This window comes from Porcincola sp. LCP21S3_C12, from assembly GCF_052118625.1.
Taxonomy (GTDB): domain Bacteria; phylum Bacillota; class Clostridia; order Lachnospirales; family Lachnospiraceae; genus Porcincola.
This window is the reverse complement of record NZ_JBQKGW010000008.1, coordinates 57,672-110,465: the sequence shown is the minus strand read 5'-3', so window position 1 is coordinate 110,465 and position 52,794 is coordinate 57,672. Positions and strand designations below refer to the sequence as shown.

The window sequence follows — 52,794 nt, the reverse complement described above, 5'->3', positions numbered from 1 at the left end:
CAGAAGGACAGGGCAATCATAGTACTATTGTATGAAAGAGTAAACGCAACCTGTGCAAGACTAACGTCTACCTCTGGTATTAATGGTGGAATTTAAAATTTCATTTTTAGATTAACAAACACCTGTAAAGATACATTTACTTTCATTCTAAATTGTGTCATGATGAAAAGTGTTGCATATGGAACACTCATCAGAATAAAAACGCACGAAAAAAGGATTCGAAATTTATGGAATTAGCTGAAATTCAGGACCGGGAGCTGATGGAGCTGCCGCTTTTTGATCAGATCGATCGAGATGATATCCGCCCGATGCTCACCTGTCTGGGGGCTTTCGTGCGTGAATACAGAAGAAAAGAGTATGCGGTTCTGGATGATGAACTGATGGCGCATGTGTGCGTCGTCATATCAGGCTGCATCTTTATGCTCAAGGAGGACCGGGAAGGTCACCGCTCTTTTCTGACCTATATCCAGCCGGGGGAACTGTTCGGTGAATCCTTCGCTCTGCGTCATTCTCCGGTCACAAGCGTCTCATTTCTTGCCGCCCGTCCCTCGCAGGTGCTCTGCCTTCCGCTTGCAAAGATGCTCCATACCTGCAGCAACCGATGTGTCTTCCACGAAACGCTGGTATCCAACCTGTATGAGCTGCTCTCCAGAAAGAACCTGGCTTTGATGCAGAAAATCGACATTCTCTCAAGAGACACCCTGAGGGACAAGCTTCTGTCTTTTCTGAGACTTCAGCTGACAGGGGATTCAAAGGCAGGGGCATCCCGCGGGCTGCCCATCCAGGGCAGCACCGTCACACTCCCGATGAACAAGTCCGAGCTGGCACACTACCTGAATGTCAACCGGACATCCCTGTGCCGGGAACTGCGTGCCATGGAAAAGGACGGTGTCCTGCTCGTCCGTGGGGATACCTACACACTGACATGATGCGTTATGCAATCCCTTTTCTAGTTTGTAAAAAAGCTTCGATCGGATGTCGTTCTGCCTGGTCTGCGCAGAAACCACAGATAGATAAAGCACAGAGTGATCTGCACGGCGGTTGAGCAGGGTGTTGCCAGCCCGATATGAAAGAGAGAAACCGGCGTCTGTCTGCTCATAAGATATGAAACCGGTACACGCACCGCGAAGGCACCAAGGATGCCCTGCATCATGACGAAGGAAGTCTTTCCCATTCCATTGTAGAAACCGATGAAGCAGAAAAGAAAGCAGGTCAGCAGGCAGTCCACTGCGTACGCCTTCAGGTAGTCCGCCGATGCCAGAATCACCTGTCTGTCTTTTGAAAAGATTCCCGACAGAAGATCACCGTGGAAAAAGGCGAGATAGAACATCAGGACACCAAAGGCGAATGATATTCCGACTGCCGAACGGAACCCCTTCATCGCTCTGTCCATCTTTCCGGCGCCTCTGTTCTGCGCAACAAACGCTGACATCGACTGCATGAACGCAGACGGTACCAGCATGATGAACGCGCAGACCTTTTCAGCCACACCGACTCCTGCGGACTCTGTAAGCCCGATCGAGTTGACGATCGCCAGGATGACCAGGAAAGAAATGCCGACCAGAAAATCCTGTACTGCGATGGGGGTTCCTAAAACCAGAATCCGCCGGATGATCCGGCCGTCCCACCGGATCATCTTTCTCCGAAATTCGAATGGGAGTGTTTTCTTTGATATCAGGATATACGAAATCACCACACTGATGAGCTGGGCCGCCACCGTCGCGATGGCGGCTCCGGCGGTTCCCATGTGAAAACCTGCGACAAGCGTCAGGTCTCCTGCGATATTGAAGATGCATGCAATCAGAACCGTCACAAACGGCGTATTGGAGTCTCCCAGTCCTCTGAAGATACCGCCGATCAGGTTGTAGGCGATGATCACGACAGCCCCGCCTCCACAAATCCGGATATACTGCGCTGTCAGATCTTTGGCTGCCTCCGGGGCATGCATGATGCCGGCAAGCTGCGGTGCCAGGAGCGGCAGGGCGAAGCTTAGGACAATTCCAACCGTCAGAAACATCACAAGACCGCTTCCGACAATCCGGCCTCCCTCCTCCGCACGCTTTTCCCCGATCTTCTGCCCCAGCAGAATTGTCATCCCCATGCACAGGCTGCTGAGAATGTTGGTGATCGTCATCATGATCTGGGATCCGGTTGAAACTGCTGATACATCCGCGGAGCTGGCAAATTTTCCGACAATCAGAAGATCCACTGCCCCGTACATCGCCTGCAGAAACAAAGCCAGAAGAACGGGGCCTGCAAATTCCAGAAGCGGTCCTACGATTCTGCCGCTTGTAAAGTCGATTCTCTTTTCCATATCAGGTCTCCTTTCCGCCGTCATCCCGTGCTCCGCACTCGTTGATGTGCGGTCACCAGAAGCCATGATATGCAGGCAAGCTTGCATCATGACTTCTGACTCGTCGCCTTCATAAAAAAAAGCCGGATAAGAAATCCGGTATCTCAACCAGACATCTTATCCAGCTCGTTATTTCCAGACGAATAACTCACCCTCCGATGAACGGTGCTATCCTATCAGCTCTCCAGCCTGCTGTCAACATCCATGCCGGCTTTTTCAACTCCTTGCACGTCTCATCGGGTGTTATAATCTCCTCAGTGTTCAGTCGTCTGCCTGCTCAGCGCGCAAGGCGCCAAACCGGCCTTCAGCGGTTCTCAGGCCTGTCCGATGGCTCCGACCGGGCAGTTCTCCATGGCCTCCTTCGCTGTCTCCTCTGCAGACGCCGGCACATCCTCCTCAATCGCCTTTGCTGTTCCCTCGTCTGTCATGGAAAAAACCTCCGGGCATGTCGCATTGCAAAGCCCGCATCCGATACAATTCTCATCTACAGCGTATTTCATTGTTGAATCTCCTCTCTCTTTTATATGGACCATCACAGGTCTATCACGGTTCCGCCAACAGTCCGACTGTCCGTTTCCTGCGTAATCGTCCTCTGTTGTTCTCTTTTCCTGAACGATCCGGCGACTTACTCCAGCGTCAGCAGCAGTGCCATCTTGAATCTGCCGCCTGCCTTTACATAGTGGCGTCCGCCCTTTGCAAAGTGGAAGTTTTCCCCGGCGTGAATGACGTGTTCCTTTCCTTCGTAGCCGATGATGCCTTCCCCGTCCAGCGCAAAGATCAGCGCCTCTCCCGGTGCCGCATGCTCCGCCAGCCCTGTTCCTTCGTCAAATGACATCACGACAAATTTCATGCTGTCATTGTGGACGACATCCATGTTCACAATCTTTCCGTCCTGGTAAGGAACCAGATCCGCAAGCCTGAACACCTCTCCTGCCTTGATAACCGTATTCATTCTGTCCTCCTTCTGAACTGAAATCTCCGTGTAGACGGCATCCTCCGATGCCCTGATGCCAACTGCCCTGTCTGCCTCCGTCAGAACCCCGTCGCCGGTCTCAAGCCGTCTTTCTGCGCCTTCTCCATAGACCTCCACGCTCCCTGACATGACCAGGATCAGCTTGCGGTAGGGATGAATCTCTGCACTGATATCCGTCCCCTCCGCAAGGGAAAAGTAAGTAATGCTGTTTTTCCCCCCATAAACCTCGCTGGAGATTGTGCAGCCTCTGACCGGGGCATTGTCTTTTGCAATGGAGAATACCTCTCCGACTTTCTCTTTCATCCTGCACCGCCTTTCCGGGGAACCGTTCTTTGCTGTTCCCCTGACAGCTTTGATCATACACAGCTGATGCAGTTATATCCGTATCCCAGGATACAGTTTGTTATGATTTTTCGTGTATACTGGATTTTGGATTTGTGATCACTGGATTTTTGATCAGAAGACACCAGAGAAAATTTGCTTCAACGGATTACACGATTACGAAAAGATGAATCGCGATAAAGACAATAAGAAATATGAGCCGTGAATGTTCACAGCAGCAAGGAGAATATCTATGAGCGAACATCTGCTTGAAAACAGCACACTCTTCAAAGGACTGAGCGCGTCTGATGTCCGGGCAATCCTGGAGGAAACGCCGCACCATGTACAGTGTTACGACAAGGGTGAGACCATCTTTCATCTGATGGACGAGGCGGCGAGAATCGGTATCGTTCTGGAAGGCTGCGTCCAGGCGCAGAAATCTTTTGCAAACGGGAGCCAGGTCAACGTCACCTCCCGCCTGCCCGGTCAGATGCTTGGACCGGCTGCAGCGTTCTCCGAGGACCATGTTTATCCCTGCGATGTCATCGCGCTGCAGCCTTCGACCATCATGATGTTTCAGCGGGAAGACATGCTGAGGATGATGCAGAAGAATCTCCGCGTTCTTCAGAACTTTACAGCAGAGATTTCCTCATCCACCTACCTGCTGCAGCAGCGGCTCGAACTGTTTTCCTACAATGGGATTGCACAGCGTGCTGCCTTCTGGCTGCTCACACAGAGCCGGAAAACAGGGAATCTCACAGTCGCGATTCCAGAATCCGTGACCCGGTGGGCAATGCTCATGAACGTGTCCAGACCCTCGCTGCACCGGGAGCTCCGGCGGATGGAATCGGAAGGCCTCATCCATTACGCGCCGCACCGGATCGAGATTCTCAGTCCGGACGGCCTGGAAGCACTCCTTGGTATGTAAGTTCCCGATTTTTTACCTCCAGATCAGCCCTCTGCAGCGGCTGATGGCTGCCGCCAGCTCTTGTTTCCGCGGCTTCGCCATGCTCCCGGAAACAGGGCCATTTCCCCTGTACATCCCGAATCCTTCCCGATGGAACGTCTGCTCCCATTCGTCTGCAAGAGCGGCGACGCTTCTGCGCCCATTCATTCCGCCCTTCGCCATCCACAGAAATGTCCTTGCGAGGCATTCGCTCTGCTCTCTATCCGCCAGCTGCTCGACGAGCCGCAGATCCGTCTCCCCGTGTCCGATGAGGAAGCCGTCGGTGCCAAGATTCTTATGCTTCACACGCCCCCGCTCTTCCCGGAAATCACTGCCGGGTCGAGGATACCGTCTGTCCTCCTTCGGGCTGACAGAAACAGAAGGTGCGCTCTCCTGTTTTCTGAACGGTACGATCGCGCGGACCTTCCCCGTCACATCCTTTGGCTCATACTGGTTCATCTGGATGATGGTATCTGCCCGGCTGAAGAAAGCGCCCGAGCTGCCTGCTACAAGGATGGTGCTGATACCGGCTTTCTCATAGAGCAGGCGCATCCGGTCCGAAAACGGAGTGATGGGCTCGTCAGATCCGGAGACAATCCGCTGCATCAGCTCGTCCCGCACCATGAAGTTTGTCGCACAGGTGTCCTCGTCCATCAGCAGCGTTCTGGCGCCGCACTCCATCGCCTCCACCACAGAGGCTGCCTGGGAGGTGCTGCCGCTTGCATTGTCTGTAAAAAAAGCAGTCGTATCCTTGTGATTCGGAAGATGATTGATGAACAGTGATATGTCATCGCCGCTGACGCAGCGTCCGTCCTCCGCCCGGATCTTCACGGCTGTCTCATCTGTGACGACGTATTCACGTCCGTCCCCGGCGATGTGATTATAGACGCCAAGCTCCAGCGCCTTCAGGAGAGTGGACTTCCCGTGATAGCCGCCTCCGATGATCAGGGTGATGCCTCTTCTGACAGCCATCCCGCTGATCGCCCCGTGATGCGGAAGCTGAAGTGTGATTCTGTCTTCATCCGGCGAGCGGAAAGGCAGCGCATCCTTCAGCGGCCTCTGGGAGATTCCGCTCTCTCTTGGCAGAATAGCCCCATCTGCGACGAAGGCACACAGGGATCGCCGTTCCAGCTCGCTTCTGAGAAAGGCCTGATCTTCCGCCAGGTTCAGGACATCCCGGACAGTTTCCTTTTTCCAGGCATCTGAACAGGCTGATTTTCTGACAACTTCCGGAAGAAAGTCAAACAGCATCTTCTCCAGCTCTCCCGCAAGGACAGTCCGCCCGGCAGCCGGAAAGCCGGCGTAAAACCGAAGCGTTACCCCGCCTTCTTTGTCAAGCTGGCAGGCGCTTCTGTCCAGGATCTCCTGCCCCGGACGGCTGGCGCTCAGATTCCCGCTTTTTCCGGAGCCGCCTGCCTTTCCGGACACCTGACTCAGGCCGGCACTGAACCGCCTCAGAATCATGTCCTGCAGAGCGACACGGGTCTCGTACCGGCTGCAGGCTTCCGCCGGCCAGCGTGCATCCGACGCCCCTACGGAAACCTCCAGATCGGACGGCGCAGCGAAAGGATCTCCCTGCACATGGACAATATGAAGTGCATAAACTCCGAAGTCATAGCTTCCCGCAAGAGATTTATAAGCGGGATACCCCCGGTGGTCGATGCTCCGCAGCATGCGAAGCAGGTCATCTTTTGTCTTCATGAAACGCCTCCATTCCGCCGCTGCCTGGCGGCACTGTCTTTGTCTGCTACCCAGATAAATGCTCTTGCGGTTCGAATGTCTGCATCCACAAAATGATTTCCCCTGTTCCATTCCAGCACACAGTCTGTACCGCGCGTCTTGAGAAGGGCAGCTGTCTCCCGGATCCTGTCTCCTACCTTCGCCATGACTGGATTCCGGGTTCGCTCCTCCCGGTCTCCGAGGCTCAGATAGACGCTCCCGCACCGGACGGGCTGTTCTTTCAGGAAGGTATCAAATCCGGGAAACCAGACAGACGGTGAGGCAGCTGCGACACCTGCAAACCGGTCGGTCCGACAGGCTGCCCACAGGGCAAACAGTCCTGCCAGCGAATATCCGCCGATGTAGTATGTCTTTTCTTTGTCGGTACAGTAACTCAGTATTTCGTCGAGTGTTCCCTGTGCTCCATCCCCGAAGGCTTTATCTCCGAATACAGCAGGTGCCTTCCAGGGTGACAGATCCCGGTTCCAGTCTTCAACCTTGAATGCGAGCAGTCTGAAGTCCCGGTGAAGCTGAGCCCTGATTGCCTCAATCTCATGATCCATTCCCTCAAGATCATGGTCATCGACCGGCTGAATCAGCACGAGATCCGCTGCAGGGCTTCCATATTCCAATACGTTCATAGGAAATTTCCTCTCCTCTGATCTGTCTGCGATTCTGACAAGGTGGATTTTGACAGGATGCATCCGAATAAGTGGCAGGTCATACTAAAAAATCCCGGAAACATGTCGTTTCCGGGATGAAAAGCATCCTCATTATCTCTTGCTGAACTGAGGCGCTCTGCGGGCCTTCTTCAGACCGTACTTCTTACGTTCCTTCATACGAGGATCTCTGGTCAGGAAGCCAGCATCCTTCAGCGGCTTTCTGTACTCCGGATCTGCCTCCAGAAGGGCACGGGAAATGCCGTGGCGGATGGCACCGGCCTGCCCGGTTGTGCCGCCGCCGTTGACGTTGACCAGAACATCAAACTTGTCTGCATTCTCGGTCAGTACAAGCGGCTGACGAACGATGGTCTTCAGCGTCTCAAGGCCGAAGTACTCATCGATATCTCTCTTGTTGATCGTGATCTTACCGGTTCCCGCTACGAGATAAACGCGGGCAACAGAGCTCTTTCTTCTTCCGGTTCCGTAGAACTTATCGCTAGCCAAAGTACGTTCCCTCCCTCTTAGAATGTAAGCGTCTCAGGATTCTGCGCCTGATGCTTGTGATCCGGGCCTGCATAGACAAACAGCTTCTTCTGCATCTGTCTTCCAAGTGATCCATGAGGAAGCATTCCGAATACTGCGTGCTCGATGACCTTCTCCGGCTTTGTCGCAATCGCCTCGCGAAGACTTGTGAACTTTGCCCCGCCGACGAACTTGGAGTGCGTGAAATAGGTCTTCTGATCAAGCTTCTTACCGGTTGTCTTCACCTTCTCAGCGTTGACAACGATCACATAATCTCCGGTATCAAGGAACGGTGTGTAGGTCGGCTTATTCTTTCCTCTGAGGACAGAAGCGACTTCACTGGCCAGGCGTCCAAGCGTCTTACCGTTTGCATCGACTACATACCACTTTCTTTCGATCGTAGATGGTGTCGCCATATAGGTTTTCATCGATTTTCCTCCATTATCAGCATTACATCCGCAGCCGAGAGTGCTGCGTCTTACGGTGGACTGGCAGAAGTTATATCCGCCCTTCCTGGTATGGAAAAGCGTTCTTTCCGGTAAACGCTTATCACTCAGAGATGAGCGGCTCATAGCCGCACTGAATTATTATATTCATGAGGGCAATCCCTGTCAACCCCTCTGTTCCTGGTCCAGATACTCGATTTTCATCAGTGTCAGGCCCTCCGGCCGCGCCGTGTCCCCGGCAAGGCTTCTGTCCTTCGCCTCGAGAACGGTCTTCATCTCCTCCGGCTTCATCTGACCGCCGCCGACTCTCAGGAGCGTGCCCGCGATGATGCGCACCATATTATAGAGAAAGCCGTCTCCGGTGATCTGCAGCGTGATCATATCTCCATCCCGCCGGACAGAGATATCCTCGATCGTGCGCACATGGTTCGGCCTGTCCGGCTTTGCCGTGCAGAAGGAGGAAAAGTCATGCCGCCCCAGAAGAAAATGGGAAGCCTCGTTCATTTTCTCCGCATCGAGCGGATAATAATAAAATGTAGAGTAGCGGGACACCAGCGGGTTCTGGACCGGTCTGTTCCAGATCTGATAGCGGTAGGTCTTGCGCACGCTGCAGAAACGCGGATGGAAGCTTTCCGGCACCTGCTCGGATTTCTGAATCCGGATATCAGACGGCAGCCTCGTGTTCATCGCAATGGCGATCTTGTCCACCGGCATCCTGGCCTGTGTGTTGAACACCGCGACATTCCCCAGGGCATGAACCCCTGCGTCTGTCCGGCTTGCGCCTGTCACATGAATCTCCTCTTTCAACAGCTCGGACAGATGCTTGTCGAGCTCAGCCTCGATCGTATCCCCCTCCGGCTGAATCTGCCAGCCATGGTAATGGGTCCCGTCGTAGGCGACCGTCAGTTTGACTCTTTTCATAACGTTCCAAACACTCTCAGCAGAATCTGCGCGGCAACATAGCCTGCCATGACAAGAAATGCGATCCAGTCCTTTCTGTGATAGACCAGCGGCTTCATCTTTGTCCTTCCGGCCCCTCCGTGATACCCTCTCGCCTCCATTGCAAGCGCGAGGTCATTCGCCCGGCGGAAGGCAGAGACAAACAGCGGGACAAGGAGCGGCACCATCGCCTTCACCCTGTGGAAGACGCCGCCCGACTGGAAATCCGCTCCCCTGGCTTCCTGCGCCCTCATGATTTTATCCGTCTCATCCATCAGAATCGGGATGAACCGCAGCGCGATGCTCATCATCATCGCAATCTCATGAACCGGTACATGAAGCCTGTTCATCCAGCCGAGTCCGGACTCCAGACCGTCTGTCAGGCTGTTCGGTGTCGTGGTGAACGTCAGGATGCTGGAACCGATGATCAGATACGTCAGGCGGACCGCCATATGGATCGCAAACCGGATGCCCTCCTTTGTCATCTTCAGTTTCCAGATCTGAAGCACAACAGTGCCCGGTGTCATGAACAGATTGAACAGGATCGTGATCAGCATCAGAATGAAGATGGGCTTCAGCCCCTTCAGAATGTAGCGCAGCGGCACCCCCGATACAGCGACTACCGTCAGTACGGCCACGGTCGCGAGTGCATAGGCACGGATCGAGCCGAATGTAAACAGGGATATAATAAAGACGAGCGTTCCGAGCAGCTTGACGCGCGGATCCAGCCTGTGTATCAGGGAATTGCCAGGATAATACTGGCCGATTGTCATATCCTTCAGCATTCCATTCCTGCCTTCCTGAGCACCGCCAGGATTTCATCCGCCGCTTCCTCCTGCGTGGTCACATTCTGGCTGACGTCCCATCCTTTCCCCCGAAGAGCCCGCATGACATAGGTCACCTGCGGTGCCGCAAGTCCGATCGATTCCAGCTCCTCCACATGGGAGAACACTCTTGCAGGGATATCGTCATACAGCACCTTCCCCTTGTCGAGAACGATGATCCGGCTGGCATAGTCTGCCACATCCTCCATGCTGTGCGAAACCAGCACGACGGTGATGCCGTGCTCCCGGTGCAGCTGTTTCAGCACCCCAAGGATGTCATCGCGCCCCTTCGGGTCCAGGCCTGCTGTCGGCTCATCCAGCACCAGTACCTCCGGGTTCATCGCCAGGATCCCGGCAATCGCCACCCTGCGCTTCTGCCCTCCGGACAGCTCAAACGGGGACTTGTCCTCATAGTGCTCGTCAAGTCCGACCATGCGCATGGCCGCCCTTGCGCGCCCTTCTGCCTCTTCGGCCGAGAACCCCTGATTCTTCGGTCCAAAGCAGATATCCTTCAGCACCGTCGTCTCAAAGATCTGGTATTCCGGGTACTGAAACACCAGTCCGACCCGGAACCGGAGCTGCCGCATCGGGTATCCTTCCTCATAAATATTCTTCCCATCGACAAAAATCTGGCCGGACGATGCCCGGTTCAGTCCGTTCAGATGCTGAATCAGCGTCGATTTTCCTGAGCCTGTATGGCCGATGATCCCGATGAATTCCCCGCTCCGGATGGTCAGACTGACGTCATCGAGCGCCTTCTTCTCGTAAGAGGTTCCAAGGCCGTATATGTAATTAAGATGCTCGATTCTGATCTCCATGCCTGACCTTCTCCAGCTCCTCTGTCAGCTCCTCCACCGTCAGAATCCCATCCGGCAGCGGAACACCCCGCTCCTTCAGCCGGTCCGCAAGCTCCGTGACAAAAGGAACATCCAGACGGATTTCCTTCAGCGCACGGACATTTGAGAAGACTTCTCTCGGTGTACCTGACATCACAACAGCCCCCTCGTCCATGACAAGCACCCGGTCTGCGTGAATCACTTCTTCCATATAATGGGTGATCAGAATGACCGTAATCCCTTCTGTCCTGTTCAGCTCACGGACTGTCCGGATGACCTCCGCCCGTCCGCCCGGATCCAGCATCGCCGTCGGCTCATCCAGCACGATGCATTTCGGCTTCATCGCAATCACCCCTGCAATCGCGACACGCTGCTTCTGGCCTCCGGAGAGTCTGTTCGGAGAACTTTCCCTGTATTCCCACATGCCGACAGCCTTCAGGGCCTTCCGGACTCTCTCCCAGATTTCCTTCGTCGGAACACCCATGTTCTCCGGTCCGAAGCCAACGTCCTCCTCCACGACAGAGGCGATGATCTGGTTGTCCGGGTTCTGAAAGACCATACCGGCTGCCTGCCGGATCGACCCGACATTCTTCTCCTCCCGGGTATCCAGTCCGTCTACAAAAAGAGTACCCCCCGATGGGACGAGCAGCGCATTCAGCTGCCTGGCAAGCGTCGATTTTCCGGAACCGTTGTGTCCCAGAATCGCGATGAACTGCCCTTCCTTCACATCGAGGCTGACACCCTTCAGCGCCTTGTAGGAAGCGTCCACATTGCCGTCGTCGTCATAATGGAGGTACTCATATGTCAGATCATGGCCTTCTATGATCGATCTTCTGTCTGAACTCTTCATCCTGATATTCTTCTTACCGATTGTCCCTCTCGCAGTTTCGCCGGAAATATGCGATACCTCCGCCCCGTCTTCTCGTTGATCAGTTCAAAGAGAATCCGGCTTGCTTCCGTTGTCATCTCCCTGATCGGCTGTTCGATTGTGGTCAGGGAAGGCTGGTAATACAATGCCTGATCCAGGCCGTCGAACCCTGCGACAGAAATATCGTCCGGCACCTTCAGCCCGGCATCGAAGATCGCCTTGCAGGCCCCGATCGCGATCACATCCGCAATCGCATAAACTGCCGTAAAACGCACTCCCCGGTTCAGGAGCCTCCTCGTCTGCTGATAGCCGTTCTGCATCGTATAGGTCTGTTCATCCGGGTCCATTGTGACAACCAGAGATTCGTCATACTCAATTCCGTTGTCCCTCAGCGCTCTCTTGTAGCCCTCAAGGCGAAGCGTCCCGATACTGGAATCCCGCGCCAGAGAGGTCAGAATGGCAATCCGCCGATGTCCCATCCGGCAGAGATAATCGACCATCCGATAGCTCTCGGCTTCGTCATCGATGGAGACAACCCCGAAATTGTCCAGGCTCTCCCCGAGCACGGCGTTGACCGTACAGATGACGTACGGAACTGTCAGCTGATGAAGCAGGTCTTCCCTCGGGTGGCTTGCGCCCCCCAGAAATATGATTCCCTTCAGCCGCTTCTCCTTCTCAAGGCGGATTGCAGCCTCGATCTCATTCTCATCCTCATCAACCTGCTGCAGGACAAACAGATACTGCTTGCCAAGAATATCGCGTTCCAGCATCTGTACCATTGCGCCAAAGAGCGGGTTGCTGATTCCTTTTGCCAGGACAGCGATCGCGTTTGACTCCGAACGCTTCAGATTCCGGGCACTGTTGTTTGGAATATATTGATATTCCGCAATGGTATCAAGGATCTTTTTCTTTGTCTCCGGATTGATGTCCGGATGGTTGTTAATCGCACGGGAGACCGTGCTGACACCGACACCGCAGATCTTTGCTATTTCTTTTATTGTGATCTGTTCCATGTTGTATTGTTCCTTCCGTCTCAGTCACAAAGACCACAGACTCAAGCATTATAGCAAGTCCCGCAGACAGATGCAATGATCCGTATGCAGGCACAGATGCTGTCCCGCAGCCATCCCGCAGAAGAATCAGGCCTCACGCCCGAACGCCCTGATCTCCTGCTCCGCACTCGATGATGAGCGGTCGCCTTCATCTCCTGCTCCGCACTCGATGATGAGCGGTCGCCAGGAGCCATGATATACAAGCAAGCTTTCATCATGACTTCTGGCTCGTCGCCTTCACAAAAAGATGGCAGGGCTTTCTCAACCTGCCCTGCCATCCATCAGTCACTTCGTATCTCTCTGTGTCAGTCTGCCGGAAATCTTCGTCAGCCTCCTGATCTCCGCGGCCAGTTCATCTGAGAACTCTCCCTTTCTCAATCTCCAGCACCAGTTTCCACCGGTTGTGGAAGGATGATTCATCCTCGCCCAGCTGTCAAGGTTCAAATAGTCCTGCATCGGAATCACGCAGGTATCTGAGACGCTCTCCATTGCAAGCCGGATAAACTGCCAGGTTTTCTCCTTCCTCGGTACATCTGCAAGTCCAAGATAATCATCCGCGAGCTTTCTGTCGTCGTCTGACAGCTCATCGTACCACGCATAAAGCGTCTGGTTATCGTGCGTACCCGTGTAGACGATCGAATTGTGCGGATAATTATACGGCAGATAGTTTCCGGAGTCCCTCGAGTCAAATGCAAACTCGATGACCTTCATCCCCGGGAATCCGGAGTCCTTTACCAGCTGGATGACCGACGGCGTCAAAAACCCGAGATCCTCCGCAATGATCGACTTTGAAGTCACCTTCGGGTTCTCCGCAAGCGCACGGAACAGCTTCATGCCGGGGCCCGGCATCCACTTTCCCTTCACTGCGTTCACACTTCCATAGGGAATGGAATAATACTCATCGAACCCGCGGAAATGATCAACGCGAACGACATCATACAGTTTGAGGCAGTGATCGATTCTCCTCTTCCACCAGGAAAAATCTGTCTTTTCATGGTAAGCCCAGTCATAAAGCGGGTTGCCCCAGAGCTGTCCGTCCGCCGAAAATGCATCTGGCGGACAGCCTGCGACGGCCTTCGGTCTCCCATCCTCATCCACCTGGAACATTTCCGGATGCGCCCAGAAATCCGAGCTGTCCGGTGACACATAGATCGGAATGTCCCCGATGATCTCAATTCCGTGATTGTTGGCATACTTCTTGAGACTGTTCCACTGGGCTGCAAACATATACTGGAGGAAGCAGTAGAAACGGATCTCTCCGCTGTATGCCTCCTTTGCCTTCCGGAGTGTCTCCTGATCTCTCTTTCTCAGCTCAAGCGGCCATTCCTGAAAGCTTTTTCCATCGTTTGCATTCTTGATCGCCATAAACAGCGCATAATCCGGAAGCCAGTCCTCGTTCTCCGAGAAGAACTTCTGATAATCCGCTGTCTGATCAAAGCGGCTTCTCCCGCAGGCAATCTTCAGAACCGTAAAACGGTTTGTATAGAGCTTGTAATAGTCGACCTTCGTCTCGTCCCCCTGCCCGAAATCGACTGTCTCTACCTCGCTCTTCTTCAGAAGCCCTTCCTCAATCAGAGCGTCCAGGTCGATAAAGTACGGATTCCCCGCAAAAGCAGAGAAGGACTGGTATGGAGAGTCCCCGTATCCTGTCGGCCCCAGCGGAAGGATCTGCCAGTAATGCTGGCCCGAGGCCTCCAGCTGATCAACAACCTGACGGGCACTCTTTGAAAATGTTCCGATTCCGTACGGAGACGGAAGGCTTGAAATCGGAAGCAGGATTCCTGCATATCTCATGTACGTGCATTTCCTTTCATGCGTTTTTCATCAGCCCTTGACGGCTCCGGCCAGAACACCCTCAATGATGTACTTCTGTGCAAATGCATAGAAGATCACGATCGGGATGATGGCCATGACCAGTACCGCCATCATGGCGCCCCAGTCAATGTTTCCGTGGGACTGCTTCAGATACTGGACTGCGATCGGGATGGTCTTGTACTTGTTGATGTTCAAAACCAGCGCCGGGAGCAGGTAGTCGTTCCAGATCCACATGGACTCCAGGATCGTGACGGTCATGACAGTCGGCTTCATGATCGGAAGCACAACCTTGAAGAAGGTCTGCACCGGGGAGCATCCGTCGATCATCGCAGCTTCCTCTATCTCGAGGGAAATGCTCTTGACAAAGCCGGTGAACATGAACACGGCGAGCCCCGCGCCGAATCCCAGGTACACGACGATGATACCGACCGGATTGCCGAGATGAAGGATGTTCGCAAACTTGGACAGTGTGAACATGACCATCTGGAACGGGACGATCATCGAGAACAGGCACAGGACGTAGAACAGGGAAGTGAACTTCGACTTCACACGAACGATGTACCATGCTGCCATGGAGGTGCAGAGAATGATCGCGATGACGGAGAATACGGTGATGAACAATGAGAACGCGAACGCTCTCGGGAACCCGGTCTTGTTCCAGGCATTCACATAGTTTCTCATGCCGAAGAACACCTGCTTGATGCCCTTCTCCCACTTCTCAGCGCCATCACTGAACAGAGAGTACCTGCTGATTCCAAACGGGTTCTTGAAGATAAACGCCTTCTTCTTGAAGGAGTTCAGGGTGACGACGACGAGCGGATAGATCCAGATCAGGGATATGATCGTGAAGATCACCGTCAGCAGGCCGCCGTGTCTGGCACGGCGTACAGTTGAAACCTCCTGCGCTGCCTTGTTCAGCTTCTTTGCCTTTGCCATGGTCACGCCACCTCCTTGCTTCTGGACATCTTATTCTGTATCAGCGAGATCACACCGACCAGGATGAAGAAGATTACTGCCTTTGCCTGGCCGACGCCCTGCCAGCCGGTCGAACCGTACATTGTTGTGTAGATGTTCAGAGCCAGCAGCTCAGACAGATGATTTGGATTACCGCCTGTCAGTGCCAGGTTCTGGTCGAAGAGCTTGAACCCATTCGTCAGTGTCAGGAAGGTGCAGATGGTGATGGTCGGAGCCAGCATCGGAAGGGTGACATAGCGAAGCAGCTGTCTGCTGTTTGCTCCGTCAATCTCGGCTGCCTCGATCAGATCAGGCGAGATGTTCTGAATCCCGGCGATGTAGATGACCATCATGTATCCGATCTGCTGCCAGCACACAACGATGACCAGACTCCAGAACGCGCTCCACTGGGAAGTGGTGATCGTCATTCTGTAATTCTGAAGGACAGCGTTGAAAATCATCATCCAGATGTAGGACAGGACAATTCCGCCGATCAGGTTTGGAAGGAAGAATGCAGTCCGGAAGAAATTTGTTCCTCTGATCCCCTTCGTCAGAGCCAGTGCGATCGCAAATGCAACGACATTGATGATCACAACCGTCACGACCGTAAACAGTGACGTATACCAGATGGAATGAAGGAAGGTCGTATCAACCTTGCCATTCACAACAAAGATTCTGGAAAAGTTTTTGAATCCTACCCATTTCCAGTCTGTCACAGTCGTAAACTTGCAGAATGACAGGAAGATTCCATAGAAGAATGGAATAATAAAGCCGATCAGGAATGCAATCGCTGTCGGCAGCATGAATAATGGAAAATATTTCTTGATTGACTTTTGCATAAAAATTTCTCCCTCGCCATGGCTCAGATCCGGTCCCCTCATCAGGCACCAGCCGATTCGTGAGAAAAAGGGGATGAGTTCTGTATCTGCAACTCATCCCCGGTGATTCACATTCTCTTCATCAAGGAGATTGTCTGTCCTTTTCCGGACATCCGATCTTTACTCAGCCTCAGTAGCTGCCTCGGTAGCTGCCTCAGTTGATGCCTCTCCCTCATGAGCCAGTGTCCACTGATGTGCCCATCCATCGACGAATGCGGTCTTGACTGCATCCCAGCTTCCGCCGTTGGAGGTGTAATCGGTCAGAGCGTTGACAACATCCTTGCGCCAGTCATCGACATTCGGTGTTGCGTTGAAGGACCATGCAACAGAGGTCTTTCCTGCAGACTGAAGAGCTGTTGCCTCGACGCCGAATGCGTTCTTGGAAGCATAATCGCCTGTGAAGGTATCAAACGGGCAGGTAAGTCCCATGTCATCGACCATTGCCTTGCGGCCCTCGTCAGAGGTGATCACCCAGTTGAGGAATGCAAGAGAAGAATCGATATCTTCCTGCGGAGCCTTTGCATTGATTGCCCAGAAGTTCTCGGTTCCGGAGCAGAGTCCTTCATTCGCATCATCGACACCAAAGTAGATCGGCATCATTCCGAGATCCTCGGCCTTGACTTCATATCCGTTGTCCGGATTGGTCAGCGCTGAGAACTCCCAGTCACCGTTCTGATAGAACACAGCCTCACCCATGCCGAATTCCTGCTCTGCATTGTAGGAACCGGAGTTCAGCGTCTTCGGATCTGCTGCGGAATCAGATACGTACATATCCCAGACATTCTTGAAGTTGTCAAGGTAGGTTCCCTTGATGGTCGGCTCGCCGGCTGTCAGATCGACACCGTCGTCCTTGAACTCATAGTACAGCGGAAGGTTTGCAAGGTGTCCGGAGAATCTCCAGGAGGAAGAATCATCCAGGCCGGCAGAAGCGAATGCCTCAGTCAGGCTGGTTCCGAACTTGTCGTTGATCTCGTCGACTCTGGACTGGATATCATCTGCAACAGCCTTCAGGGTGTCGAAAGAATTGATGTCATCCATGGACTTCGCCTTTGCATTGTCCATCTGGAAGTAGTCATTCAGGATCGTCTTGTTGTAGATGATGCCATAGGACTCGAAGCAGTTTGCAATTGCTGCTACCTTGCCATCGTAGTTGACGGTCAGTGACTTGTCGGTCAGATGGCTGTAAAGAGGAGTATCCTTCAGATCGTAGGTGTAGTCATTCCAGGTCTGAGCTGCTGTTGCATTGCCGACTGTAAAGATGGTCGGAGCATCGCTCTTTGCCATCTCGGATGTCAGGGTCGTGTTGTACTGCCCGTCAGCTGCGGTCAGAACCGTGACATCGACGCCATACTGGCTGCTGTAATCGGATGCAAGCGTCTGCCATGCTTCGTCGGTCTCCGGCTTGAAGTTCAGCAGGTAAACCTTGCCTGTACCCGGATCAAAAGCTTCGGTGGAAGCTTCTGTCTCGCCTGCCATTGCAGTTGTGGCAAGCATGCTTGCTGCCATTGCAGCAGTCATAAGAATACTTACGGCTTTCTTTTTCATGTCTCGTCCTCTCCTTTGACATACATGATTTTGGGTTGCTTCTGTCTTATCGGAAGCCTTACCGGAATCGTTGTCGGCAACGTTGTCGGTATCGTTTCCGGTGATGACTGAATAATAGCACAGGGCCAGAATGGTTTCAACACCATTTTGGCCCTGTGTCGTTGATTTGTTTCTTTTTAACAATTTATATACTTGCTATTTGTGCATTATGCTTATCTGATTTTTCCTGACGCCGGCTTCTCGGAGATTGCACACCCCTGTTTTCCGTAACCCTGCCCAAATGCACGAATTCATGATGGTGCAGGACTTTGCAGTGTTCAGCACTTCACCGGCTCCGGATAATCTACACCGAAGGTATCAACTGTCATGGACTGAATCTTCTGCTCCTCCATCGGACGATCTGAATAATCGGTCTCAGACTGTGCGATCTGATCCACAACTTCCATTCCCTCCGTCACCTTTCCGAACGCGGCGTACTCCCCATCGAGATGCGGGGCATCTCCATGCATGATAAAGAACTGCGACCCTGCGGAATTCGGGCTCATCGATCTTGCCATCGACAGGACACCCGGCGTATGCCTCAGGGTATTCTGCGGAAAATGATTGCGTCGGAACTCTCCCTTGATCGAATAGCCGGGGCCGCCCATCCCGGTTCCCTCCGGATCTCCGCCCTGAATCATGAAGCCGGCGATGACACGGTGGAAGATAAGCCCGTCATAGAACCCCTTCTTTACGAGTGAGATAAAATTGTTGACGGTGTTCGGTGCCATATCCGGATAAAGCTCTGCCTTCATGACGCCGCCATGTTCCATTGTGATGGTTACGACTGGATTCTGTGCCATGTTTTGCTCCTTTCTTCTGTCATCATGTGATATGAGTGTCAAAAGTATCATCTGCCACTCACAAGCTTTCCTGAATTGCCTTCCTGCTGTGCTGATCAGCTTTGACAACAACTTTCTGTACAGACAATCGAGCGTCCGCATACGGGGCGTCGATCCCGCACACGGACGCAGGAATGACCATCCTCTCTCTGAAACCAAGCTTTTCCGCGAGTCTGAGAGAAGGCCTGTTCCGCTGTTCGATCAAAGCCCATATTTCCTCGATCCCGGCCTTCTGAGCCGCATAGCGGAGAATTTCCTGGCAGGCTTCCGTTCCAAGTCCCTGCCCGCGCCATTTTTCTGCGATTACATATCCCAGTTCAATCCTGCCATCCGGTGAAAGGCTGTCCGTTTTCGGGATCAGCCCGCACCAGCCCACAATCTCCCCGCTGCTTCTTGCCGCCACAGTCCAGAGTCCGAACCCCCAGAACCTGTAGGCTGTCTTGATATAGGCAAGATACTGGTCTTTTTCAATGTTCTGCCTCAGACTGATGCTTCCGGCATCTGTCTCCCTGACCTCGCCGAGAATCCTGCTCAGTGCCGGATAATCCTCCCTGGTACTTTCCCGTATGAAGAGACGCTTTGTCTTCCCGATACAGACAGGGATTCCCCTCCACCGTCTGTATGCATTCAATAGATCATCTGCATCCACATTCTCGAAAGACTGCAGAACATAAGAAGCGCCATTGAAAAAGCCGCCGTCTTCATCCGGCTGATATCCCGCAACGAAAAATCCGTTGCCAGCAAGCGTCCCCGACAGGTTTGGATCATCCGTAACAACAAGGTCCGCGTCAGAATACGTCTGCTTCCAGCTTTGACGCTGCACGATCTGCACACTGGCACCCCTGCTGCTGATATCCTTCAGGTATACGCGTCCCGCCTCCCGCACGCAGAGGGCATCCATGCTGTCCTCCCCGAGCAGAAAAAGGACCCGGATCCTTGTATCTGTCGGAATCATGTGAAGTTCTTCCATAGGCCTTCCGGCTCGCCGCCCTCACCAATACCTTCAAAAAAGAGGCCCGGCCTGCAGCTGCAGGCCAGGCCTCTTCATTCCAGTTGAATCTGTATGGCGCAATATCTGCCGCCAGAAAGCATTAGACAAGCTCCAGAACGACCTCCATCGCTCCATCACCGCGGCGCTCTCCGATCTTGATGATGCGGGTATAGCCACCGTTCCGGCCAGCATACTTAGGAGCGATCTCCTCAAAAAGCTTTTTCGGCAGATCGATGCTCTTTGTATTTCTCTTTCTTCCGGCAGCTTCCTTCGGTACTTCTGTGACCGGATAGAGCACCTTCAGCATCTGGCGTCTTGCATGGAGTCTTGCCGGATTGTCCTTCTTGATCTCCTTCTGGACCTCGTCGTAGACGGTTCTCTTCTTTCCGTCGACAACCTCCTTGACTCTCTTTCCTTCTGCATCCTTGCGCGGAACCTTTGCGGTCACGGTCACAGTCTGGAAGTCATCCTTCTCCTTGACTGCGAGCGCAATCAGACCGTCAGCAATCTTCATGACTTCCTTAGCCTTGGACTCGGTGGTGATGATTCTTCCATGATAGAGAAGCTGGGTAACCTGGCTGCGAAGCAGAGCCTTTCTCTGAGAAGATGTTCTGCCGAGTTTTCTGTATCCTGACATGTTTTTAAATCCTCCAAACTCCTGACATGCAGGCGCGCATCCTTCGGTCTTACCGCCTGCATGTAAATCTCAGGGTCCCTTTCGGTTCCCGGGGTTTCTTATGTGAATCTTTGAATCTCTTTTGTTATACTTCCTCACTGCTGCGCAGTGAAAGTCCCATATCCTTCAGCTTGGCAAGGACTTCCTCAAGAGACTTTCTGCCCAGATTGCGAACCTTCATCATATCATCCGGTGTCTTGTTGCAAAGCTCACCGACGGTATTGATTCCGGCTCTCTTCAGGCAGTTGTATGAACGAACAGAAAGCTCAAGCTCATCAATCGTCATATCCAGCTGTCCGCCGTCTGTCTCCTGCTTTGTGTCTGTAAGGACAGGCTGCACCGGCGCATCTGAGAGATCAATGAACATCTTCAGGTGGTCGCTCAGAACCTGTGCTGCCATGCTGACCGCCTTGTCCGGTGCAAGTGTTCCATTCGTCCAGACATCAAGTGTCAGCTTGTCGTAGTCCGTATTCTGCTTGACACGGGTATTCTCAACCGTCATATTGACGCGCTCAACCGGCGTATAGATTGAGTCGACGGCGATAACACCGATCGGCATATCGTCTTTTTTGCTCTTCTCCGCGCTGACATAGCCTCTTCCGTTTGTAATCGTGAGTTCCATGTTCAGTTTGCAGTCAGATCCGCCGTTCAGATGCGCGATCACCTGATCCGGATTGACGATCTCGATATCCTGATCAGCCTCGATATCCGCGCCAGTCACAACTCCTTCCTTTGAGCAGTCGATATAAGCTGTCTTTGGCTCATCGGATGTATTGTGATTTCTGATCGCAAGGCTCTTGAGGTTGAGGATGATCTCTGTCACATCCTCCTTGACGCCCGGAATGCAGCTGAACTCATGGAGCACTCCCTCGATCTTGACCTGGCTCACAGCACTTCCCGGAAGAGAGGAGAGCATGATCCTTCGAAGAGAATTGCCGAGCGTGATGCCGTAGCCGCGCTCCAGCGGCTCCACAACAAAGCGGCCATGCTTTTTGTCGTCGGAAATCTCTGCAACTGTAATTTTAGGAACGATGAAATCGAGCAACTCAGTCCCTCCTTATATGGGTGTGTGCCTTGTTGACTTTTGCGTATCCCCGTGTAATTACTTGGAATACAGCTCGACGATCTGGACTTCATCGACCGGAACATCGATCATCTCTCTGGTCGGAAGGCTCTTGACGGTCGCCTTGAAGTTCTCAGCATCCAGCTCAAGCCATTCCGGGATGAGTCTTCCGCCGGTCGCCTCTGCGATATCCTTATATCTCTGGGAGTCTCTGCACTTTTCCTTGATCTCGACGACATCGCCTGCAGACACAAGTGCGGACGGGATGTTGACGCACTTTCCGTTCACAAGAACCTGCTTGTGGTCGACAATCTGGCGAGCCTCTCTTCTTGTTCTTGCAAGGCCAAGACGGAAGATGACGTTGTCCAGTCTGGACTCCAGAAGAATCATCAGGTTCGGGCCGGTCATGCCCGGCATTCTCTCTGCCTTCTTATAGTAATTGCGGAACGGCTTCTCCGTTACGCCGTAAATGAACTTTGCCTTCTGCTTCTCGCGCAGCTGCAGGCCATACTCGCTGACCTTTCTGCGGGCGCGCTTCAGCTCTCTCTTCGACTTCTTGTCATATCCCAGAACGGTAGGTTCCATTCCGAGCGATCTGCATCTTTTCAGCACAGGTGTTCTATTGACTGCCATTTATGATCTACCTCCATATATGTTGATGGCATTTATTCAATCTGCATACCATCCCTGCAAGCCTTTCGTACCCAGACTCCGCATCCGGCTCAGAGCATAAAAGCAGGAGCCTCAGGCGGCTGCAGAGACCTCATACGGTCAGACTCTTCTTCTCTTCGGCGGACGGCATCCGTTGTGCGGAACAGGAGTCACATCGCTGATGGAGATGACCTGGAGACCATTCGCGGACAGAGCGCGGATTGCAGCCTCGCGTCCCGAACCCGGTCCCTTGACAAACACGTCGACCGACTTCAAGCCATGAACAATTGCAGCCTTGGTAGCTGTCTCAGCCGCCATCTGTGCTGCATAAGGAGTAGATTTTCTGGAGCCCTTGAAGCCCAGTCCGCCTGCACTTGCCCAGGAAAGAGCATTGCCCTCAGCATCCGTCAGCGTCACAATCGTATTGTTGAAGGATGACTGAATATGTGCCTGGCCTCTCTCTACATTCTTTCTGACACGCTTCTTAGTGACTTTCTTTACACCCTTTTTATCTGCCATTCTTTTATAAACCTGCTTTCTGATTGATCATCCGAGTCTGTTGATTACTTCTTCTTGTTGGCAACAGTGCGGCGCGGTCCCTTGCGGGTTCTCGCATTCGTCTTGGTCTTCTGGCCGCGAACCGGAAGTCCCTTTCTGTGGCGGACACCTCTGTAGCATCCGATCTCGGTCAGTCTCTTGATGTTCATCGCAGTGTCACGGCGAAGGTCGCCCTCCACCATCACTTCCATCTCATCCATCGCGCTGCGGATGTTCTCAACCTCTTCATCGGTGAGATCTCTGACACGGGTATCAGGATTGACACTCGCCTTGGCGAGAATCTTGTTGGAAGTTGTGCGGCCGATTCCGTAGATATAAGTCAGGCCGATCTCAACTCGCTTATCTCTCGGTAAGTCTACACCAGCTATACGAGCCATGTAATAAATCCTCCTAAAATGAATTGTCTTTAACTGGGACCGATGCTCTGCGTCGATCCAGCTGCTGCAATCGCAGACAGCCTTTCCGGTTCATTAAGCCGGGATTTTCATCCCTGCAAATGTGCGCGCCCTGCCTTGCGGTATTGAAATGGCGCGGGCGATATCCGCACGAATCCTGAGCCGGTATTAAGGGCAATATTCCAACGAAATAATCCTGTCCTCATGTCCGGATACACGTCAGCTCTCCGGCAGGTTTTTATCTCATCGTATATTGTCAACGCACAGTTCTGTGCGTACATACCGCTTTGGATCTGCTCAGCCCTGTCTCTGCTTGTGCTTCGGGTTCTCGCAGATAATCATGATTCTTCCTTTTCTCTTGATAACCTTGCACTTCTCGCACATCGGTTTCACAGAAGAACGAACCTTCATAATCCAGCCTCCTTTCTCGATGTCTGTTTGTTTCAGAACGATTCGGTGAAAGGGCATAAAAACCCCATGCCAGAATCAGCAGAAATTATATACCATCCCATTTACTTTTGCAAGATGTTTTTGTCTTGAGAAAAACGAATAACAAAAGAGAACCGCCCTGCTGATCAGGACGGTTCTCTGTGCTGCGGAAGATGAGACTTGAACTCACACGGTACGAATACCACAAGATCCTTAGTCTTGCTCGTCTGCCAATTCCGACACTTCCGCGAACGAATGTTATCTTACCAAAGCACAGGGTGCTTGTCAACATCTTTTTTTACATTTTCCAGGCACAATGTTCTGAATATATCTGATATTTTTTGTGTTTTCTGATATTTTCCAATGTTTCCCGAAACCATGTTTTTCTTAAAAATCTGCAGCGGGTTTCCGCATCAGCCGGCACCCTTGTAAACCAAAACGTGCCAGGCAGCATCAGCTGTCTGGCACCCTATCCAGCTTCAAGAAAGGATGACGCATCATCCCTCACCGCTGCCGGTATTTATGCAACCTTTTCCTTTGCGATGCTGACAAGTTCAGCGAAGCTCTTTGCATCGTTGACAGCCATGTCCGCCAGAACCTTGCGGTTCAGCTCAATGCCGCTCTGCTTGAGGCCGAACATAAACTTGCTGTAGGAAAGTCCGTTCAGACGTGCCGCTGCATTGATGCGGGCGATCCAGAGCTGACGGAACTGTCTCTTCTTCTGCTTGCGGCCGGCATATGCGGTGGAAAGTGCACGCATGACAGTCTGCTTTGCGACTCTGTACTGCTTGCTGCGTGCTCCTCTGTAGCCCTTTGCGAGCTTCAGGACTCTGTTATGCTTCTTTCTTGCGTTCAGTGCGCCTTTGATTCTTGCCATTCTTTTATCCTCCTGCTTTTACTCCGTTACCATACTCAATCAGTTCTCTTGAAGGAGGACAATTATAAGTACGGAAGAATCTTCTTCATGTTCGAAACATTCGTCTTGTCTGTGATGGCAGACTTGCGGAGGTTTCTCTTTCTCTTGGTCGTCTTCTTCGTCAGAATATGGCTCTTGTAAGCCTTGTTTCTCTTCAGCTTTCCGGTTCCTGTTTTCGTGAAACGCTTCGCAGCTGCTCTGCTGGTCTTCATCTTCGGCATAATTTGTTTCCTCCTTTTGATCAGTTCTTCTTTGCAGACAGAATCATCGTGAGGGTGCGTCCTTCCTGCTTGATCGTCTTGTCAACCGTGGCGATGTCTTCACAGTCCTTCGCGAAATCCTCAAGAATGTGTCTGCTGGCCTGCATGTGGGCCATCTCCCGTCCTCTGAACCTGAGTGTGACCTTCACCTTGTTCCCCTTGTCAAGGAACTTCCTGGCGGACGTCATCTTCGTGTTCATGTCGTTTACATCGATATTCGGTGAGAGACGAACCTCTTTGATCTCAACGATCTTCTGCTTCTTCCTGGCCTCTTTCTGTTTACGGACCTGCTCATAGCGGTACTTTCCGTAATCAATGATCTTGCACACAGGCGGCGTCGCCCGCGGCGCAATCTTCACGAGATCAAGTCCTGCTTCCCTGGCCTTCTCCTGCGCGTCACGCGCACTCATCAGGCCCAGCTGCTCACCGTTTTCGCCAACAAGACGAACTTCCCTGTCACGGATCTGTTCGTTAATCTGTAAATCGCTAATGGCTTTTCCCTCCTTATTCGCTGTAAACGACCATATAAACAAGAAAGCGGATAACCAGGTTATCCGCTCGCAGCTCACAGCCACCCCGCGCACTCAATCATAAGCCGGGATGAAAACATATGAACCACGGCGCGAACAAATCGGCCGGGTGAGAGTAATCCTCTGCTTTCCTGTCTCAAAACATGTTGATACTATCACTGCCCCGCATACTTGTCAAGACAGAATCAGTTTTCAGAAACTTCATGGGTTTCATGTGTTTCAGGCGCTGTTGTTTCAGGCGCTGTTGTTTCCGGCTCCGAAGCCGCATCATCCTGAAAGGCTGCTGCAGCCTTCTCAATCAGATATCTGGCGCGTTTCTTTGCGAGACCGACTCCATAGGCAGCCACGCCCGCAGCGGCTGCTGCCACAAGAAGCGCCGCTCTTCTCTCAAGTCTTGTCATGGCGAAATTCCTCCACAATCAGTGCCGCCGACTCCCGCACAACATAGTGCAGTTCCATCCACGCATCCCCCGGGGCGTCGATCCCGCTGACATCGCCATATCCGAGCTTGCGGGCAATGCGAAGCGCTCTGGCAACATGAAAATCATTGGTGACGATTCCACATCGGCCGGACGCGCATCCGGTCATCCTGTCCGAGAACAGGAGGTTCTCCCTGGTTGTCGTCGACCTGTCTTCCAGGATCAGACGGCTGTCCGGGATTCCCTTCTTCCTGAGATACCGGGCCATGCATAAAGCCTCTGTGATCTCCTCTCCGCTTCCCCTTCCGCCTGACAGGATCAGCTTTGCGGCGGGATTCTTTTCCGCTGCCCCGACGGCCTTGTCCAGCCTTCTTTTCAGGGCCCTGGACGGTTGGACACCCTTCACCTGCGCACCGAGCACGATGAGATAATCTATGCCTTCCGGATCAGGCAGATGCATGCCCGAAAGAACGGGAAGACAGAAGCCTGCCAGTGTGAGAAGCCCCGCGCACAAAAGGGACACATAGATTCTGTGAAGGACAATCGGGAACAGATCCGGGTGTGATACCGCGAGTCTGTCTCTTCCGGCTGCAAGCAGAAAGGCAGCGCCGAGTGCAATCCAGAACCATCCGAAATCCGCATCAGGTCCCGCATACACAGCGATCAGGACATAGTATCCAAGACACAGGAGCCCTGCTGCCAGCCAGCCGCCTGCTGCCCCGTTCATGTGCCTTACTCGCCTCTTGCCGCAAGCAGCTCTTCCAGCTCCTTCTGCAGCTCCGGCGTCCGGCCATGACAGAACTTGTACTTCTTTCCGCTGCCGCACGGGCACGGATCATTCCTTCCGATCTTTTTCGGCCTGACAATGGTATTCATCTTCTTAGCCTCAAGATACAGCTCCTTGCGAGTCTTCTCGTCAAAGATGGTCTTCCATTCTTCCAGGCCATACAGCCAGTCTGCCTTCGCATCGACCATGTTCTTGTAAAGAAGCACCTTGTCAAAGCCAAGGTTGACTTCCGTATCCTCTTCCATGGTCTCAATCGGATTTTTCTCCTTCAGCGAATCATTGATGCCGTCAAGGAACCCCGTCATCGTCTGAACTGTGACATCGTACTTCTGTGCCAGTTCCTTCACTGTTCCCTTCACGACATCGTCCGGTGCCTTCAGGAGCTGCTCATAGATTGCCTTTTCCTTCAGAAAATAATCGGACCAGAACTGCTGAAGCTTTTTCTTGTCAGCCTGCGTATTGTACGCCACTGCACGCCAGTCATCCAAAAGTGCCATATTGTTTCTCCTCAATCTCATCGACAAATTGTCATCTCCCGCTTTCAGGGCGGCTTTTCAGTCCCTTGTTTCCGGGGCCAGATGTACTGGGACAGTATATCGTATCAGCCATCCATTTTCAATGATATTCCAGATTGCTGTGTTTTTCGGACCGTATGTGGTACACTCTGCTCATGCAGATGCGAAGTGATTTTTCCAAGAAACACGGCTTGAGGCTGAAAGGAGCTTATACAGTATGATGAAGAAGGTAAGGCGAATTCTCGCCCTGATCGGGGCGATTCTCCTGGTCGGTATGTACCTCGCGACGATGCTGCTGGCGATATTCGGCAATGCAGACTCGAAAGGCTGGCTGATGGCATCCATCGTCATGACGGTGCTGATCCCGGTTCTTCTCTATGCCATGCAGCTGATCGCAAGGGTGTTTTCCGGCAAAAATCAGAAAGAAGCCTTCCGCAAGGCCCAGGCCGAGCAGAAGGCTTCTGAAAAAACGTCCGCGGGAAAGAAACGTGATCACGGATCCTCAGACAAGCATTGAAAGGGGAGGGGGAGGCAGCCGTCCAGAGGCAGCTGTCCGGCAGCAGCTGTCTGCCAGGGCTTACCCTTCTCTCGTGATCCCATAGGAATAGATACAGTATCCGGCGGTCTCGCTGACAAGGCGGCATCCTGCGATCTTCAGGAAGGAGGGATCTGCCTGGGCCGGATTGACAATCAGGTACTGTGTACGGGTTTTCTTCATGGCTGTCTGAAAATCCTCGGTTCCGACACCCTCTGTTTTCCCCCGGCAGACGTCAAGGATCAGTTTCCGCCTCCGGTACGCTGCAGATTTGCTTGTATATTGTATCCCCGTTGAGGTATTTCCCTCGTAGAACAGCCGCATGTTGCGGTTGAAGGTTAGGGTCACGCCGGGGTCATACTGCCGGACCTGAAATTCCAGTTCGGACGGAAAGACACATCTCGGGAGCGTGAGGACATATGTCCTTGCGCCTTTTTTCGTATTGAGGTCTATCCCTTCTGCCCGTTCTTTCCAGTAGCTGTACTGCTCAGACGCCTCGAAATCCTCATGGATGGCATCGCAGATCACCGGGATGGCGCCATGCACCTTATAGACGTTGTTCGGGAGTGCCAGATGATAGCGGACGCCCGGATTCAGTGGCATGAGCAGAATGACGCCGGCCGCCGCCAGGACGAAAACTGCTGAGCGGAACATCTTTTTCTCTGGCAGAAAAACCAGCTCCGTCAGATAAAAGGCAGCCGCCGGGATAAGCGGAAACGCCCAGAACATCCGGTAATATACGGTTGTCATCCCGAACCCCGGCACCAGCTTTCTGACCAGAAAGGGATTGTAAACCGTCAGTGCAAGCATGACCAGGAGCGTCCAGTTCATCCGTGTGACCGGGCCGGATTCATTACCCATACCGGATGAATCCGCCGCCATTTCTGCAGCATCGACTCCGTCCGCTTTCATCATCCTTCTGCTTCGAATGATTGTCAGCGCGCTGATAATCATTCCGGCTAGACAAAAAACAGCGATCTCCCAGCTCTGGCCCATGTATTTTCTGAAGCATGTCATGACAAAAGACAGGCCTTCTCCTGAGACTGTGATCCCTTCCATTCAATCGTCCTCCTCATCTATATGCTGCCAGAATGAATACCCGGCGTGAATTCAGAACGTAAATCCCGGCCCACACCAGAAATGGAAGCTCCGCCAGAAACAGACGCAGCAGCTGCTTCCACTTTTTCGAATAAACGAAAAGCGGGAGCAGTGCTGCGGCGGTCATCAAGGCCGGCACCGAGACACTCGCGGAGAAACAGACGCCCGCCAGAAGAAGAAAAAACAGATTCTCGAATACAAACCGCTGCTCCCCGGTGCCCTCAGGAACACCCCTGTAGACAGCCACGCAGGCAGCCGCTGCCAAAGGGATCACCAAATTGACGATCAGATGCTTTCCCTCAAAGGTCCTTGTGAACAGGAAGGTTCCGGGCATGTAGATGGTTGCGGAGAACAGGTTCAAAAGCAGCAGCAGGATCGTAAAGACATCCGTTTTCCGGGTCTGCAATACAGATCCCTGACCGCCCATCCGGCCAGTCTCTTCCGCCGTCAGATTTCTGTCTGTCTTCTGGGCAAACAGGACTTGTCCTAGCTTGTAATATGCAAGGCAGCTCACAAATGCATTGATCACACTCATCACGCTGCGCGCCGCGACAATCGCCGGGATATGGAACAGATCTGCGACGACCGCATTGTGAATCGGGTACAGGGCATAGGCATATCTGGGGTTGATCGCCTTCAGGAGCCGTCCATTTGTCGGATCAAAACGTCCGATGGTGTTGGTATAGAGAGCTGTCGAAGCCATTCCGACATAGAAGTCAGAATCCGCCGAATCATCCGTATAGATCAATGCGAAGAAACAGACTGCCAGCACCAGCGCGATGACGACAGCCAGCAGCCACCCATGCACTCTGATCCGGTGCTTCAGGCTGTGAAGCCTGGTAAGCCAGCTCCGGAAACAGTAGACCACCCCTCCGAGCATGAAGGCCGTTCCGATGGTCATCATGATCACTGACAGGCGGCTGAGTGAGGTCAGTGTCACCTCACAGGCCAGACAAATCACCTCAAAAAGTGAGAAATAAATCACGTATCCGAGAAGCAGCGCTCCGGACAGAGAGAAGTCCTTCTTCCCCCTCATCTTCTGAATGATTGAGCCCGTGCAGAGAAACAGAAAACAGAGCACGATGGCTGCGATTGCTGCATGCAAAGCAATTTTCATCCAAATCCTCCTGTCAATCGAGGAGAGCTGATTCACTCTGCCCTCCCTGATACGGCGACTCCGCCTTCATCTCGTGCTCCGCACTCGATGCTGTGCGGCCGCCAGGACCCATGATATCAAGCAAGCTTGCATCATGGCTTCTGGCTCGTCGCCTTCATCAAAAAAGCCCCACAGCAAAGCTGGACTGTGGGGCTTTTCTCAGGTGCTTCCCGGCTCAGACCCGGCAGCCGTATCTCACTTTTTCAGCGGACTGTCGCGGTAGATGATATCATCGCGTCCCGGGCCATTGGAAACCATCGTGATCGGATATCCGATCTGGCTTTCGATGAATTCTACATAGTTTCTGCACTTCTCCGGCAGATCCTCATACTTCTTGATGCCGCGGATGTTGCACTTCCAGCCCGGCATCTTCTTCCACACCGGCTTTGCCTTTCTCAGCGTCGGCGTCGTCGGGAAATCTGTCGTCTGTTTTCCGTCGATCTCATAGGCAACACAGACCGGAATCTCATCCAGATATCCCAGATCATCCAGGACGGTGAACGCGACATCGGTTGCGCCCTGAAGTCTGCAGCCATACCGGGAAGCCACACAGTCGTACCAGCCGACTCTTCTCGGTCTGCCGGTTGTCGCGCCGAACTCGCCGCCGTCCCCGCCTCTCCTGCGGAGCTCATCTGCCTCGTCTCCGAAGATCTCGGAGACAAACTCGCCTGCGCCGACTGCGCTTGAATATGCCTTCGAAACCGTAATGATTCTGGAAATCTCGTACGGCGCAATTCCTGCACCGATTGCCCCGTAGCCAGCCAGCGTCGGAGAAGAGGTCACCATCGGATAGATGCCCTGATCCGGATCCTTCATCGTCCCGAGCTGTCCCTCAAGAAGAATGGTCTTTCCGTCGCGGATCGCGTTCTCAAGGAAGGTCGCCGTGTCTGCCACATACGGTCTTACCATGTCTCTGTACGAATGAAGCTCTTGAAGCAGGCCCTCGTGTGTGAGCGGTTCCTTGTGGTACAGGTTCATAAGGAGCGCATTCTTGATCGGAAGGATATGGTCGATCCGGTCATTCAGGATGTCGTCATCGAACAGCTCGCAGACCTGGAACCCGATCTTTGCGTACTTATCCGAGAAAAATGGAGCAATCCCGGACTTGGTGGATCCGAAGGACCTTCCTCCAAGACGTTCCTCCTCGCACTGGTCAAACAGGATGTGGTAGCTCATCACGACCTGCGCCCTGTCGGAAATCAGCAGCTTCGGTGTCGGCACGCCCTTCGACGTGATGTCCTCAATCTCCTTCACCACGAGCGGAATATTGAGCGCAACGCCATTTCCAAGTACATTGGTGATTTCCGGATGGCAGACCCCGCTCGGCAGCGTATGGAGAGCAAACTTTCCATACTTGTTTACAATCGTGTGGCCGGCGTTCGCGCCGCCCTGATAGCGGACAACAATATCCGCCTTGTTCGCGAGGACATCTACAATCTTGCCCTTTCCCTCGTCGCCCCAGTTTGCGCCGACAACTGCCTGTACCATATTCTTTCCTCCTGTGATGATTCCCCGATTCTGAATGCGGGGAAACGCTGTGTTTGTTTATCCGCGGCAAAACCGCATGACCGGCTGAGGCTTATACCTCGATGTCCGCCTGCTCGACCACGCTGCCCGCATATTTCTGAAGCCTCGGCCGCACAATGTCTCTGAGATAGACCTCGACCTGGCGCGGTGCCCGGCCGACATACTTCTTCGGATCCATAGACTTCTCCAACTTCTCCGCATCAAGATGGAACATCGGATCCGCCGCAATCAGTTCAAGCAGGTTATTCGGCTTCCCTTCCTCCTTGACCCTGCGGCCAGCCTGCATGGACAGCTCCCGGATCCGCTCGTGCGCTTCCTGGCGGTCTCCGCCGGCCTTGACAGCGTCCATCATAATGTTTTCCGTCGCCATGAATGGCAGCTCTTCCCGCAGATGCTTCTCAATGACCTTCGGGTATACCTTCAGTCCGTCCGTGATGTTCAGGCACAGATCCAGAATTCCGTCGATGGCAAGGAAACCTTCCGCAATGGATATCCGCTTGTTCGCGGAGTCATCGAGCGTACGCTCAAACCACTGGATCGAGCTTGTAATCGCCGGGTTCAGAGCATCGCAGATGACATAGCGCGAGAGGGAACAGATGCGCTCGGAGCGCATCGGGTTTCTCTTGTACGCCATGGCGCTTGATCCGATCTGGCTCTTCTCAAAGGGCTCCTCGATCTCCTTGGCGTGCTGAAGCAGCCGGATGTCCGTTGCCATCTTGTGTGCGCTCTGGGCGATCCCTGCCAGCACGTTCAGAACCCTGGAGTCAACCTTTCTCGAATAGGTCTGCCCGGACACCGGATAGCATCCTGAGAATCCCATCTTTTCTGCAATCTTCGGATCGATCTGGTCAATCTTGTCATCATCTCCGCCAAACAGCTCCCGGAAGGATGCCTGCGTCCCCGTCGTACCCTTGCATCCGAGAAGCTTCAACGTGGAGGAAACGTACTCCAGGTCATCCAGATCCATCATGAATTCATTGATCCAGAGAGTTGCCCGCTTGCCCACTGTCGTCGGCTGCGCCGGCTGGTAGTGCGTATAGGCAAGTGTCGGAAGATCCTTGTACGCATCTGCGAATTTTGCCAGCAGATCGATGACACCCACCAGCTTATTGCGGACCAGCGCAAGGGCCTCCTTCATAATGATGATATCGGTATTGTCTCCGACATAGCAGGATGTCGCGCCAAGATGGATGATCCCCTTCGCCTTCGGGCACTGAAGGCCGTAGGCATACACATGGCTCATGACATCGTGCCGCACGACACGTTCCCGCGCCTCGGCATCCTTGTAATTGATGTCATCCTGATGCGCCCTGAGCTCTTCAATCTGCTCATCGGTAATATTCAGTCCAAGCTCTTTCTCAGTCTCCGCAAGCGCGATCCAGAGCTTTCTCCAGGTACGGAACTTTTTCTCCTGGGAAAACAGGTACTGCATCTCCCTGCTTGCATAGCGCTTGGAAAGCGGGCTTACGTAGCTGTCATATTCACTCATATCGGCCTCCTGATCCCATTACTTGTCGTAGCTTCCGCGAATATCCTCTGTCGGCGGCTGAACCGGGTAGCTTCCGGTGAAGCACCCGCTGCAGACCGGCAGCCCTCCTGTCAGCTCTGCCAGCCGGTCGATTGACAGATAAGCGAGGCTGTCCGCTCCGATGATGGAACGAATTTCCTCCACATTCCGTCCGAAGGCAATGAGCTGCTCCCTGTCCGGGATGTCGGTTCCGAAATAGCAGGGATAGAGGAACGGCGGGCTGGACACACGCATGTGAACTTCTGTCGCTCCGGCGTCCCTCAGCATCCGGACAATGCGGTCAGAAGTGGTTCCCCGGACGATGGAATCGTCCACCATGACAATTCGTTTTCCCTCAACCGCAGGCCTGAGCGGGTTCAGCTTGACCTGAACCGCCGACTCCCTGGCATGCTGCCTGGGCTTGATGAATGTACGGCCAATGTAGCTGTTCTTGTAGAATCCCTGTCCATACGGAATTCCCGACGCCATGCTGAATCCCAATGCGGCAATGTTTCCGGACTCCGGCACCCCGATGACCAGATCCGCATCCACCGGACTGTCCATCGCGAGATACTTGCCGGCAAGGATTCTTGAATTATAGACGCTGACGTGGTCAATCTCAGAATCAGGTCTTCCAAAATAAATATACTCAAACACGCATCTTGCGGTCTTGCTGGACCGGATGCAGTGGCTTCGATCTGAATGGATGCCGAACCTCGGTGAAATTGTCACAATCTCGCCAGGCTCCACATCACGCACGTACTCCGCACCGATCGCGTCGAGCGCGCAGGTTTCGGATGCCAGGATGTACGCCTTTCCCCTCTTTCCGATACAGAGCGGCCTGAAACCGAACGGATCCCGGGCCCCGATCAGCTTTCTGGGAGACATGATGACCAGGGAGTACGCTCCCTTCAGCTTGTCCATCGCCCTTGACACCGCCTCTTCAACGCTGGTGGTGTCTACCCTGGCTCTCGCGACATGGTAGGCAATGATCTCGGAATCGATTGTTGTCTGAAAGATGGCGCCGGTCCGCGCAAGCTCCCGCTTCAGCTCCGGTGCATTGACCAGGTTCCCGTTGTGTGCAAGCGCCAGCGTTCCCTTGATATAGTTAAGAACCAGCGGCTGCGCATTCTCGATGGTGCTCTGCCCGGCTGTCGAATACCGGACATGTCCGACACCAATATTGCCTTTGAGGCCCTCGAGACTCTCGGTGTTGAAATTCTCGTTCACGAGTCCCATGCCCCGCCTGCTCCGGACCACTCCCTTCGGACCGTCTGTGTCACTGACCGCAATCCCGCAGCTCTCCTGTCCTCTGTGCTGCAGGGCAAGAAGGCCATAGTATATGGTCGGCGCCACCTGTTCCTCTCCGGAGAAATCATAGATACCGAAGACACCGCATTCCTCGCGAGGGCTGTCTGAAAGCTCCTGTGTGCTGAAAATTCCAGTCTCCTTCTTATTCGTCCGTTCTTCCAAAGACCTCTCTCCTCTCAAGAAGCAAGCCTATCTGTCAGCCCGCCGGAAAAGCCCCGGCATGCGCGGTTCATTATAGAACAAAGGAATAGGACACGCAAGCCTGTGCCCTTCTGTATGAGGTGAACAAAGCTTCTGCCGCTTCGTCCAGGTCTTCATCCTCCCTTGTTCTGGAGCGCACCCGCTCCATGGCATCCATCGCCAGCTTTGCGTTCATCTTCTGCACCTCTCCTGCCCAGACCGCATCGACATCCAGCTTCCGGAGCTGCTCCTGATAGGCTTCCTGTGTCATAAAAAACGGAAGCACGCTGATGTACTTTCTCATCAGCTCTCTGGAATGCCCGAGCTGCTCACCGCTCAGAAAACATTCCGCTGCTTCCCGGAACCGGAATGCCTGCGCATAGGCGCTTCCGAGATTGTTCCAGACGGCTTCCAGAAAACCTGCGCGGAGCTTTCCCGCCGTCCCGCCGTCCAGTATCCGTCTGTAGATCGTGCAGGCCGCCGCATTTTTCCCGCAGGAAAGAAGATAGTCAGCCTTCATCTTCGCATTCTCCTCCTCCGGGCGGACCTGTGCCTCCATGAGCTTCTTCCGGACGCGTCTGAGCTCGTCCTGCTGCAGATAGCCGGTCTGTGCAAAAATCGGCATAATGAAGTAGGTTACATCATGGTCAGGCCGCTGAAGGGCGTCCCTGAGCCTGTGACCGAGCTGCCTGAGGCCAAGCTCCTCGCTGACCCAGTCTGCCAGACGCTCATTGACGATCGACTCATCAATCAGGCATAGATTGCGGTGCAGAAAAAAACAAAGCTCCTCAATCGTCCAGATTCTGATCTGCACGCTCTCAATCAGATAGGGATGCTTTGCTGTTCTGATGGTACATAGATCGAAAGCCATCGTGATTCCTCCTCTGGCATGTCCGGCATGCTCCTTTTCCGCATGGCTGCCTGCCATGCGTCAGTGTACGCCGTGCGCTGCGCTGTCTTCTGAACATCCATCACGCGATGCGGATGGTCCTGCGCCAGATTCTTCCGGAGGACGGGTACAGGCTGCCAAACCCCAGGTCCGTCACCTCCGCCTCCAGCGTCTTTGGCGCCGAAAACCACACGCTCACGCGCAGCCTGCTCGCCCGGTCCGGCCGGGCAGGAAAATGATCCAGCCTCAGGATATGCCGGGCTGCCCCGATGCCGTCGTCGCCTTCAGACAGGATTGTTACATTCTTCTCAGATTCCGGCACCACTTCCACAGTACCGTATGCCTCATACCAGTTCACGCCCGCACGGATAAGAGGTACCGTCTCCAGCCTGCCCTTCACCCGGACCTTCATGCCGATATTCACCTTCACCATGTCCACTCCCTGGAAAATGATATCCGGCATACGGATCTTTCCGCAGCGTGCCATCACACCGTAGCAGGCCCCCTTCGAGAACAGGTTCTGTCCCTGGAAGGCATGGCGGTGAAAGGTCAGATACTGGAAGGAGCGTTTTGCCCACCGGGCATCAAAGTAGCCGCCATAGAGATAGCTGGCGGTCACATTTCTCCGCTCAAACAGCTTTCCCAGAAGCTCGTACAGAAGCCTGTCCCGCTCGGCGTCCCAGTCCTCATCCGACCTGCCTGCCCGCGCCTTTTCGGAGACATCGCAGGAGGCCTCCTGTCTGAAGGATGCTGTGTGGGGGGTGGTGGTTTTATCAATATGGAGAATATATCCGTTCATCTGTCCGTCCTGCACGGACAGAAAGGCTACATCACCGTTCCACAGCTCCTTCTTCTTATTCACCACATAATAAAAAAAGCTTGTCCGAAAATCCTGAAGAAAGATGCCGCGTTCATCCACTCCGGCCTGCCGGACAACGGTCTTCAGCCGTTTTGACAGCTTCTCATCCAGATCCGGAACCGTGACGCAGATGCGGACATTATGTTTCTCAACGCCCTGCAGCTGCGGCACCATATCCAGAAGCTCCCTGATATAATCTGATGCTTTTTCAGAAGCATCCTCCCTGCTCAGCGCATTCCAGACTCCGGCCGGGACCTCCATCAGGCCATTGTCCATCTCCCCCGGAAGAGACAGTGTCTGCGGCTCCTTCAGCGCATCCCCATACCAGGTAAGCTGCGCTCCGTGCGCAGACAGCTGGAGGCCGATCAGGATTTCATTCCGATTCATCAATGCTGGTTCCTCCCTCCGGCTTTCCGGTCAGATCAGTGTAAACAGTTCCCCCGTCAGTGTTTCCGTGCGGCGGAGATCCATCAGGATCTTCCTTGCCTCTTCCCTCTCTCCGCGAGCCAGTGCGTCTGACAGCGCTGACAGCCGCCCATACCGGGTCTCCTTCTCATCATCAGATATCGGAGCCGCCTTCAGGGTGCGGACCCCGGAGATAATCCGTGTTCCGTCAGTCCGTGCTTCCTCCGTGAAGCATTCCAGCTCCTGTGCGCCGAACAGAATAAATTCCCGCACACGTATTCCACAGAAAAGATCCTGCATGGTTTCGGTCTGGAAAGGTTCCCCGGATCCCTTTCTTCTGAAGCTGAGCGTCACAACGCTCTTCGGGGAAGCCGTATACTCGAAAAATACCTTCTCCCTGATTCCGGAAACAGCATGAAACGGCTCTGGAAATGCAGCAAAAAACGAAAATCTCATGTTCCGGTTTTCATATCGCTTCAGAAGCCTCCGGGAGGCCTCATCCTGTGCTTTATTTCTGCTGCCAGGTCCGGAAAGATGCTTCAGAAGTGCCAGCGCACAGACATCCGGGAGGTTCCCGCCCCGCTCAAAATCAGCAAGCAGATCCTCGAACAGCACATTGTCCGCCGGCTGATTTCGAACCAGGTACCTGTACGACATCAGGATCACATACCCCTGACAGAGCCGCCTGTTCCCCAGCGAAGCCCGGTAGGAAGCGTAGATTGGCTCGCTCTCCTCCATTTCCTCCTGCTCAAAGACAATCATGGAGAGGATGCGTTCCTCCAGCTTCATCGTATCGAGCCCGTACTCTTTCCCGGCCTTCCACAGCTTTTTCATCTCCGGGACGGATCCGTCCGGATACATCAGAAGGTAGGACAGGATATTTTTGTCATATTTTCCTGAGAAGAAACAGCTGCTGCAGTATCCGAGCAGCTTCTCATCCTCCTGATATTCTGATTCCAGCACCATCTGGGAACAGATTCGGACCAGAAGACTGAGGGGCGTATGGTCGTGCCCGTACTTCAGTACAAGCCTGTATGCTTCCTCGTAAAGTCCCCCGCCTGTCAGCAGTTCCTGAAGCTTCACCAGACCGGCATCCGCATAGTCATAGAGATCCAGCTCCTTCAGGAAGTCATCCAGTGACGGATCATCCTGATTTCTCGTGTAATAGTCAAGCAGCCAGCTGCGTACGGTTTTCCGATAATCCGCCGACAGTCTGCGCATCCCGGATGCCTTCCGGAAATACCGCAGGTTGGCTGCACTGACCGGCTGATCCCTGACCGTATTCAGTGTATAGAATAAGGCCAGCTCCGGGGCATCCGGTACAATCTCCGCGCACATCTCAAGAAGCTTCGGATCCTCGAGGAAATGGTCCGCCATATACAGAGATGTCGAGGCATACCGTTTTCCCTCACCGTCGCCCAGCAGAATTCTGGTCTGATCAGAGTAAATCCGGATAAGAGCTGCCGCATTTTTCAATGGCACTTCCCGCTCCTGCTGCATCCGGCTGTCCACCAGAATAATTTTCTTCATCCCCGGGCTGAGGCACTCCACCCTGTAGGTGAACAGAAGCCGGATCAGATTCGCGGCAAGCCGGTCTGTCAGCATCGGCCGTGTCAGAAACTCCGAATAAAGCGTTGCAAGATCGTTGTCAATGTGGCTCTGGGCCAGCTGTTCGGTCAGAAACGTTCCAATCGCAGGTCTCATGCTGTTGAAGATTCCCGGGATCTGCCTTCTTCCGTCCGCCATATTCCGGAAGATCCTTGCCTTTTTGTGCCAGTCCAGCGTATCGTTGTAGACAAAATAGCGTCTGATCACCTCCGGCATCGTCTCGATCCGGTACTCCTCGCAGGCATCCATATAATACTCATACAGGCCTGTCACAGACACTTCCTTCATAACAGCCATCTGAAAAAGCGGGAAAAACCGCCTGCTCTTCTGACCGCCCTCGATTGCCATCGCGCAAAGAGCGGTCAGTGCCTCTCTGGCACCGCTTTTCTGTGCGTAGTCCGCCAGCACTCTGTACAGAACAGGGTCGTAGTGAGGATTGCGCCGCTCGATCGAGGCAAGCTTCAGAGACAGCTGCTCTGTCAGAAGGCCCTGCCTGGCCGCAAAATTCAGGATCAGACGGATCGCCGGCGTGATCTCATGGAAAAGAGACGGCTTCTTTCTCAGCGCAAGCGCACCTTCGAGATACATGACAGGACTGCTGCATCCAAGCTCGATCTGTCTGGTCACGGCATCCAGTCTCAGCTCCTCCCCGGCCGCCGCATCCTCGAAAAGATACAGACATACCCAGCGAATCTGCCAGCTCGACGGATTCTCCGCCGTGAGTCTCCGAACCTCTTTTCGGACATCATCCAGATATGCACTGTCTCTTGTAAAAAAAGATGTCAGGAACAGAAAAAAGGCATATCGGTCCGGTGTGTCCAGCCGCTGAGGGGTCTTCTCCAGCTCAGACAGCAGCCGCTCAGCCTCTCGTCTTCTTCCATCTGCCTGAAGGATAAAAATCGAAAACAGATCCGCGTAGACATCCCTTCCCTGCGCACGTCTGTAGGCATTCAGAACAGAGTCTGTCCGACTTGCCCAGTTATGAAGGTCCACTCTGCCCGCCCGGTAATCAAGATACAGCGTCAGCGCCTTTTTACGCATGAGGCAGCGGACTCTGTGAAGCCTTCTGGCGTCCCCGTCGTCGATCCTGTCAGCCCGCACCTCGAGCTCCATCGTCTTGTAGGGGGTCCGGATTGTCACGCGCCCGTAGTTTTTACCGGCATGCAGAAAGTTTGAATCAATGATCAGACCGACCTCGCAGCTTCCGCCTGCAAACTCCTCCGTTGTGAGTCCTTTTTTCTCGGGGCGCAGGAACTGCGCATCCGATGAAATGCTGATCTCGAGATACCCCCAGGTACTGGCAGTCAGATGGATGGGTTCCCTCAGCGTCCCCTCCGGGTTAACCAGCTTTCGTCCCGTCCAGTCGCAGCTGATGTCGACGCTTTCCTTCGCCCCGGTCCCGACCAGAAACTCCTCGAGCCTTCTGAGCGGGTTTTTCTCCCCTTCCAGGCCGCTGTACAGTGCCCTTGCCGGCGCATCCGCCATCATCATCCGGGTTCTGTATGCCGGGGAAGAGAAAAGCCCGGAAGCAGCCGCGAAATCCTTCCGCGCGGCATCGACCAGTTCCTGCTCATTGTAAGGCTCCGGTACCTTCTGTTCCTTGATATGAACCGTGACCCGGACTTCATCCTGTCCGAGCCCGGAGCTGATGAAGATCGTCCCCTGCGACGTCTCCCCCGGCAGAAGTCCTTCTGTGTCAAATTCAAACCGGACGATGTTCTCATGCCCGTAAAACTCCGGGCTCTCCAGAAGAATCCGAGGATTATCTGAATGAAGAAAGCCCCGGACCTTCCCCTCACCCGGATGCGTGACAACAAAGGCTCCCTTCGCGTGCCCGCCTGCTTCCGTCTCGATCCGGACTGTGCGCCCGGAGAGCTGCATATGTGGAATATCATACTCAAACTGCCCGTTCAGCAGCTGCTCCAGACGATTTTTCATGACTGCTCACCTTTAACTTTCATCCTTCAGTTGATAATTTTCTTCAGCTCGTCCATGAACGTCCCGACATCCTTGAACTCCCTGTAGACAGACGCAAACCGGACGTACGCGACCGGATCGAGTTCCTTCAGACCGTCCATGATCTTCTCTCCGATCTCGGCACTCTTCACTTCCCCGCCTCCCTGGTTGTAAAGCTCTGTCTCGACACGGTCGATCATCTTCTTGATCTCATCCACCGGAATCGGCCGCTTATAGCAGGCCCGCATGACACCTGCCTCGATTTTCGCACGGTCATACTGCTGCCTTGTGTGGTCTTTCTTGATCACAACCAGCGGAATCGTCTCAATCTTCTCGTAAGTTGTAAACCGCCTGCCGCAGCTGTCGCACTGCCGTCTGCGCCGGATGGAATTGCTCTCCTCCACTGGTCTCGAATCGGTCACTCTGGTATCTTCACTCCCGCAGTATGGGCACTTCATATCGTCATTCCTCCTGCCTTATGCAAACTGTCCTCCTGATTCTCTTTCGGAAGGCTGAACAGGTAGCGCGCCGCCTGTTCCAGAATCCGGGCACTCTCCTCCGCACCGAACAGACTCGAATCCATCAGAATATGACGGCCATATGTCACATCCGAAGCGTGGCTGCAGAACTGGCGTCTGTAGTCTTCCCTGGCTTTGTCTTCCCTGTGAATCAGGGCTCTCGCCGCCTCCTCGTCCGTGTGCAGCATCCTGACGCAGTTCTGAAGGCGAACCTCGTCCGGTGCAAAAATATAGACATTCATGCACCGCGGATATGTTCTGAAGACCTCATCGCCGCCTCTGCCCAGAATAATGCAGGAGCTTTTCTCCACAAAGGACTTCAAAGCCTCCGACTGTGCCTGAAACATTACCTGTGCCCGAAGATCTTTCTCGCCGTCCGCTTCTTTCCGGAACAGCAGAAACTGTGCCTTTTTCCGGCCTTCCTCCAGCTGTGTGGCGGCCAGAAGGCGCGCTTCGGCCCCCGTGCTGAGAACCTGTGCCTCGACTGCGCTGCGGTCATACACCGGTACCCCGAGCAGTTCTCCGAGGCACCCTGCGATCTCGTGCCCGAGACAGCCAAACTTTCTCGATATAGTGATCACGTAATGTTCCATCTGACACCTCTCAGTCCTTCCCGTCTTTTACACCGAAAAACAGGCAAACACCAAGGCAGGCAGCCACCACAAGAAGCCACAGCGGAAACCAGTGTGTCTGTCCCGCTCCGACCAGGGCCTGCGTCAGTGGTGTGACAACAATGACAGCTCCGAGTGCAAAGGCAGGAAGCAGGGACAGAAGCGCTGTCTCTGCCTCCCGGTCGAGACGTACGTCATCCAGAAGCAGAAGCTTTGGAAACACCGGTCCCACCGTTATGCCCTCAAAGAGCTGGAAGAACAGCATCCCCCGATCTGTGAGTCCCCCGATGTGAATCAGATACTGTTCCAGAAGAAGCAGCGCTCCGGCTGTTCCCATCCAGATCAGTCTTGACACCCTTCCTTCCGGCCGGAACGCACCCGCAAGCACCCTGCCGGCCGCAATCCCAAGACTCACCATCAGAACGCCGTATCCGGTCATCTCCTGTGCCGCCCCCGTCTCGATCACCCTGTAGCTCTGCGGCCAGAGGACCATGCACAGCGTCAGAACCCCGGAAAGAAATGCGGCAGCGCAGCTGAAAGCTGACCGGGTGATGTATTCCTTCTCTGCCCGCCTGAGTCCGGCTTCATCCACATGAATACGCCGGCGTTCCTGTTCCCGAAAGATATCGATTTCTCTCGATCTGTCATCCAGTTTTCTCCGCATGTCCTGCCCTTTTATCAGCGATCTTCGGATGAAAAACGCCAGAAAGGCAGTCAGGATCTGGACAAGCCCCAGAAGCTCGCAGCCTGTCCGCCAGCTTCCGGAAAGCGACATGGCAGCTGACAGGATCCAGCTTCCGGCAAATGCCCCCACTCCTGTCCCGGAAAACTGGAGCATGACCGTCCTCTGATCATGTCGGATGACAACGATGCAAAGAAGCGTCAGGCTCATCCCAAGCCCAAGCCCGAGTACGAACGACCAGAGACAAAGATGCCAGAACATTCTTGACAGGGCGAGCCCGATCACCCCCAGGGTCTCAAGACTCACGCCCGCCAGACACAGATCGAAGATTCTCTCCCGCTTCTGACTGGTTCTGACAGACAGAATACAGGCCAGCACGCCGCCTGCTGCAATCATCGCTCTCAAGAGGCTGATACTGGTAACAGGAACCGTCAGTCCGCCGCTGATCTGTGTCCATATACTGCTGTAGACGCCAGCAGGAAATCCCGCAGCCACAAATGCCAGATACAAGGTTATATTGTACAAAGCCATATCAACCATTCATCCTTCCTCAGACCGGAGCTTTTCCGCAAGCCTGCCCAGCCGCATCAGCCGGTGATTGAAACCGGATTTTCCGACGGGCGGAACACTTGCCTCAGAAAGTTCCCTGAGCGTGGCATCCGGATATTTCAGCCTCAGCTCAGCGGCTGCCTTCAGACTCTCCGGGAGCTTTTCGAGCTCTCCTCTGTCTTTCAAGTACTGAATATCCCGGATCTGCCTGACAGACGCATCGACGGTCCGCATCAGATTCGCTGTCTCGCAGTTTACCCGCCTGTTTACCGTCCCGGCTATGTCCCTCACAATCCGTGCGTTCTCAAGCTTCATCAGACTGTTTGTCGCGCCAATCGCGCCAAGAAAGTCCGAGATCTGGCCGCCCTCCTTCAGATACACCACCTGATGATTCTGCCGCCCGATGACATGGGGATCAAAGCCCAGCGACTGCATGAGCCAGACGATCAGATCCGCCTCCTCCAGATCCGGACAGACGAGCTCCAGATGGTAGCTCTTCTCCGGATTGCTTACGGATCCGGTCAGAAGAAAGATTCCTCTCAGGTAGGCTTTCCGGCAGCACAGCTTCTGAAGCAGCAGCCTGTCCACCACAAAATCCCGGAAGCTTCCGTCCGGATATGCGCCTTCCATCCGGACAGCTTCCATCAGCTGAAGACTGTCCGGGCGGTTCTTCACTCTGATGCAGTATACCGGAAGCTTTCCTTCATCCGTTTCCGTCTCTCTCTGACAGCTTCCAGGCAGCGTCCGCTCCAGGCAGCTCTCGCAGGCATCCGCCGCATACCGGTTTTCTGTCCGGATCCGGACAAGACCGCCGGTGCATTCCCCGCAGCTGTGCAGGACAGCCCCAAGAAATGCAATCCTGCAATGTCTGGCAGTATCTGTGCAGCCTGCCAGTTCCTCCCTGACTTCCCCGGAGAATGACATTGTATTCCTCCGTTCTCAACGGGTAATGTCCCGGTGGAGCAGCACCACCGGATACTTCCCGCTTGTCTCAAAATATTCGTTCAGACGGTTTGCCATCGTCACCGAACGATGCTTGCCGCCTGTGCACCCGACAGCGATTGTCAGCTGTCTCTTTCCTTCCAGCTCATACTTCGGGATCAGAAACTCGAGAAGATCGGTCAGTTTCTGCAGAAATGTATCTGCTTCCCCATTCTGGCAGACATACGCCTGCACGTCCTTGTCATTTCCGGTTTTGTGCTTAAGCTCCTCGACATAAAACGGATTCGGAAGGAAACGGACATCAAAGACCAGATCAGCGTCGGAGGGGATCCCGAACTTAAACCCGAATGACAGGATGGATATCAGCAGACTGCCCTCTCCCGGATTTTCGAGGAAGATATGACCGATCTCCTGCTGCAGCTGCCTCGTCAGCATATCGCTGGTATCAATCACATAGTCCGCCCGAAGTCTGAGAGGTTCCAGAAGCTTCCGTTCCTTTGCAATGCCGGCTTCAATCCGTCCGGTTCCGGCAAGCGGATGAATCCGGCGGGTCGCCTTATACCGTCTTACCAGCTCCTGGTCGCTGCAGTCAAGATACAGGATTTCGTAACTGTAGGGCTTCATGGTCCGGAAAAAATCCTCCACCGAATGTCCCCTCAGCATGGATCGGGAGTCAAATCCGACCGCGACCTTGCTGTATTCCTGCGCCGGATTGCCTGCCAGCTCGGCAAACTTTCCGATCAGCTCCAGCGGGAGATTGTCTACGCAGAAATAGCCGTCGTCCTCCAGCATCTTGAGGGCGGCAGTTTTTCCGGAACCGGACATCCCTGTCACGATCACGAATCTCATTCCTCGCCCTCCGTATCTTCAAACCCCAGCATCCGGACCTCCGGTTCAAGCTTTACACCGCTTTTCTCCATCACAGCCTCCTGAACCCTGCGGATGACCCCGCGCACATCCTCCGCCGTCGCCCCGGAAACATTCACGACAAAGCCCGCATGCTTTTCCGAGACCATCGCGCCTCCGACCGTAAACCCTCTCATGCCGGCTTCATCAATCAATGCTCCGGCATAGTGGCCCTCCGGCCGTTTGAATGTGGAGCCTGCGCTTCCGTATTCAAGCGGCTGCTTCTCAGCCCGCCTGGTCCTCAGATCGTCCATCTTTTCACGGATTGCCGAGGGATCGCCCGGCTCAAGCTTCAGACTGACATCCAGAACCGTCATGCCTTCCGTCTGAATTCTGGACATCCTGTAACCGAACTGGCAGTCTTCATTGGAAAGCCGGATAATCTTTCCATCCCTTGTCAGCACATGGACAGATTCAACGATGTCCCTCATCTCGCTGCCATAAGCGCCCGCGTTCATGAAAACAGCCCCGCCGATCGTACCCGGTATGCCGGAGACACATTCCATCCCGGTCAGGGAAGCTTCCAGCGCCTTCGCCGCGACCGCTGAAAGCATCGCGCCTGCCTGCGCCTCGACAATATCCCCGCGTATCCGTATCTGGCTGAGATTCTTCGCCACACGGACGATCACACCTCTGTAGCCAGCATCACTGACCAGAAGATTGCTGCCATTTCCGACAACAAAGTACGGAAGTTCCATGCGCCTGAGATACAGAATGGTGTCTGCCAGCTGACGCTCCGTCTTCGGTTTCACCAGCAGGGCTGCCGGCCCGCCGATCCGGAAGGTTGTATATGCGCTCATCGGGACCCCGGCAGCGACTGCATCTTCCCCGCACAGTGCTGACAGATACGCTTTTGCATCGTCCATATCCCTGTCAAATCCTTTCTTTTCCCCTCTGTGCCTGCGGCTGTAAAGATACAGGGACAGCGCAAACAGAATACCGGAGACGATCGTCAGAAGGATCCCTTCCCGGAATCCTTCCGGAATATATACCATCCGGATGGCATGCTGGCCGGTTTCAAGATCGGCCCCCATCAGGCAGGATCCGATCTCCGAAAGCTTCTCTTCCTTCCCGTCCACATACAGCCGCCAGCCATTGTCATATGGCAGTGTCAGAAGGAGCACGCCTGCTTTCTTCACATCGATATCGCCTGTCAGCACATTGCCGGATGCGGAGACATTCTGAAGCTCACTCTCTCTCAGCTTGTCGACAACAGCCTGCTCGGCGCTGTCCGGGCAGGTATAGATGATCGCCTCCGCGCTGGAACCCAGCTTTGTCGATGCAGTCATCTGCGCCAAATTTTCCCCGTCCGCCGCATTGATCACATAGAGATGGTCTGTGAATGTCTCATAGGTTTTGCTGAATTCCGGTGTGGTCAGTTTCAGCTCCGCCACACGCTCCGGCAGATAAGCATAAACCTGCTTCCCGTCCGGGATCAGGATTTCATTTGCTTCCCCGTTCTGCATGGTGAGGTAACGGTCGAGTGTATAGATCGGATCAAGTCCGGCCGCCTTCACCACAAAGTCATTCTGGACATCGATCGGCGTCCCGGATGAAATGTCCCAGTCCCGGATCTCCGGATTCACCATAAACCCGAGTGCCAGTGCATTTTCATTCTTATAGATGGTCAGGTTTCCATCCGACGTCTGCTTCTGAAACTGATAGAGCGTGCTGCCGGTTCCCTGTGCGGAAAGGACATACTTGATGCCCAGCACATCGTTCATCAGTTTCGTGACCCCGTTGTAGCCGTTTTTGTTTGTCCTCGATTCCATACCGATCCGGTCGCAGAAGTTTGTGACCGACTCCTGCATCGTGGAATTGAACATGACGACCGCATTGCCACCGCAGAACAGGGTGACATCCCGCATGCGCTGGGAATCAACCTCCGACCGGAACCAGGTATTGTCATGCATCTGCGGAACGAGTGTCTTGTATGACTTCTGGTCGTTCAGATAGATGGAACGCGTCACGGAATCGTTGCAGACGACTCCCCAGACAGCCGACACGCCGGACTCACAGATCAGGATGCTTCCGGCCAGCACAGAAAAAACCAGCCGCCGGATATGATACAGGCGGATCACGAGGAGCAGCACCAGATACCCGCAGAGAAGCAGGAATGTGATCTCGTAGGCGGAGACCGGATAGGCATTGCCCTCATTGTCCTGCCCCAGCTCCAGATACCAGGCTGCCGCCGCGAAGGATATCGGGATGACGCCGGCGGCAAGGATCCGCCAGACAGCCAGCTTCGGCACATCTGCGATGGCATCGAACGACATGACCAGCACGATGGCGATATAGATGAACGCAAACCGGTTCGGCAGTCCGTTCTGCTGATGGAAGCCGTGCCAGATGTAATTCAGAACGTTCATCGAGAAGCTCAGAAACAGAAAGCCCGCCAGGACGCCTTTCGCAATCCTCCTTCTGAGCGCAATCCGATTGTCAAGCAGAAACAGGATGCCCAGCAGCATGACGGACACGCCGCAGTATGCATTGAGCCCGACCTGGGAGTTCGATATATTAACCGGTTTGATTCCTGCAAAATGGGCGAGGCAGAGGTTCACGAAGTCTGTGTAGAACTTGATGACCTTCGGAAAGGTATTCGACTGCATGGATTCCGAGGCCTTCAGCGCCCGGTAAGCAGGCAGAAGGACGATGCTGCCCATGCCGCCCGCAAGGATGGAATACCAGAAAAAACGCAGAAAACGGCGCAGAAGCAAACCCGGCTTCATTCTTCCGGTGTACACAAGGCAGACAAACACATACAGGACAGAAAACAGACAGAGCATGAACCCGATGTAATAGTTGCACCAGAGCGCCACAAACAGTGCTGCCCCGTAGAGGCGCCCATCGGAGCGTCCGCTCACACGGCCGCCATCACCGATGCCGAAAATCTGCTCGATCCCTTTCATGATCAGCGGAAGCATCGCAATGGAGTCCAGCCACATAATGTTGAAATAGTACCCGATCATGAAGAAAGAAACCGCATACATCGTCCCGAATGCCGGTGCAAGGAGCCCTGACTTCGGATTTCTGCGATGCAGATACCAGGTCATGGTTCCGCCGCAGAGTGCGACCTTCAGCAGGATCAGATAGTCCATGAAGTCACAGACATTCGCTGTCGGGACAAGGCCGATCAGGAAATTCAGCGGACTTGCCAGATAATAGGCATAGGTTGCCCAGAAGTTGTATCCCAGCCCCGCCGAAAAGGAGTACAGCAGAGAGGAGTGGTGCACAAGCTTCTCATGAAATTCCGTGTAGAATGGCAGATACTGGTGAAGAGAGTCAATGATCAGGACCGTCCCGTCCCCAAATGGCCAGACGCCGATCTGAACATACCCGACCAGCATGATCAGCGCCGGGATCGCAAAACCGATCAGAAACCAGCGTCCTGACCCGGCTGCCTTTGCTGTTCTGTCTGCCTTCCGTGTCCTGGCGGCTTGAAATACTGCACTTTTCTGCGTCATCGTCTGTGTCTGCATATGCCTCAGGCACTCCTTCCTGCCTGCATGTTCTCCTTCAGGGGGCGAGGCTGACCGGTATCGCCTCGCCAAGCGACAGCGAATACAGCCAGGCTTCCCCGACCGGTTTTCCGGTCAGCCGGGTGAGGGCAGACGCATAGAGCAGAAACTGTGTCCGGTACCTCCGCACCAGACTCTCCTTCTGCTCCGGTCTGCAATAATCTGTCTTGTAATCGATAAGAACCAGGTGTCCGGCCTCCTCAAACCAGGCGTCAATCGTCCCCTGGATCAGCACAGGCTCCGCTGCTGCTTCTTTCCCCGCACCTGAAAACAGGCTTCCCGCCGGAACGGACAGCACGAACGGATTCTCGCGGTGGAGCACCCCTTTCCCGGCTGCCTTCTTCATCCGCGCGCCAATTTCAGAGTTCAGAAAGCGGACGATCCGTCCGGCCTGAACCGCCTTTTTCTCGCCTTCGGTGATTTTATCACATTGAACCATAGTTTCCAACCAACGGAGGACTGAGTTCAGACCGGCATCCAGGGTGAAATCATAGTCAGCCAGAACGCGATGATAGACCGTCCCGGCCGCTGCCCCTCTGACAGGCTTCTGCTGCGTCTGTTCCTGCATGAACGCAGGGACAACCCTGTTCCGCTCTCCGCTGTCCTGCCCCTGCGTGCCTTGCCCATGGCCGGCATGAACGCATACGGCATCCTCCATGCTTCGGTCCGGCTGCTGCGTCCAGGATGCGGGGGCCGCCTCCTCCAGCTGCTTCATTTCCGCCTCGTAGCCCTGCCGCTTCAGCTCCGATACGGTCACCTTGGCCGGAATCTCGGACAGATCCGGCCATGGGTAACGGGATCCAAGCTGCCTCCTGAGCTGATCGTGAAGCGGCCGGTCAAAAACCTCCCCCGGCTGCACATCAAACAGTGCCGCCAGGTGTTCTCTGGATTCCTCCGCTGCATGCTGCTGCCTAGCTGCCACCTCCAGGCCGGTCCGCACGAGAAAGCTTCCTTCCAGCCCAGCTGCAGGATTTTCCGCAGGGCTTTGGGGCAAATCCGCCATCTCCCTGAAGCGTCCGCCCTCCGGCTGGTGCCGGACGAGCGCTTCTGACACCCATGTCAGACAGCCATCCGCTCCCAGAATCAGGCTTTCGGGCAGCTTTTCTGTCATGCAGCCTGTCGCGGTAAAAAGCGACTTGACAAACGTCTCCCGGTCCTTCACGGTCCCGGTCAGAATCAGTTTTTCCTCCGCCCGGGTAAGCGCCACATAGAGGACGCGAAGCTCTTCCCCGATTCCTTCACGGATCACCCGCTCCGCTGCCGCGCTTCTTATCAGCGTCGGCACCTGAACCCGGCGGTCCGGATCAATGTAATTCATGCCCACCCCGATTCCGGCTTCCCGCACAAACATGGCCGAAGCGTCCTGCCGGTTGAACCTCCGTCCCAGCCCGGCGACAAATACGATCGGGAATTCCAGTCCCTTGCTCGCGTGAATCGTCATGATCCGGACCAGATCCTCGCTTCCGTTCTCCGCGAGCGCTGCCCCGAAATCCACCTCGTAGCGGATCAGTTTGTCAATATACCGGACAAAGTGAAACAGTCCTCTGTAGCTGGTCTGCTCATAGGCGATGGCCTTCTCCACCAGCATATCAAGATTGGCCTTCTTCTGACTGCCGCCCTCGGATGCCTCAGACACAGCGAGAAATCCGGTTTCATCGTAAATCTGCCACAGAAGCTGGTGGATCGGTGTGTCACTGACATGACTTCTCAGCCTGTCCGTCATCTCCCAGAACTGCCTGAGCTTCTCATAAAGCACCGCCTCCTGCTGCGCTGAGAATCCTCCTTCCGGCCAGGGACCCGGCGTCTGATCCGAGTGTCCTTTGTCCGTCTGTTCTGTTTTCTTCTGCACAGCACCGGCGGGCCTGTCTGAATCCTTTTGTTTTTCTGCCCGGGCGTGGGCATACACAGACAGAAAGGTTTCCGCACAGTCATACAGGGAATCTTTTCTTTTGCCCGCCTTCAGCATGGAGAGCTCGTCGTCCGTCAGTCTTCCGATTTCGGAGCGAAGAACAGCCGCAAGCGGAATGTCCTGCCGCGGATTGTCCAGGACATCCAGGTAAGCCAGGATGGTCTGAACCTCCGGCGCCGAGAAATACCCGGTTTTCGAGCCGGAACGGTTCGGAATTCCATGGGCAGACAGCACCTCGGAATAGGTATTGGCCCAGTCGGAGGCTGTCCGGAGCAGAATGACAATATCACGGAACCCGGCGGGACGGTAGGCCCCCTTTTCCTTGTCCCAGACCGGATCATGACCGACGATCTGGAGGATCCGGGCTGCCGTCACCTCCGCCTCCGCATGCATCGCATCCGGGAGCGGTTTCTCCCCGCTTCCGGCTTCATCATCTGCGGCATCTCCCGGCTCAACAAGGATCAGCTCCGGCCTGCAGATCGTCTTCTCCTGTCCCTTCCAGGGCTCCGGATAGGCCTCGAACACGGCACCCGGATACAGAGATTCATCTGCCCCGTATTCAACGCCTCCGACCTCCCGCCGCATGATCTGCCGGAAGATCAGGTTCACGGCCTCAAGCACCTCTTTTCGGGAGCGGAAGTTCTTATGCAGATCGATTCGCAGCTGGCGGGGCTGCTGCGGCTGCACACCCGGTCCTGCCTGCACGCCTTCCTCCCCATTCGAGTTTTCTGCCATTTTCCGATAGCTTTCGTACTTCTTCATGAAAATACCGGGGTCGGACATACGGAACCGGTAGATGCTCTGCTTGACATCTCCCACCATGAACCGGTTGTATACGCCCCTGCTTTCCCTGGATACACTCGACAGAAGCAGCTCCTGGATCTCATTGGAATCCTGGTACTCGTCGATGGCGATCTCCTCAAAATAGTCCTGGTACTCCCGCGCAGCCTGTGTCGGCACGATGTCTCCATGCTCATCCTTTTCAATGAGCACCTTCAGCGCAAGATGGGCCGTATCCGTGAAATCCAGAATATTCTTTCTGGTCTTCTCCTCGGTGAAGACCTCCTCAAAGCGGTCTGCAAGCCGGACCAGGACGGCAAAATCCGCTCCTGTCCGCTTCATCAGCTCCGCCTCCTCCGGGAGCGGACGCAGGAAATATTTATCCCTGAGGCTTCCGAGCTTTTTCTTCCAGCTGTCCCGAAGGTCCGCAACCATCTGCACCTTGACAGCATCGTATGGTTCCTCCCCCTTTTTTTCCTTCTTCGAGATTCTGGCAAATTTCAGCTCGGAAAATAAAGCACTCAGCTGATCATAGGAACCCTCTCCCATCAGCTGCAGAACCAGTTCTCTGTCAGACAGCAGCGCCGGCTGCGCGGACTTCGGGCCTCCCGGCAGCGCACAGAGGGCAAGCGTCTGATCGATGTTCTCCAGAATGTCCTGAAGCTGCGTATGGACAACATCGAGAAGCTGCGGGAGCCATGTCCAGGAGGACGGTTCCTCCTGATACTGCCTCAGGCACGCATGCCGCCACGCCTTCGGCCAGGGATGCGACGACGAGCTTTCCCAGAAATCGAGCACCATCCCCTCAAGGGCTGCATCCGATATACCGGAGACATAACAGTCAGAAAAGCGCAGAAAATCCGGATCCCCCTCCTTGTATGCCTCCTCCAGCACTGCCGAGATGAGGTCTGCCCGCATCAGCTTGAGCTCGCCCTCATCACCGATCCGGAAAGACGGGTCGAGCCCGATCTGCTGGTAATGTTCCCGGATCACCATCAGGAAGAATTTGTCGATGGTCATGATATGGTCGCTGTACAGAAGCGTCATCTGATGCCGGAGCTGTTCATTTCCGGGCTCTTCCTCATAGCGCGCGGTCACAGCGTCCCGGATCCGCTCCCGGAGCTGGCTTGTCGCTGCCCGTGTAAATGTCACAATCAGAAGCCTGTCCAGGTCCACGGGGTGCACCGGATCCAGAATCTCACGGAGGATCCGTTCAACCAGCACCGCGGTCTTGCCAGAGCCGGCTGCTGCCGAGACAAGGAGGCTGCTGCCTCTTGTCCCGATGACTTTCTTCTGTTCATCCGTCCAGCTTCTTCCCATACGGTCCTCTTTCTCCTGTGCTTCTGATTCTCTCTTTTTCCCGGCATCTGCCCGGAGCCCTTCTGCTTTCAGTCCATCTCTGTTTCCTTCCGGCCTCCGGCTGATTCTGTCTCCTCCGCCATCCTCTTCCAGATCTCATCCGGCGGAATGTTCGGCATCTGCCGGTACCTCATCTGCGGGTCATGTCCTGTAAACCGGCAGACAGCCTTCATCGCGCAGTAGCTGCAGGCATCCATCCGGTCATTTTCCTTCAGAGGAGACGGCGCGATCTCCCCTCCGAGAATCCGCTCTCCCGTCTCAATCATCTTCCTTCTGGCATATGCGGACAGGAGGGACAGCTTCCGCGCGTCTGCCACGCTGGATCTTGCTGCAGAGATGCTTCCGTCTTTATTGAGCGTCACCGGCGCGACCTCAGACAGAAGGCCCGGGTCTGAGCTGAAGAGGGAGACGGCCTCCCTGTCATCCAGAATCAGCCCGCTTGGCCGGATTTTCCGGGTTCTTTCCGCCTCAAGGGAAGCATCATCCAGATCGGCGTATCTGCTGTCCAGGACCGGATCCCGCACAGGAAAGTAGAGAAGGCCCGCACAGACAATCTCCTTCTTCCTGTGGCGCTGGCGCTCCATCCGCAGCGCAGTGTCCATATAAACCGGTAGCTGGAGCTCCGTCCCCATCCAGACCTCGTTCAAGTCAAACCCTGTCGAACCGGTCTTGTAATCGACAACCTTGATAAAGAGACGACTGTCATCCCCTCCGGACGCCTCGTCAACCCGGTCAATCCGTCCGGACAGATTCATCCGGCTTCCATCTGAAAAGAAAAGAGGCTCCGCTGTCCTTCTGTCCCTTGAATCAAATCGCGTCTCAAACAGCGCCGGTTCAAAATCTCCCACTGCAAGCTGCAGCTTCAGGACAGCCGCGGCATGGCGGAAGATCCGGAGAAGCCGCTGGTACTGTCCGGCGCTCCGGAACGTATCCTCAAATTTCCCGCCGGACGTTTCCAGGCAGGCCTGTCTGAGACTTTCCTCTGCCCACCTGTCAAGCGCTTCCGGGGGCAGGGTTTTCCACGAAACATCCCGGCTTCCCTTCACCCGCGCCGATAAAAGCTCCAGCCCCCTGTGCATCAGCGTTCCGACATCGGAGGCCTGCACCTCGTATCGTCTGCGCTCCTGAAGTCCCAGCCCGTAGACCGCATATTGCCTGAACGGACAGAGTGCAAATGTCTCAAGCCTTGAGACGGATCCCTCCAGGTTGTCTCCGTACAGTTTTCTAGCGGTCTCACGGCTCAGCCGCGGCAAAGGCACAATGTC

49 protein-coding genes and 1 tRNA gene (1 of these 50 cut by a window edge) are annotated in these 52,794 nt (G+C 54.3%); 3 read left to right on the top strand and 47 right to left on the bottom strand.

From position 1 onward, the window contains the following. The first annotated feature begins 227 nt into the window (after positions 1 to 227). The gene (locus ACTQ1N_RS06345; protein WP_441955705.1) at positions 228 to 929 is read left to right on the top strand and encodes a Crp/Fnr family transcriptional regulator; all 702 of its coding nucleotides are present in this window, start codon (positions 228 to 230) and stop codon (positions 927 to 929) included. Positions 930 to 949: 20 nt separating this feature from the next. On the opposite strand, the gene ACTQ1N_RS06340 is transcribed toward ACTQ1N_RS06345, so the two are convergent. The 3 genes from ACTQ1N_RS06340 to ACTQ1N_RS06330 all read right to left on the bottom strand — a co-directional run bounded on the left by ACTQ1N_RS06340 (position 950) and on the right by ACTQ1N_RS06330 (position 3,629). Continuing rightward, positions 950 to 2,314, bottom strand: a complete 1,365-nt coding sequence (locus ACTQ1N_RS06340; protein WP_441955703.1) for an MATE family efflux transporter — start codon at positions 2,312 to 2,314, stop codon at positions 950 to 952. 353 nt (positions 2,315 to 2,667) lie between these two features. Next, positions 2,668 to 2,853, bottom strand: coding sequence for a ferredoxin (locus ACTQ1N_RS06335; protein ID WP_441955701.1), 186 nt, complete (start codon positions 2,851 to 2,853; stop codon positions 2,668 to 2,670). A gap of 125 nt (positions 2,854 to 2,978) precedes the next feature. Then, positions 2,979 to 3,629, bottom strand: coding sequence for a cupin domain-containing protein (locus tag ACTQ1N_RS06330; RefSeq protein ID WP_441955699.1), 651 nt, complete (start codon positions 3,627 to 3,629; stop codon positions 2,979 to 2,981). Between the two features lie 271 nt (positions 3,630 to 3,900). Between ACTQ1N_RS06330 and ACTQ1N_RS06325 the strand changes: the two genes are divergently transcribed. Next, entirely contained in the window at positions 3,901 to 4,575 is a 675-nt protein-coding gene (locus tag ACTQ1N_RS06325; RefSeq protein ID WP_441955697.1) for a Crp/Fnr family transcriptional regulator, read from the top strand. A 12-nt stretch (positions 4,576 to 4,587) separates the two neighbouring features. Here ACTQ1N_RS06325 and ACTQ1N_RS06320 read toward each other — a convergent pair whose 3' ends face one another. From ACTQ1N_RS06320 to ACTQ1N_RS06185, 28 genes are all read right to left on the bottom strand, one after another. Continuing rightward, on the bottom strand, positions 4,588 to 6,294 hold the full coding sequence (locus tag ACTQ1N_RS06320) for an ABC-ATPase domain-containing protein (RefSeq protein WP_441955695.1): 1,707 nt from the start codon (positions 6,292 to 6,294) through the stop codon (positions 4,588 to 4,590). Continuing rightward, complete coding sequence (locus tag ACTQ1N_RS06315) at positions 6,291 to 6,953, bottom strand: esterase (protein WP_441955693.1); 663 nt, start codon at positions 6,951 to 6,953, stop codon at positions 6,291 to 6,293. Before ACTQ1N_RS06315 ends, ACTQ1N_RS06320 begins: the two co-directional genes overlap by 4 nt. Before the next feature lie 132 nt (positions 6,954 to 7,085). After that, positions 7,086 to 7,478: a 30S ribosomal protein S9 gene (rpsI, locus tag ACTQ1N_RS06310; protein ID WP_154521362.1), complete on the bottom strand. Its 393-nt coding sequence runs from the start codon at positions 7,476 to 7,478 to the stop codon at positions 7,086 to 7,088. A 17-nt stretch (positions 7,479 to 7,495) separates the two neighbouring features. Then, positions 7,496 to 7,924 (bottom strand): 50S ribosomal protein L13, encoded by a 429-nt coding sequence (gene rplM, locus ACTQ1N_RS06305; protein WP_154521365.1) that lies wholly within the window; start codon positions 7,922 to 7,924, stop codon positions 7,496 to 7,498. A 183-nt stretch (positions 7,925 to 8,107) separates the two neighbouring features. Beyond that, the gene (gene truA, locus ACTQ1N_RS06300) at positions 8,108 to 8,863 is read right to left on the bottom strand and encodes a tRNA pseudouridine(38-40) synthase TruA (protein ID WP_441955690.1); all 756 of its coding nucleotides are present in this window, start codon (positions 8,861 to 8,863) and stop codon (positions 8,108 to 8,110) included. After that, a complete protein-coding gene (locus tag ACTQ1N_RS06295; RefSeq protein ID WP_441955688.1) occupies positions 8,860 to 9,666 on the bottom strand; it encodes an energy-coupling factor transporter transmembrane component T family protein in 807 nt (268 codons plus the stop codon). The genes truA and ACTQ1N_RS06295 overlap by 4 nt, the downstream gene beginning before the upstream one ends. Further along, on the bottom strand, positions 9,660 to 10,523 hold the full coding sequence (locus ACTQ1N_RS06290; protein ID WP_441955686.1) for an energy-coupling factor transporter ATPase: 864 nt from the start codon (positions 10,521 to 10,523) through the stop codon (positions 9,660 to 9,662). Before ACTQ1N_RS06290 ends, ACTQ1N_RS06295 begins: the two co-directional genes overlap by 7 nt. Continuing rightward, positions 10,498 to 11,391, bottom strand: a complete 894-nt coding sequence (locus ACTQ1N_RS06285) for an energy-coupling factor transporter ATPase (protein WP_441955684.1) — start codon at positions 11,389 to 11,391, stop codon at positions 10,498 to 10,500. The genes ACTQ1N_RS06290 and ACTQ1N_RS06285 overlap by 26 nt, the downstream gene beginning before the upstream one ends. Continuing rightward, positions 11,388 to 12,422, bottom strand: a complete 1,035-nt coding sequence (locus ACTQ1N_RS06280; protein WP_441955682.1) for a LacI family DNA-binding transcriptional regulator — start codon at positions 12,420 to 12,422, stop codon at positions 11,388 to 11,390. Before ACTQ1N_RS06280 ends, ACTQ1N_RS06285 begins: the two co-directional genes overlap by 4 nt. A gap of 324 nt (positions 12,423 to 12,746) precedes the next feature. After that, positions 12,747 to 14,255 carry a 4-alpha-glucanotransferase gene (gene malQ / locus ACTQ1N_RS06275; protein ID WP_441955680.1) on the bottom strand — a complete coding sequence of 503 codons (1,509 nt, stop codon included), beginning with the start codon at positions 14,253 to 14,255 and terminating at the stop codon, positions 12,747 to 12,749. Between the two features lie 30 nt (positions 14,256 to 14,285). Beyond that, positions 14,286 to 15,212: a carbohydrate ABC transporter permease gene (locus ACTQ1N_RS06270; RefSeq protein WP_441955678.1), complete on the bottom strand. Its 927-nt coding sequence runs from the start codon at positions 15,210 to 15,212 to the stop codon at positions 14,286 to 14,288. A 2-nt stretch (positions 15,213 to 15,214) separates the two neighbouring features. Continuing rightward, positions 15,215 to 16,069 carry a carbohydrate ABC transporter permease gene (locus ACTQ1N_RS06265; RefSeq protein WP_441955676.1) on the bottom strand — a complete coding sequence of 285 codons (855 nt, stop codon included), beginning with the start codon at positions 16,067 to 16,069 and terminating at the stop codon, positions 15,215 to 15,217. A gap of 159 nt (positions 16,070 to 16,228) precedes the next feature. Beyond that, positions 16,229 to 17,653 (bottom strand): ABC transporter substrate-binding protein, encoded by a 1,425-nt coding sequence (locus ACTQ1N_RS06260; RefSeq protein WP_441955674.1) that lies wholly within the window; start codon positions 17,651 to 17,653, stop codon positions 16,229 to 16,231. A gap of 317 nt (positions 17,654 to 17,970) precedes the next feature. Further along, the gene (locus ACTQ1N_RS06255) at positions 17,971 to 18,495 is read right to left on the bottom strand and encodes a peptidylprolyl isomerase (protein ID WP_441955672.1); all 525 of its coding nucleotides are present in this window, start codon (positions 18,493 to 18,495) and stop codon (positions 17,971 to 17,973) included. Positions 18,496 to 18,553: 58 nt separating this feature from the next. Next, complete coding sequence (locus ACTQ1N_RS06250) at positions 18,554 to 19,504, bottom strand: GNAT family N-acetyltransferase (protein WP_441955670.1); 951 nt, start codon at positions 19,502 to 19,504, stop codon at positions 18,554 to 18,556. 121 nt (positions 19,505 to 19,625) lie between these two features. Next, complete coding sequence (locus ACTQ1N_RS06245) at positions 19,626 to 20,162, bottom strand: bL17 family ribosomal protein (protein WP_441955668.1); 537 nt, start codon at positions 20,160 to 20,162, stop codon at positions 19,626 to 19,628. Positions 20,163 to 20,286: 124 nt separating this feature from the next. Continuing rightward, a complete protein-coding gene (locus tag ACTQ1N_RS06240; RefSeq protein ID WP_154521399.1) occupies positions 20,287 to 21,246 on the bottom strand; it encodes a DNA-directed RNA polymerase subunit alpha in 960 nt (319 codons plus the stop codon). A 57-nt stretch (positions 21,247 to 21,303) separates the two neighbouring features. Then, positions 21,304 to 21,897, bottom strand: a complete 594-nt coding sequence (rpsD, locus tag ACTQ1N_RS06235; RefSeq protein ID WP_154521402.1) for a 30S ribosomal protein S4 — start codon at positions 21,895 to 21,897, stop codon at positions 21,304 to 21,306. A 138-nt stretch (positions 21,898 to 22,035) separates the two neighbouring features. Next, entirely contained in the window at positions 22,036 to 22,434 is a 399-nt protein-coding gene (gene rpsK, locus ACTQ1N_RS06230; protein WP_154521406.1) for a 30S ribosomal protein S11, read from the bottom strand. 44 nt (positions 22,435 to 22,478) lie between these two features. Next, positions 22,479 to 22,850: a 30S ribosomal protein S13 gene (gene rpsM, locus ACTQ1N_RS06225; protein ID WP_154521409.1), complete on the bottom strand. Its 372-nt coding sequence runs from the start codon at positions 22,848 to 22,850 to the stop codon at positions 22,479 to 22,481. 315 nt (positions 22,851 to 23,165) lie between these two features. Further along, positions 23,166 to 23,279 (bottom strand): 50S ribosomal protein L36, encoded by a 114-nt coding sequence (gene rpmJ, locus ACTQ1N_RS06220; RefSeq protein WP_154521412.1) that lies wholly within the window; start codon positions 23,277 to 23,279, stop codon positions 23,166 to 23,168. 183 nt (positions 23,280 to 23,462) lie between these two features. Then, positions 23,463 to 23,546 (bottom strand) — tRNA-Leu (locus tag ACTQ1N_RS06215). Between the two features lie 271 nt (positions 23,547 to 23,817). Beyond that, positions 23,818 to 24,174, bottom strand: a complete 357-nt coding sequence (gene rplT, locus ACTQ1N_RS06210; RefSeq protein ID WP_441955663.1) for a 50S ribosomal protein L20 — start codon at positions 24,172 to 24,174, stop codon at positions 23,818 to 23,820. A gap of 62 nt (positions 24,175 to 24,236) precedes the next feature. Then, a complete protein-coding gene (rpmI, locus tag ACTQ1N_RS06205; protein WP_154521418.1) occupies positions 24,237 to 24,434 on the bottom strand; it encodes a 50S ribosomal protein L35 in 198 nt (65 codons plus the stop codon). Positions 24,435 to 24,454: 20 nt separating this feature from the next. Continuing rightward, complete coding sequence (gene infC / locus ACTQ1N_RS06200) at positions 24,455 to 24,964, bottom strand: translation initiation factor IF-3 (RefSeq protein ID WP_441955711.1); 510 nt, start codon at positions 24,962 to 24,964, stop codon at positions 24,455 to 24,457. Between the two features lie 224 nt (positions 24,965 to 25,188). Beyond that, positions 25,189 to 25,404, bottom strand: a complete 216-nt coding sequence (locus ACTQ1N_RS06195) for a hypothetical protein (protein WP_441955661.1) — start codon at positions 25,402 to 25,404, stop codon at positions 25,189 to 25,191. Then, entirely contained in the window at positions 25,391 to 26,149 is a 759-nt protein-coding gene (locus ACTQ1N_RS06190) for a YdcF family protein (protein WP_441955659.1), read from the bottom strand. Before ACTQ1N_RS06190 ends, ACTQ1N_RS06195 begins: the two co-directional genes overlap by 14 nt. 5 nt (positions 26,150 to 26,154) lie before the next feature. Next, positions 26,155 to 26,706 carry an SEC-C metal-binding domain-containing protein gene (locus ACTQ1N_RS06185; RefSeq protein ID WP_277067176.1) on the bottom strand — a complete coding sequence of 184 codons (552 nt, stop codon included), beginning with the start codon at positions 26,704 to 26,706 and terminating at the stop codon, positions 26,155 to 26,157. Between the two features lie 235 nt (positions 26,707 to 26,941). Between ACTQ1N_RS06185 and ACTQ1N_RS06180 the strand changes: the two genes are divergently transcribed. Further along, entirely contained in the window at positions 26,942 to 27,241 is a 300-nt protein-coding gene (locus ACTQ1N_RS06180) for a hypothetical protein (RefSeq protein WP_441955657.1), read from the top strand. 60 nt (positions 27,242 to 27,301) lie between these two features. On the opposite strand, the gene ACTQ1N_RS06175 is transcribed toward ACTQ1N_RS06180, so the two are convergent. From ACTQ1N_RS06175 to ACTQ1N_RS06100, 16 genes are all read right to left on the bottom strand, one after another. Continuing rightward, on the bottom strand, positions 27,302 to 28,318 hold the full coding sequence (locus ACTQ1N_RS06175) for a hypothetical protein (protein ID WP_441955655.1): 1,017 nt from the start codon (positions 28,316 to 28,318) through the stop codon (positions 27,302 to 27,304). A 13-nt stretch (positions 28,319 to 28,331) separates the two neighbouring features. Continuing rightward, positions 28,332 to 29,474, bottom strand: coding sequence for a DUF6077 domain-containing protein (locus ACTQ1N_RS06170; protein WP_441955653.1), 1,143 nt, complete (start codon positions 29,472 to 29,474; stop codon positions 28,332 to 28,334). Between the two features lie 234 nt (positions 29,475 to 29,708). Then, positions 29,709 to 31,001, bottom strand: a complete 1,293-nt coding sequence (locus ACTQ1N_RS06165; protein WP_441955651.1) for an adenylosuccinate synthase — start codon at positions 30,999 to 31,001, stop codon at positions 29,709 to 29,711. 91 nt (positions 31,002 to 31,092) lie between these two features. Then, a complete protein-coding gene (gene purB / locus ACTQ1N_RS06160; protein ID WP_441955649.1) occupies positions 31,093 to 32,529 on the bottom strand; it encodes an adenylosuccinate lyase in 1,437 nt (478 codons plus the stop codon). 18 nt (positions 32,530 to 32,547) lie between these two features. Next, a complete protein-coding gene (purF, locus tag ACTQ1N_RS06155; protein ID WP_441955709.1) occupies positions 32,548 to 33,987 on the bottom strand; it encodes an amidophosphoribosyltransferase in 1,440 nt (479 codons plus the stop codon). 103 nt (positions 33,988 to 34,090) lie between these two features. Continuing rightward, positions 34,091 to 34,909, bottom strand: a complete 819-nt coding sequence (locus ACTQ1N_RS06150; protein ID WP_441955647.1) for a hypothetical protein — start codon at positions 34,907 to 34,909, stop codon at positions 34,091 to 34,093. A 100-nt stretch (positions 34,910 to 35,009) separates the two neighbouring features. Then, positions 35,010 to 36,173, bottom strand: a complete 1,164-nt coding sequence (locus ACTQ1N_RS06145) for a DUF5716 family protein (RefSeq protein WP_441955645.1) — start codon at positions 36,171 to 36,173, stop codon at positions 35,010 to 35,012. Positions 36,174 to 36,203: 30 nt separating this feature from the next. After that, positions 36,204 to 39,737: a DUF5717 family protein gene (locus ACTQ1N_RS06140; protein ID WP_441955643.1), complete on the bottom strand. Its 3,534-nt coding sequence runs from the start codon at positions 39,735 to 39,737 to the stop codon at positions 36,204 to 36,206. Positions 39,738 to 39,763: 26 nt separating this feature from the next. Continuing rightward, the gene (nrdR, locus tag ACTQ1N_RS06135) at positions 39,764 to 40,213 is read right to left on the bottom strand and encodes a transcriptional regulator NrdR (RefSeq protein ID WP_441955641.1); all 450 of its coding nucleotides are present in this window, start codon (positions 40,211 to 40,213) and stop codon (positions 39,764 to 39,766) included. Continuing rightward, positions 40,210 to 40,866, bottom strand: a complete 657-nt coding sequence (locus ACTQ1N_RS06130; RefSeq protein ID WP_441955639.1) for an AAA family ATPase — start codon at positions 40,864 to 40,866, stop codon at positions 40,210 to 40,212. The genes nrdR and ACTQ1N_RS06130 overlap by 4 nt, the downstream gene beginning before the upstream one ends. Positions 40,867 to 40,876: 10 nt before the next feature. Continuing rightward, positions 40,877 to 42,097 (bottom strand): hypothetical protein, encoded by a 1,221-nt coding sequence (locus ACTQ1N_RS06125; protein ID WP_441955637.1) that lies wholly within the window; start codon positions 42,095 to 42,097, stop codon positions 40,877 to 40,879. Positions 42,098 to 42,106: 9 nt separating this feature from the next. Beyond that, positions 42,107 to 43,039, bottom strand: coding sequence for a DNA-binding protein WhiA (whiA, locus tag ACTQ1N_RS06120; protein ID WP_441955635.1), 933 nt, complete (start codon positions 43,037 to 43,039; stop codon positions 42,107 to 42,109). Between the two features lie 15 nt (positions 43,040 to 43,054). Then, positions 43,055 to 43,906: an RNase adapter RapZ gene (gene rapZ, locus ACTQ1N_RS06115; protein ID WP_441955633.1), complete on the bottom strand. Its 852-nt coding sequence runs from the start codon at positions 43,904 to 43,906 to the stop codon at positions 43,055 to 43,057. Further along, positions 43,903 to 47,442, bottom strand: coding sequence for a UDP-N-acetylmuramate dehydrogenase (gene murB / locus ACTQ1N_RS06110; RefSeq protein WP_441955631.1), 3,540 nt, complete (start codon positions 47,440 to 47,442; stop codon positions 43,903 to 43,905). Before murB ends, rapZ begins: the two co-directional genes overlap by 4 nt. A 37-nt stretch (positions 47,443 to 47,479) precedes the next feature. Beyond that, positions 47,480 to 51,490: a helicase-exonuclease AddAB subunit AddA gene (addA, locus tag ACTQ1N_RS06105; RefSeq protein WP_441955629.1), complete on the bottom strand. Its 4,011-nt coding sequence runs from the start codon at positions 51,488 to 51,490 to the stop codon at positions 47,480 to 47,482. 68 nt (positions 51,491 to 51,558) lie between these two features. Continuing rightward, positions 51,559 to 52,794 carry the 3' portion of a PD-(D/E)XK nuclease family protein gene (locus ACTQ1N_RS06100; protein ID WP_441955627.1) on the bottom strand. The gene runs 2,259 nt beyond the window's last position, so the window shows 1,236 of its 3,495 coding nt (coding positions 2,260-3,495); its start codon lies beyond the right edge, outside the window; it ends in the stop codon at positions 51,559 to 51,561.

What these genes read in the sequence shown, in the direction of transcription:
- ACTQ1N_RS06130 (WP_441955639.1), bottom strand. Translation starts at nt 40,866, where the DNA reads ATGGAACATTACGTGATCACTATATCGAGAAAGTTTGGCTGTCTCGGG.
- ACTQ1N_RS06245 (WP_441955668.1), bottom strand. Translation starts at nt 20,162, where the DNA reads ATGTCAGGATACAGAAAACTCGGCAGAACATCTTCTCAGAGAAAGGCT.
- rpsD (WP_154521402.1), bottom strand. Translation starts at nt 21,897, where the DNA reads ATGGCAGTCAATAGAACACCTGTGCTGAAAAGATGCAGATCGCTCGGA.
- rpmJ (WP_154521412.1), bottom strand. Translation starts at nt 23,279, where the DNA reads ATGAAGGTTCGTTCTTCTGTGAAACCGATGTGCGAGAAGTGCAAGGTT.
- rpmI (WP_154521418.1), bottom strand. Translation starts at nt 24,434, where the DNA reads ATGCCGAAGATGAAGACCAGCAGAGCAGCTGCGAAGCGTTTCACGAAA.
- ACTQ1N_RS06320 (WP_441955695.1), bottom strand. Translation starts at nt 6,294, where the DNA reads ATGAAGACAAAAGATGACCTGCTTCGCATGCTGCGGAGCATCGACCAC.
- ACTQ1N_RS06145 (WP_441955645.1), bottom strand. Translation starts at nt 36,173, where the DNA reads ATGAATCGGAATGAAATCCTGATCGGCCTCCAGCTGTCTGCGCACGGA.
- ACTQ1N_RS06165 (WP_441955651.1), bottom strand. Translation starts at nt 31,001, where the DNA reads ATGGTACAGGCAGTTGTCGGCGCAAACTGGGGCGACGAGGGAAAGGGC.
- ACTQ1N_RS06340 (WP_441955703.1), bottom strand. Translation starts at nt 2,314, where the DNA reads ATGGAAAAGAGAATCGACTTTACAAGCGGCAGAATCGTAGGACCGCTT.
- ACTQ1N_RS06290 (WP_441955686.1), bottom strand. Translation starts at nt 10,523, where the DNA reads ATGGAGATCAGAATCGAGCATCTTAATTACATATACGGCCTTGGAACC.
- ACTQ1N_RS06150 (WP_441955647.1), bottom strand. Translation starts at nt 34,909, where the DNA reads ATGGCTTTCGATCTATGTACCATCAGAACAGCAAAGCATCCCTATCTG.
- ACTQ1N_RS06285 (WP_441955684.1), bottom strand. Translation starts at nt 11,391, where the DNA reads ATGAAGAGTTCAGACAGAAGATCGATCATAGAAGGCCATGATCTGACA.
- ACTQ1N_RS06195 (WP_441955661.1), bottom strand. Translation starts at nt 25,404, where the DNA reads ATGACAAGACTTGAGAGAAGAGCGGCGCTTCTTGTGGCAGCAGCCGCT.
- ACTQ1N_RS06265 (WP_441955676.1), bottom strand. Translation starts at nt 16,069, where the DNA reads ATGCAAAAGTCAATCAAGAAATATTTTCCATTATTCATGCTGCCGACA.
- ACTQ1N_RS06180 (WP_441955657.1), top strand. Translation starts at nt 26,942, where the DNA reads ATGATGAAGAAGGTAAGGCGAATTCTCGCCCTGATCGGGGCGATTCTC.
- ACTQ1N_RS06260 (WP_441955674.1), bottom strand. Translation starts at nt 17,653, where the DNA reads ATGAAAAAGAAAGCCGTAAGTATTCTTATGACTGCTGCAATGGCAGCA.
- purB (WP_441955649.1), bottom strand. Translation starts at nt 32,529, where the DNA reads ATGAGTGAATATGACAGCTACGTAAGCCCGCTTTCCAAGCGCTATGCA.
- ACTQ1N_RS06270 (WP_441955678.1), bottom strand. Translation starts at nt 15,212, where the DNA reads ATGGCAAAGGCAAAGAAGCTGAACAAGGCAGCGCAGGAGGTTTCAACT.
- malQ (WP_441955680.1), bottom strand. Translation starts at nt 14,255, where the DNA reads ATGAGATATGCAGGAATCCTGCTTCCGATTTCAAGCCTTCCGTCTCCG.
- ACTQ1N_RS06330 (WP_441955699.1), bottom strand. Translation starts at nt 3,629, where the DNA reads ATGAAAGAGAAAGTCGGAGAGGTATTCTCCATTGCAAAAGACAATGCC.
- rapZ (WP_441955633.1), bottom strand. Translation starts at nt 43,906, where the DNA reads ATGAGATTCGTGATCGTGACAGGGATGTCCGGTTCCGGAAAAACTGCC.
- ACTQ1N_RS06185 (WP_277067176.1), bottom strand. Translation starts at nt 26,706, where the DNA reads ATGGCACTTTTGGATGACTGGCGTGCAGTGGCGTACAATACGCAGGCT.
- ACTQ1N_RS06140 (WP_441955643.1), bottom strand. Translation starts at nt 39,737, where the DNA reads ATGAAAAATCGTCTGGAGCAGCTGCTGAACGGGCAGTTTGAGTATGAT.
- whiA (WP_441955635.1), bottom strand. Translation starts at nt 43,039, where the DNA reads ATGTCATTCTCCGGGGAAGTCAGGGAGGAACTGGCAGGCTGCACAGAT.
- ACTQ1N_RS06335 (WP_441955701.1), bottom strand. Translation starts at nt 2,853, where the DNA reads ATGAAATACGCTGTAGATGAGAATTGTATCGGATGCGGGCTTTGCAAT.
- ACTQ1N_RS06255 (WP_441955672.1), bottom strand. Translation starts at nt 18,495, where the DNA reads ATGGCACAGAATCCAGTCGTAACCATCACAATGGAACATGGCGGCGTC.
- ACTQ1N_RS06250 (WP_441955670.1), bottom strand. Translation starts at nt 19,504, where the DNA reads ATGGAAGAACTTCACATGATTCCGACAGATACAAGGATCCGGGTCCTT.
- ACTQ1N_RS06190 (WP_441955659.1), bottom strand. Translation starts at nt 26,149, where the DNA reads ATGAACGGGGCAGCAGGCGGCTGGCTGGCAGCAGGGCTCCTGTGTCTT.
- ACTQ1N_RS06295 (WP_441955688.1), bottom strand. Translation starts at nt 9,666, where the DNA reads ATGCTGAAGGATATGACAATCGGCCAGTATTATCCTGGCAATTCCCTG.
- nrdR (WP_441955641.1), bottom strand. Translation starts at nt 40,213, where the DNA reads ATGAAGTGCCCATACTGCGGGAGTGAAGATACCAGAGTGACCGATTCG.
- ACTQ1N_RS06345 (WP_441955705.1), top strand. Translation starts at nt 228, where the DNA reads ATGGAATTAGCTGAAATTCAGGACCGGGAGCTGATGGAGCTGCCGCTT.
- ACTQ1N_RS06170 (WP_441955653.1), bottom strand. Translation starts at nt 29,474, where the DNA reads ATGAAAATTGCTTTGCATGCAGCAATCGCAGCCATCGTGCTCTGTTTT.
- rplM (WP_154521365.1), bottom strand. Translation starts at nt 7,924, where the DNA reads ATGAAAACCTATATGGCGACACCATCTACGATCGAAAGAAAGTGGTAT.
- ACTQ1N_RS06315 (WP_441955693.1), bottom strand. Translation starts at nt 6,953, where the DNA reads ATGAACGTATTGGAATATGGAAGCCCTGCAGCGGATCTCGTGCTGATT.
- rpsK (WP_154521406.1), bottom strand. Translation starts at nt 22,434, where the DNA reads ATGGCAGATAAAAAGGGTGTAAAGAAAGTCACTAAGAAGCGTGTCAGA.
- rplT (WP_441955663.1), bottom strand. Translation starts at nt 24,174, where the DNA reads ATGGCAAGAATCAAAGGCGCACTGAACGCAAGAAAGAAGCATAACAGA.
- ACTQ1N_RS06325 (WP_441955697.1), top strand. Translation starts at nt 3,901, where the DNA reads ATGAGCGAACATCTGCTTGAAAACAGCACACTCTTCAAAGGACTGAGC.
- ACTQ1N_RS06175 (WP_441955655.1), bottom strand. Translation starts at nt 28,318, where the DNA reads ATGGAAGGGATCACAGTCTCAGGAGAAGGCCTGTCTTTTGTCATGACA.
- rpsM (WP_154521409.1), bottom strand. Translation starts at nt 22,850, where the DNA reads ATGGCTCGTATAGCTGGTGTAGACTTACCGAGAGATAAGCGAGTTGAG.
- truA (WP_441955690.1), bottom strand. Translation starts at nt 8,863, where the DNA reads ATGAAAAGAGTCAAACTGACGGTCGCCTACGACGGGACCCATTACCAT.
- ACTQ1N_RS06280 (WP_441955682.1), bottom strand. Translation starts at nt 12,422, where the DNA reads ATGGAACAGATCACAATAAAAGAAATAGCAAAGATCTGCGGTGTCGGT.
- addA (WP_441955629.1), bottom strand. Translation starts at nt 51,490, where the DNA reads ATGGGAAGAAGCTGGACGGATGAACAGAAGAAAGTCATCGGGACAAGA.
- murB (WP_441955631.1), bottom strand. Translation starts at nt 47,442, where the DNA reads ATGCAGACACAGACGATGACGCAGAAAAGTGCAGTATTTCAAGCCGCC.
- ACTQ1N_RS06125 (WP_441955637.1), bottom strand. Translation starts at nt 42,097, where the DNA reads ATGGCTTTGTACAATATAACCTTGTATCTGGCATTTGTGGCTGCGGGA.